The organism is Granulicella arctica (assembly GCF_025685605.1).
GTDB classification, from domain to species: domain Bacteria; phylum Acidobacteriota; class Terriglobia; order Terriglobales; family Acidobacteriaceae; genus Edaphobacter; species Edaphobacter arcticus.
In genome coordinates, this window is sequence record NZ_JAGTUT010000001.1 from 864,765 (window position 1) to 921,899 (window position 57,135).

Here is a 57,135-nt window from a genome sequence, read left to right on the forward strand (position 1 = left end):
GAAGCTCTGCGTGCCAAGCTTGCCTGCACCGGCAACCGCAGGTGCCGTACCGCCGCTCGGAAAGAGTGCGCTCGAGAGCGGGGGGCCGGTAGGCGAGAAGGGAACATTGGGGTAGAGCAGGCCGGCGGCCGCTGCTGTCGTAGCCGTGCAGATATTGGTGCAGCCCTGGTAGTTGTAGTTCACCTGCACAACGCCATTCTCAACCCGCATTGCATAGTACGTGCTGCCTTGGTTCAGGCCGGAGTAGAGACCGTAGCCACCACGAAAGACCGTCCCTGGGTGGGGCGAGTAGCTGAAGCCGATGCGGGGTTGTACGCGATTTGTAACGTTCTTGATCGTGCTGCTATAGGTCGTCGATAGCGGGGCGAAGTTCGTGTTGTTCTGGATCGGAGGCGGTGTCAATTGGATGTCGTAACGAACGCCGATGTTCACCGTCAAGTTTTGACGAACCTTCCAGCTGTCCTCTGCGAACCCGTCGAAGATCTTGAACCAGAAGTCATCAAGCCCGGCCTTGTTCCCCGTGTTGATCTGGTCAACCGTCTGGACGAAGGTGTTGTAGTGGGCGCCCGCAAACGGATCGGTATCGCCTGGCTGGCCACGGAACGAGTCGGCAATCCAACCTTGAAAGCTGGACGTGTTCGTACCGCTGCTGTATCCGTAAACGCCGCCACCCTGGAAGAGATTAATCATCACTTCATGGATGATGTTGGCGTCCCCACCGAACTTGAAGGAGTGATGGCCATGCACAGTTGAAAACACATCGGTGATCTGCGTCCGATGCTCGTCTGGCTCTGCAATACGAGGCAGCGCGTTCGGCATACCGTACGTAACGGCTCCCATGGCAACGCTCGGTCCGGAAGCATTCGCACCGGCAGTCTCGAGATCGCGACCATACTGGAAGTGAACCTGGTTGACCGAACGGCCAGAGACCTGCGTCGTCAGACCCGCAACAAGAAAACGCTCATGGTAGCTCGTAGGACCGTTGGTGCTTGGCGAACTGTTACTGAATGTTGGTGCCGGAGCATATCCGTAGGTGCTATCGAAGTTCGCAAAGTTGTAGTTCACAAAAACGTCGTTCTTGCTGTTGATGTGATAATCCAACCGCGGAAAGAAGATATTTTCCTTGCTGAAGCGAGATGGCGGAGCCGAAGTAAGTCCCGCAGTCGTCAACAGAAAATTGATGCCGCTCTGACACTGTGCCGCAGTGATCGTCGTCGGGCATTGGGTCGGCGTAATGATATTGGTGTTCGCCGTCGGACCTGAAGGCGTCAGCGAAATAGTATTCGTATCGGTGTAAAGCGCGCGACCCACACGACGGAAGCCGTCATAGGTAAAGAAATAGAAGAGACGATCCTTGATGATCGGACCACCGACGCTGCCACCGAACTGCTGCTGCTGATGGATCGGCTGGGTCAGCAGGAACGGGTTACCATTCGCGTGAAGCGCCTGGTACTTGCTCACTGGATCAAGCGCATTCAGTGTCGGGTAGCGCAGATAGTAGAAGAGGTCTCCGTGAATCGCGTTCGTACCAGACTTGGTGATCGCATTCACCTGCCCACCAACCGCTTGTCCGAACTCTACGGAGTAGTTCGAGGTCTCAGCCTGAAACTCCTTGATCGAATCGAGCGAATACACGTACGGTGCGCCTGACGAACGACCGCGAGCCTCGGAGAACAGCATCTGGTTGTTGTTCGCACCGTCCACATAGTTCTGGTTGTACAAACCGCTGATGCCATGGAAGCTGACCAGGCCCGTGCCGCCATCCTGAACAACGTTCGGCGTTAGCAGAACGAAGTCGCTCCAGTTGCGCCCATTCACCGGCAGATTCGAGATGAGTGTCTGGTCGACGGTCTGTGAAACCTCCGTCTTATCCGTGTCGATCAAAGGCGACTGGCTTGTCACCACAACCTCAGTCGTAACGGACGCAGCAGGGAGCACTGCATCGACGCTCAGAAACTGTCCGACGGTGAGAACTAGATTCTTGCGGTCCACCTTACCGAAGGTCCCGCCACCCAGCGTGACCTCATAGTGACCCGGCTGAAGAAAGCTCGCCGTGTAGGAACCGTCCGAGTTCGTCGTAATGGACCGTGACACACCGGTGTCGGTATCCAGCACGAGTACTGGCGCATTCGGAACGGCAGCGCCGCTCGCATCTGTCACGTTGCCCGTGATGTTGCCGACACCGGAGGTCTGCGCGTGCAGTGTTAGGCCCGTGGAGAGAACAAAGGCAGAAGCAACGGTCAAAGAGAGCAGGTGTTTCGAAATACTGGACAAGGTCATAAAAGGCGAAGCTCCTGGGATACAAACACCGAGACACAAAACTTGCGAAGTGAACGAGGCCTGACCGGGATTGAAGATGGAACTGCGTGCCAAAAGGGTCACGCGTTCAGGTCCGGCCAGAACATAAATTTTGTTATTCCTCTACGCTCTTTCACTTCAGGAGCGATGTCAAGCAGAGATTCGTCCGCCATTCCTATGTTTTTGTTGCATCTCGCTCAGAAGCTACAGCTTCCAATAGAAATGTACGTCTTCTCGTAAGACACAAAGAAAAATGCAGGAAATCCGCACATTTCCTCGTCTCCACAATGAAGATTAAGGAATGGAAAAAAACTCAGAATTCTAGTGCAGTTGGTCGGGAATAACAGCGTATTGGATCAGCAGTTCGAAGGGAACAATCTTCAAAGTAGCCTCATGCGTCGCTTCCAGCACGATCGGACACGCCGCTCCGGCCTGCTGTACCTGCAGCCACCGTGCCGCACACACGCACCACCGGTCACCCGGCTTCAACCCTGCAAAGTAAGAACGCGGCGTAGACAGATCATTGCCTAAAGCCTTCGAAGCGGCAAGAAATGGCTCATCCACAATGCAGCAAACGGTGTGAACACCCAGATCGTCGGGGCCCGTCTCGCAGCAACCCGTCCGATAATACCCAGTCATCGGCTCGCAACCGCAGGTTGCAAGTGGTTGACCAAGAACGTTCTTACCCTGTGCTTTTTGTGGTTCCGCTTTCGCCATAATTTTCTATCCTGCCGCTCACCATAATACAGACGCATGGTGTCATCTGGCAGCCGCCACCCTGCACCCATCAACGAAAAAGCGCCCCATGCCACTCGTTCAACGAGCGGCACAAGGCGCCTCAACAAATCATGACTACTTCGCGGACATAGCCATCTGCTGTTGATACTCCTCATACGGTCCCTTGTGGTCCGTAATGTGGAAGTCAGTCGGCCCACCCTCGAAGTGCCAGATGCGCGTCCCAGCCTCCTCGATCAAGTCCTGGTCATGCGTCACGAGAAACACCGTTCCCTCATACTTCTGGATCGCTTGGTTCAGCGCATTGATGCTCTCAAGATCCAGGTGGTTCGTAGGTTCATCGAGCACCAGCACGTTCGGCTTCTGCAGCATGATCTTGCAGAATAGCAACCGTGCAGCCTCTCCTCCAGAAAGTGAATCGGTCTTCTTCAAACCCTCTTCACCCTTGAAGAGCATCTGCCCAAGAATGCCGCGAATATCTTCCTTAGTCGCCGAAGGATCGAACTGGTGCAGCCAGTCGCTCGCCGTCATCCCAAGCTGGATCGAGCCCTTATGGTCCTGCGCGAAGTACCCAATCGACACCTCGTGGCCCCACTTGACCGTGCCCGAGTCGATCGAAACATCCTTCTCCTCGATCCCCGGTCCATTCGCCAGCAGAGCCTTCAGCAGCGTCGTCTTTCCCTGGCCGTTGCGCCCCATCAGGATGACCTTATCGCCCCGATTGACCGCAGCCGAGAAGCTCTTGATCACGTGCTCGAGCTTGCCGTCCTTCTGCTCATACGTCTTGTTCACCTGCTCAAACTCAACCACCGTCTTGCCCGAAGGACGCTCCATCTTGAAGCTGATAAACGGGCGCGCAATGTTCGACCGCGCAAGCTCCGAAGTCGCCAGCCGCTCGACCTCCTTCTTACGTGAGTTCACCTGGCTCGAACGTGTACCCGCCGAGAACCGCGCGATGAAGTCGTTCAACTGCGCAATCTTCTTCTCACGCTGCTCGTTCTGGCTCTCAATGCGCGTACGGACGCTAGTCTTCTGGAACACCATGTCGTCATACCCGCCGTTGTACGTGATGATCGTCTCGTAATCGATATCCGCGATATGCGTGCAGACGTTATTCAAAAAGTGGCGATCATGCGAGATCGTGATAACCGTCCCGTTATAGCGAACCAGGAAGTCCTGCAGCCAGTGGATTGACTCAAGGTCAAGCGAGTTCGTAGGCTCATCCAGCAGCAGTCCCTGCGGATTACCGAACAGCGCCTGCGCCAGCAGCACGCGAACCTTCTGGCCGCCCTGCAACTCCGCCATCTTGCGCTCGTGCAGTTCATCCGGAATATCAAGCCCCTGCAGCAGCACCGCCGCGTTTGACTCGGCCTCGTAGCCATCCTCGTCGCCGACGACGCCCTCAAGCTCGCCCAATCGGCTGCCGTCCTCGTCCGTCATCTCAGGCTTGTTGTAGATGATTTCGCGCTCTTCCATCGCAGCCCAGAGAGCCTTATTGCCCATAATGACCGTATCGATCACGCGATACGCGTCGAACGCATACTGGTCCTGCGACAGCACGCCGATCTTCTTCGGACGCACCACAGTTCCCTTCTGCGGATCGATCTCGCCAGTCAAACACTTCATAAACGTAGATTTACCGGCACCATTCGGCCCGGTCAGGCCATAGCGGCGACCCGTTGTAAACGTAACCGAAACATCCTCGAACAGGAGCTTCGAGCCATAGCGCATCGTGACATTAGAGACAGAGATCATGGGATTTTTCCTAGTTTATAGGGCTGGATGTTGCGGCGCGATGAATGGCGCGGCGTTCCTGGTGATGCGTCAACGGGTATTTCGAATGCGGAAACACTTATTGGATGCTGTACAGATAGATCAGGTCCATAAAACCATTCACTCCGCCCGGCGGCTGGTTGGCGCGCTGGGCGGAGCAAGTAAGTATCGAGTTACTGACCGCGACGGGCTGGGCCCGAGCGGCTGCTACCGGGACGATTGCTGCTGGCGCGCCCATTCGAACCCGGACGTCCGCCGGAGTTTCGTCCGCCGGCAAATCCGCCGCCACCACCATTGCCGCTACGATTGCGGAAGCCACCGGCTCCTGCACCCGCGGAACGGAACGGCGCATTCGGAGTCATCGGAGAGACCGGCTCATTGCCCTTCCAGGACCGCGTCTCAAGCGACGTAAGATCGTTGCTCTGGCTGAGATCGAGAGGCTTGTTGCGCTCTTCCTTCTCAAGGTTCTTATCGGCTTCGCGCCATTCAAACTTGATCTTCAATTCACGCTCGAGCTTCCGTGCATCGCCGCGCTCCTGCGGCATCACGAACGTCGTCGCTACACCCTTCTTGCCGGCGCGGCCCGTACGGCCAATCCGGTGGACAAAGTCGTCCGAAGCATTCGGCAGATCGTAGTTCACCACGTGAGCAATATCATTCACATCGATACCGCGAGCCGCCACATCCGTCGCCACGAGGACGCGGTGCTTGCCGTTGGCGAAGCCCTTCAGAGCCGCCGTCCGCTGCGACTGCGAGCGATCGCCATGGATCACATCCGCATCATGGCCAAGCTTCTCAAGCTTCTTCGCGACGCGGTCTGCGCCATGCTTGGTGCGCGAGAAGACGAGGAACGTACCCTCTTCAGTGCGAAGCATCTGGTCGAGCAAGCCAAGCTTCTGGTCCTGCATCACCGTGTAGACGCGAAGCTCAACACGATCCGAAGGCTTCGACGTCGTACCAATCTCCACCCGAACCGGGTTGCTGACGTAGTCGCGAACGATCTCGCGAATGTTCGCGTCGAGCGTAGCCGAGTAGCACATCGTCTGGCGTGTCTTCGGGATAGCGCCCACAATGCGGCGAATCGCCGGAAGGAAGCCCATATCGAGCATCCGATCCACCTCGTCCAGAACGAACATCTCCACGCTGGAAAGGTTCACCGAACGGCGGCGGAGGAAGTCTTCGAGACGGCCAGGCGTCGCCACAACAAGGCGAGGACCGCGCTCAAGCTGGTCAAGCTGCGTGTTCTCAGAGAGACCGCCGCACACCAGAACCGCATCGCCACGCGAGCCGGGGACAAGCTTGCCGTACGCTTCAAGAACCTGCATCGCAAGCTCACGCGTTGGCAGCAGGATTAGCGAACGGATCGGGCCGCGCTTGCCGCGCGTGCTCGGAACCGAAGTCGCATCCATGCGCTCGATCATCGGGATCAAAAAGCTGAGCGTCTTGCCGGTGCCGGTTGAGGCGGTAGCAAGAATGTCCGAACCCTCAAGCGCCGGCGGAATCGCCTTTGCCTGTACCGGGGTCGGCAGCACAAATCCTGCAGCCGCAAGGCGGCTTTTTAAGGAATCAGAGATCTTGAAGTCATTGAACTGAACATCTTTGACGAGGGTCATGCCCGTGGGTGTTTCCATTACATTGTCGAGCTGTGCTACAGGCTGCTGCGGTTCGAGAGTTGCAGTGGTCAAGGTTTTTCCTTAGATATCGTGAAAAGTGCTGCCGTCCATAAGAACGTAGGGGCGCAGGGATGCCGAGGCACCATGGATTTGTTGAGTCAGCATTGCTGGTGTAAAACCGAAGCGCTGCTGCTGCACGGCGAAATCTGTCCGATGACAGACCTCCAGCCAGAGCAACCAGCGCGACTTCTAAATATTGAAGGTATGCGACGGTTAAGGCGAATCGCAGTCTCTGGCCAGACTCAAAATCCATTCCAAGTCTTTGCCTGCGATGCCCGTGTCAGTGTTACCTGAGCACAACAAAATAATAGCATAGGTGACAAGTAAAAAGAAATAGTTTCACAACGTCTTCATCAAAACCGGGTTCACCTCGATAGGGACACCAGCCTCAGGACGAAGTGTGCACGCTGACATTTGATCATCCCCAGAGTCGAAGAAGCTACACCCGGACGGTGCTATGTATTTGATGTACGGACGACTCCCGCCTGGTTCTCTTCGACTCGCGGTCGTTCTCCTCTTCCTCTCGACGCCCTTCATCGCCCCAGGCCAGTCGCCCTCATCCGCCCTGCAGGCAGAACGATCCTCGCTTGAAACCAGGGCAGGCGTCGTCAGCGGAACCGTCACAGATCTTGATGGCGCCGTTATCGAAGGCGCTCACATCACACTTTCCATCACCTCCGCACCCGTCCTGAAAACCGTCTCCGCAGCCGACGGGAGCTTTAGCTTCGACGCCATCGCCTCGGGAGAGTTCAAGCTCACCATCGCCTCCGAAGGCTTCGCCACCAAACTCATCACAGGCACCCTCCAGCCCGACAAGCCCTACGAAGTTCCACTCATCGAACTGACCGCCGCCACCAACGTCGACGTGGAAGTCACCCTCTCCCAACACGACCTCGCCATCGTCGAGGTCAAAGCCGAGGAGCAACAACGCCTCGCCGGCTTCCTCCCCAACTTCTTCGTCACCTACGACTGGCATGCCGCCCCACTTAGCTCGAAGCAGAAGTTCGAACTGGCTTGGCGCACCACCCTCGATCCGGCAACCCTCATCGTCAACGGAGCAGTTGCTGGAGTCCAGCAGGCCCAAAACGACTTCAGCGGCTATGGTCAGGGGGCCCAGGGATACGGCAAACGCTACGGCGCAGCCTTCGCCGACACCGTCACCGGCAACTTTCTAGGCGGCGCAATCCTACCTTCCCTCCTCCACCAGGATCCCCGCTACTTCTACCTTGGCCGCGGCAGCATCCCAAAACGCGCCGGATACGCCCTCGCCGCCGCTGTCATCTGCCGCGGCGACAACGGCAAGTGGCAGCCAAACTACTCCAGCATCCTCGGCGATCTGGCCGCCGGAGGAATCTCCAATCTCTACTACCCAGCCGCCGACCGTAACGGAGCCAGCCTCACCATCGAAAATGGCGTCCTCGGCATAGTCGGCGACGCCGTAGGGAACGTGATCCAGGAATTCGTCTTCCGCAAGATCACCCCCCACCTCCCCAGAAGCAACTCAAACACCCCCTGAACCTCAAGCGCACAGTCACTGCAGGAACGCTTCATGAAGTCACCTCTGATGAGGTCTTGCCTCGTTAAGTGCATGGGCTTTAGCCGCTGAGGTACATCTCTGGTCCGCAACCTGATCAGAGGTTCCTCGAAGTAGACACCAGTCAAACCACCCTCGGGAACTTGACAAATCTCAGCCCGGGCCACCACCACCACTCGCAACCGCGTGCCTGCACCACTGATCCAAGTCCAGACCTAAGCCACTTATTATGAAGACTTTGGACCTCTGGAGAAAAAATAAAACTTCACCTCTGCCTTGTACGCACGGGCCAAAAGCAAAGTGGACCGCAAGGGAATAGACACCCTCGCGATCCACATTGACATTCTTACTGATTTTATATCCTAAGTCTATGCATCAAAACGACTTAGTGCACCCTAAGGCTGAAGAATCTAGATATGGCAGCTCACCATACCGCGCTTCTCCAGATACCGCTGGTGATATTCCTCAGCCTTCCAGAAGATCGTTGCCGGAACGACCTGCGTAGCAATCGGCTTCCGGAAGCTACCCGCTGCATTCAGCTCCATGATCTTTGCCTTAGCCTTAGCCACCTGCTCCTCGGAGTGGGCAAAGATCACGCTGCGATACTGCGTCCCAAAGTCAGGGCCCTGCCGGTTCAATTGCGTCGGATCATGCAGCGAGAAGAACGCATCCAGCAGCGTGTCATACGAGAGTCGCGATGGGTCAAACGTCACATCCACAACCTCCGCGTGACCGGTGCGGTCCGTACACACTTCCTTGTACGTAGGGTGCTCCATGTTGCCGCCTTCATAACCAGCGGCGGTATCGAGCACGCCCGTCAATTCGTTGAATCGGGCCTCAACGCCCCAGAAACAACCTGCTCCAAATGTTGCCTTTTCAATTGCCACGGTGAAAACTCCTTTACACCTCATTGGATGCTCGCCGATATGGTTTGTCATCGACGAGTCTATGAATTGCCAGAGGTATTCTGGGCGCACGTTCACACCATCGTCAAGCCTTCCCAGAACCTAAATTTGAGGGCAGTAAACGTTAGCAAAGCATCGCGAAAAAAGTTGATTCTTCACCTGCTCAAGCGCGTCGGGGGGCTTTCCCACCGGTCGGCTGACGACGCGGCTTTCCAGAGCGTGTCTTCTTCACAGGTGCCTTCAACTGGGCAAACTCGGGCAGCTTTGCCTTGGGAACGACCTTCTTACCCTTCGCGGCTCGGTCAAGAGCCATCACCTCGCCCAAGGTCAGTTCGCGGAACTCACCCGGCGGCACATCAAGTCGAAGCGCTCCGTAGCCAATGCGCCGGATCTTCTCAACGTGATGGCCGATCTCTTCAAACATCTTGCGAAGTTGGCGATTCCGGCCCTCCGTCAACGTCAGTTGGTACCAGGGATTGTCGCCACCACGCACCAGCTCCACCTGCGCTGGAGCCGTAATAACCCTGTCCCGTCGCCCCGACCGAATCTCATCCAGGCGGCCGCGATCAATCATGATCCCGCGCCGAATCTGGTCCACACTCTCAGGCGTAGGCTGCCCGCTCACCTTCACCAGGTAGGTCTTCTCGACACCAGCCGCAGCCTTCGAAAGCGCATTTGCCAGCGCGCCATCATTGGTCATCAGCAACAAGCCTTCACTCAGGTAATCGAGCCGGCCCACAGGGTAAAGCCGAACGTTGTCACCATGCGGCCCGGACTTCTGCTTCGCCATCAGCTGCATCACCGTCGGACGCTTCTCAGGATCGTCCAGAGTCGTCACATAGCCGCGCGGCTTGTTGAGCATGTAATACCGCTGCTGCTCCGGCCCCGCAAGCAGTTTGCCGTCTACGCGGATGTGGTCACGCGAAGCATCATGCCGCGTACCGAGTGTATTCACGACGGTGCCGTTCACCTTCACACGGCCTTCAAGGATGATCTCCTCAGCCTTGCGGCGGCTTGCAATGCCAGCCTGCGCAAGGATCTTCTGGAGGCGGTCGCCTTTTGGTTCAGCGTCTTGAGGGGTGGGAGAGGTATGCTTCGTGGTCATATTCCTGGCTTTCCGACTGCGGAGTTGCTCATCGCGGTCATACAACATGCGGCAGCCAAACGGCTACCGGAGATTTAACTCCATTGTAGCCGCCTGGCTGCGCTTTCCAGACTTAAACCTTGTTCGTGTCGATTGCCGGCGTGCGCTGCAGCCCTTCCGGCGCAGGCTTCAACGGTTGATCAGGAGCGTATTCGTTGTCACCCTCGGGCGTCGCTACCGTGTCTGGCTGCTCATCCTGCGGAGAGTCCGGGGTATCGCGTGGAGTGCTCTCAGGGTCGAGCGGCGTATGCTGATCGGTCATCGGCTCTCCTCTTCGGCTTCATCCGACTGCTGCTCAGCCTCACGTGCCGAAGGATCATCCGCCTCGTCGTAACTAGGCGGAAGTCCGGCCAGTCGTCCGTCGACCGGAACAGTATCGACATCCGTGCTGTCGCCATCCGCCTGAGGCTCGGTAGCCTCGCGCTCCTCCTCGAGGTTCCCGCCCGTAATGCTCTCTGTGCTGGATCGTGGCATATCCGCCATGGGTATCTCCTCCTGGACTGGCTCGACGTCAGCAAGCTCGCCAGCCATCTTTTCAAACTCTTCGATGCTTGGAAGCTCGTTGATGTCCTTCAATCCGAAGCGCAGCAGGAAGTCCCTTGTAGTCTTGTAAAGAATCGGACGCCCAATCACCTGTTTCCGACCCGCAGTCGTAATCAGCTTGCGCGCCATCAGCGACCCGAGCACACCGCCCGAGTCCACCCCGCGAATCTCTGAGATCTCCGGTGACGTCACTGGCTGCTTGTACGCGACCACCGCCAACGTCTCGAGCGCCTGCAGAGTCAGCTTCAACGGAGGCTTCAGCGACTTCACAAAGCCGCGCACCGCATCGTGATACTCCGGCTTGGTAGCCAGCCTGTACCCACCGGCCACCTCGCGAATTTCAAGCCCGCGATCCCCATGCGCGTAGTCACTGATCAACTGGTCGAGCAGACTCCGGAAGTAGTCGCGCAGTCGAATCGCCCGCGCCTTCTCTTCACGCACCGCCTTTTTCTCCTCAGCCTTTTCGTAAGAAAGTCCGGCGCCGGCTTCATGCTCTCCGGCAGTGGCGACAGCCAGCTCGGCTTCAGAAGAAGAAGGCTCCGCCGCCGCTTCGTCAACCTCCTCGGCTGCTGACAGCACCTCGCTATTCAGCTCATCTGCATCGGCAGGTGTGTCGATCTCTTCGGGATCGTCTAGCAACAACCTGCGCTGGGCCGAATCATGATGGTCCAGTTCAGCCTGGGCCTCATGTCCCAGCAGACCGGCTAGTTGAACGAGGGTTACTGGCTCTTCAGAGGCGTAAATAACGGCTTCGATCTTTGCTTTCAGGCTCAAGGCTTTACTTTCAGAATCGTAGTGTCGACGGCGTTCCCCTAAGCATAGCAACGTCCTCCATGACCCACACCCGCCGCACCCCGAAATCAGATACCGGGCAGCCGTGGCGGGTGCCCTACGCCTCTGCTAAGCTCGCCTCTGAAAGCTCCTTGCTCAACTGCACTCGATTGCGTCCGAGCGCCTTCGCCTGATAAAGTGCCTGGTCTGCCTCACGGATCAGGTCTTCACCACGTGCAGCCGTTTCAGGGTACATGCTCAAACCGATCGAGATGCTGATTTTGCGGAGCGGATCGCCGCGAAAGTGCATCTGGATACCGCTCACCTTTTTACGGAATAGTTCAGCGCGCTCCAACGCAACCTCTTTGGCGATCTCCGGCAGGATAATCACGAACTCCTCGCCTCCAAATCGACAAACAATATCCTCGGCTCGGGCCGAATTTCTGAGACACTCTGCAGCTTCACGCAGCACAGCGTCTCCCGCCTCGTGACCGAACGTATCATTGAACATTTTAAAATGGTCAACATCAACGATCATTAGCGCGAGACTCGTCTTCTGTCGTGCCGCGCGATGCAGCTCACGTTCGAGAGCGCTTTCCATAAAACGCCGATTGAAGAGATTCGTAAGCCCATCGCGAATTGATTGATTCTCGAGCTTCGCCTTCAAATTAAGGCTCGCAATCGACATGGATGCGAGTTCCACCATCTCGTTCAACAGGGACACCTTCTGTTCAGCCTGCGCGGCCATTTCGGGGGACGGGCATTCCGCATACACAAACCCAAGTGTCTCGCCATGCGCTGCAAGCGGCATACACAAGTAGCTCTCCGGCGCTTCGCCTTGGAAATGCGTGCAGTTCACCTCGGAAAGACCAGGATTTCTCCACCGTACTCGTCCCGCCCTCAAGCCACAACAGGCGTCCAGCTCAAAGCCATCGGACAGCTTCTCGGGACAATTCCAGGTCTCCGCAATCTCGACCATCCGCCGTGAATTATTGATGGTCAGCGTCGCTCCTCGCGTTCCCGGAAGCAGCGCTTCAAAGTGACGCACAATCGACTGATGAGCCTGCCGAAGCGAGACGCACAACTGTAGTTCGTCTCGCGCATTGACCAGCAATGCAGCCTCTCGCGAACTCTTCGCCTGCTCCTCAATCGTCGCGGCCAGCTCCATGTTTGCCAATGAAAGGATCGTCTCGTATCCCTTCGCTGAACTGCATCGCGCAGCAGAAACCCGAAGAGGACGCAGATAACAAGGATCGAAAACACAAGATATCCGATGCCTGAAAAGAGACTCTGCGACAGACTCACGTGCGACTCTGCGGTGCGTTGCCGCTCCAACTGCCTCTCCTCCTCCAACATCACACTCACGATACCCTGGCACGCACGCTGTGCCTGCTCAGGCATCTTTCGCATTGCCGCCGCAGTATCGATGGACCGAGAGAGCACCTCGATCGCCTGTTCCTGCTCTTCCACATGATGAGCCTGTGAGGGGTTGTCCTTAACGAGTTCTCTGAGCCGAAGTAGCCCAACCTCCAACGCTGCTACTGCGGTGTGAGCAGACCTCAGATAGCTCTCATCACCGGTTACTTTATAGAGTTGCAGGTTGTTGTCAATCCGCTCAAGGCGCGTATTCTGCGACTGTAGCGCCGCGAGAACGGTCTCCGTGTGATCAATCCAATCGCGCGCGTCGATCAGATGCTGCGTCTTGTAATAGACAACAGCCGCGCCGGCACATATTGAGCTGATCGCTCCTAAAGCTGAGAGAAGCAGAACCACGATGACTTTGCTGACGCTCAGCAAAGCACTACCTCGGGGCACAGCTTGCGTTCTCATGGAGGGTGGCCAAAGTGCTGAAGCGTCTTGCATGGATCACCCCGGCTACAAATGTTCAAATGAAACTATTATGTTACTAAGGTAATATAATTTCATTCTTAAGTGCTACAAAAGTTAAAGCCGGTGTAGATACGGTCTGCAAAACGGAGAAATGGCGCAGCTATACCCCAAATAAGCTATGCAGTCAGCCTTAAAAGCCGAAAAGCCGCCCGAGAGGGCAGCCTTGGGTCATACAGTTGAGATGCCTACTTAGCGATCATGTTGAATAGCCAGAATAGGCAGCCAGAGAGCAGCGCCGCTACTGGTAGCGTGAACACCCACGCCAGAGCGATGTCCCTTAGCGTCGACATCTGCAACCCGCTTCGATTTGCCGCCATCGTTCCGGCGACACCTGAGGAGAGCACGTGCGTCGTACTCACCGGCAATCCATAGCCATCGGCAGCGAGGATCGTTACCATCGCGACCAGCTCCGCCGAGGCGCCCTGCGCATACGTAAGGTGCGTCTTGCCGATCTTCTCGCCGACCGTCACTACGATGCGCTTCCAACCAACCATCGTTCCAAGGCCGAGCGCCAGCGCAACCGCCACCTTCACCCAGGTTGGAATGAACTTGGTCGATTTATCCAGGAAGCCCTTGTAGTTCGAAATGATCTTGATGTCGCCATCGTTCATCTTCGGCCCAAGCTTTGGCATCAGGCGAAGCGTCTCGCTCGTCAGATACATCTGGTTTCGCACGTTCGACTGCATGTTTGCTGGCACGTTGCTCAGCGCACCGTATGAGGTCGCCTCGTTGCGGATGTCCGTGACCTCCTGCTGGAGGGCAAGCATCACGCCAGGCTCGTACTTTTTCGTGCTGATGAAGTGCTCAAGCTCGGGCGTCACATCCTGCAGCGTCGCACCCGGCTCCACATAGTTTCCTAGCGCTCCGGCAACCTGTGTCGAGACAGCAGCAAATGTCTGCACCTGCGAAGCGTTTACCGTGTGATTCAGTGCATAGGCCGTCGGTACCGTACCGACGAGGATCAGCATGATCAGGCCCATACCCTTCTGCCCATCATTCGAACCGTGCGCAAAACTTACACCTGTGCAGGTCAGCACTAGCAGCGCGCGAATGTAGAACGGTGGCGGTGCGGTTCCCTCGGGAGCCTTATACAGACGAGGATCCTTAGCTACAAGCTTGAACAGCAGGAACACCAATGCCGCTAGTACAAAGCCCACAACCGGCGAGATCAGTAGCGCCTTGAACACCTTTGTGACCTGCTCCCAGTCCACCCCAGCCGTGCCGGAGTTACCCTGCATCAGTTGGTTTGCGATACCCACGCCGAGGATTGAACCGATCATCGTGTGTGAACTGGAGGCCGGAAGACCGCGCCACCACGTAGCGAGATTCCAGAGAATCGCCGCAACAAGCAGCGCAAACACCATCGAGAAGCCCGACCCCTTGCTGACCTTCAGGATCAACTCCACCGGAAGCAACGAAATAATCGAGAATGCCACCGCTCCCGAACTCGTCAGTACACCGATAAAGTTCCACAGACCGGACCAGACCACGGCAATATGCGGCTCAAGCGAATGCGTGTAGATCACCGTCGCAACTGCATTGGCAGTATCGTGGAAGCCGTTCACAAACTCGAAGCCAAGGGCAATGAACAGCGCCAAACCTAATAAAACAAACGGGAAGATCGAGGCGTTGTGAACAACCGCGAGATCCTTCGAAAGCTTCATGCCGATATACACCAGTCCGCCAAGGAGCATGATGCCGAAAACAATGCCGCCAATCTTTCCGGGAGAAGATTTTTTGAGTTTCTCGTCCAATAACGAGCCGGTAGGAGTCAAAACAGGAGTAGCCATAAATGAAATCGCCTAAGTATCGAGATGAGTGCGTGCCCCCAACTCTAGGGGAGAATTGCAAACGCAGTGTTACAGGACTGTGAAGTGTCGCCGCACTTTGCTCGAATCGCATCTGACGGTGACGGGGTCGAAAAATGGTTCAGCTTGAGCTTATTGAAGGAGATATTACGAAACTGGCGGTGGATGCCATCGTCAACGCCGCCAATCCTGAGTTGCAGGGTGGAGGCGGCGTGGATGGCGCCATTCATCGTGCGGCAGGTCCAGAGTTGCTCAAAGCCAGTCTGGCCCTGGGCGGATGCCCGACCGGTAGCGCAAAAGCTACACCAGGTTTTGCACTTCCAGCCACATGGGTCTTCCATGCTGTTGGGCCGGTATGGTTTGGTGGCAATCGCGGAGAGGACGCGGCTCTTGCCTCCTGCTACCGTCGCTGCCTTGAGCTAGCCACCGTCCACGATGTCAAGACGATCGCCTTCCCCGCCATCTCGACGGGTATCTACGGCTTTCCCCACGAGCGGGCAGCAGAGATCGCGGTCAGTTCGATTAGAGAATGGGCCGAAGAGTGCGGCGTTGAACGGGTCATCTTCTGCTGCTTCAACCGCCGGACCGCAACGATCTATCAAGACTTGCTTGCAACGCCTACTGCCAGTCGTCCCGAGCCTGCGACTGGTCGGTAAACACCTGCTCAAACGCATCCGTCTTCTTGATCAGAATGTCGCCCTGCATCACCGGCTGATGCAGCAGCACCGCCTGTAGCCGAACCAGTTCAAGCATCGCCAGGAACATGCAGATCAGTGCTCGCTCCGAGTGGGTGTTGTGCAGCAGACGGCGCAGCGAAACAGGCTTGTCTTCCATCACCAGCCGCCGCTTCACATAGTCGATCATCTGCGCCACCGTCACAGACTCCTCATCGACATTGAGGACCGGTCTCGCCCGCAGCCGAGCCAGGATGTCTTGAAACACGCGAACCAGATCAACCGTATCAGCAGCTATCTCGCGAGAGTCATCAAGCGCTGGGCCACCCTCCGCCGCCTCCTGCCGCCGGAAATTCTTCATCCCCGGATTCGTCCAGGTAGCTTCCTCGATCTGCTGCTTCTGCATCAGCATCTGCGCCGCGGATTTGAACCGCTCATGTTCCAGCAGTCGCTCCACCAACTCCCGACGCGGATCTTCCGGGTCAGAGTCCATTCCCGCCAGCAGCGGGTCGCGCGGCAGCAGCGTCTTGCTCTTGATGTGGATCAGCAGCGAAGCCATATAGATAAACTCGCCCGCCGCATCCACATCCGTCTCTTTCAGGTGATGCGTATACTCCAGAAACTGCGCCGTGATGCGCCCAATTGGGATGTCGTAGATGTCGATATTCTGCTTCCGAATCAAGTCGAGCAGAAGATCAAACGGCCCGTCGTAGACCTGCCCAACCGTCACCGAAAAAGGAGATTGCGAAGCCTCTTCCTTAGCCGCAGTAGGCCGCTTCGCCTCAGGCAAAGGCGGCTGGATCGGCCGTGGCTCCAAAGCAAATGGAACCTCTTGCGTCTCCACCGGCGCTGACTGCTCCTCCAAATTGTTGGAGGGGGCCTGCTGCGACAATTCGTCCGATTTGATATCTTCGTCAGCCATTAGTCGAGACCCACTGCACTGCGAACCTGTTCCATCGTTAACGCCGCACGCGCATTCGCTCGCTGGGCGCCGTCATGCAAGATCGCTGCGACCTCATCAGGATTCGCCTCATAGTGCCGACGACGCTCTCGAATCGGTGCAAGCAGGCGAACTACGTTATTCGCAAGCCATCCTTTGCATTCAATACAGCCGATCCCCGCAGTCGTACATCCCAGACGAGCATCGTCCTGCGTTTGCTGTGGTGAGAACACCTTGTGCAGATCAAAGACCGGGCACACATCTGGATTGCCCGGATCAGTGCGATGGATGCGCGCCGGATCAGTCACCATCGTCTTCAACTTCGAGCGCACTTCAGCCTCAGTATCAGAAAGCAGAACCGTGTTCTTGTAACTCTTCGACATCTTGCGCCCGTCCGTTCCCGGCAGCTTTGGCGAAGGCGTCAGCAGCACCTGCGGCTCTGGTAAAACCTCACTTCTCGTGAAGCCTGAGAGCTTCTTCGTCTGCTCAGCAGCTTGGTAGAGCTCATGCGGAGAGAAACTCGCCTGATTGGGATCACCGCTGATCTTCCGCGCCTTCTCATGAATCGCGCGAAGCTCCCACGGCGCAGCATTCGGCGAAAGGATGAATTCGCCGGGATAGAACTGGTTGAAACGCCGAGCCACCTCGCGCGTCAACTCAACATGGGCAGCCTGATCCTGCCCGACCGGGACATACTCCGGTTGATACAGCAGGATGTCCGCCGATTGCAGTAGCGGATACCCCAGAAATCCGAACGTCGCAAGATCCTTCTCACGAAGCTGTTCCTGCTGATCCTTATAGCTGGGAACGCGTTCCAGCCAACTCAACGGAGTCAGCATGCCGAGCAGATCATTCAGTTCAAAATGGGCAGGCACCTTACTCTGAACGAAGATCGTACAGAGGCTGGGATCAAGACCGCCCGCAAGAAAATCTAACGCAACCTCACGCACATTTGCCCGCAGATTCGAAGTATCCGCATAGTCGGTCGTCAGCGCGTGATAGTCCGCAATAAAGAAGTAGCACTCGTATTTATGCTGCAACTGCACCCAGTTGTAGAGCGCACCCATATAGTTGCCAAGGTGCAGCTTACCCGTGGGACGCATCCCGCTCAGCACGCGGGCGCGCGGTGTACTCGTCAGCTTGTCAGAGGTTTCATCGATCATTTCATTCAAGCAACCATGATACCGGAGCACACCCTACAGCACGGCTAGCAGGCCATTGAAGAACGCAAGCAGGGGGCTGAAAAAATACAGCACAATCTGGAAGCCCAAAAACATGAACCCAATCATCAGGTACAGGCCATAGCTGTCGAACGCCTTGGCCGCGTTGTAAGGCAGAAAGTGCCGCAGGATCTTACCCCCATCAAGCGCCGGCAGCGGCAGCAGGTTGAACACAAACAGCAGCAGATTCGTCAAAATCCCGAAGTAGAGAAACAGCACCACCGGAAAGAAGCTCGGCAGGTTATCCGTAGGAATCTCCGCCCGAAATCGTGCAAGATACTCCGCAACACGAAGCGACTCAGCCGCCGCCGGGACCGTGTGTTTGATCACCAGAAGCACCACAAGGCACACCGCAGCCGCACCGAAATGCGCCACAGGACCTGCCGCATACACCAGCATCTCATCCCGCCCAGGCCTGCGAAAGTTATTCGGCGTAACCGGAATCGGCTTACCCCACCCAAGCACCAGTGGGCTGCGAAAGATGTACAGCAGCGGCCAGATCAGCGTTCCGAGCACGTCGATGTGACGAAGCGGATTCAGCGTCATTCGCCCCAGCATCCGGGCCGTTGGATCACCCATACGCGAAGCGGCCCACGCCTGGGCGCAGTCATGCACTGAAATAGCAAGCACCATGACGACAAATTCGAAGATAGCAAGGACAACATTCAGCGACATAGGGCTCTCTCGATGGTAGCAGTCTCTATTCTTTCGCTGCGACGATGGCCTTCGTCAGTGCCGGCACAATCTCGAACAGATCACCCACCACGCCATAGTCCGCGACCTCGAAGATCGGCGCATTCTCATCCTTGTTGATCGCGATAATCGACTTCGAACCCTTCATTCCGACAAGGTGCTGAATCGCCCCCGAGATCCCGACCGCCAGATAGAGCTTTGGGGACACCGTCTGCCCGGAGCTTCCAACCTGCCGCTCCATCGGCAGCCAGCCCGCGTCGCAGATCGGCCGCGAAGCCGCCAGTTCCGCTCCCAACGCATCCGCAAGCTCCTGCACGATGCCAATATTGTCCTGTTCGCCGATCCCACGGCCCACCGAAACAATCACCGGAGCCGCACTCAAATCCACAGTCTGTGCCGACTCGCGGAAGCGCTCACCGGGTTTGTTGCGAATCTGCGCAGCCTCAAGCTGAACTGTCACCGCCTCGACCGGTGCCGTACCCGCCTCCACCGCATCTGCCCGAAACGTTCCAGCCTGGATCGACAGAAAGCAGGGTCCTGCACCCGTCTGTGTGTAATCCGCGTTGAGTTTGCCCTGCAGCAGTTGGCGCACAAACGTCTTGCCGTCATGCATGGCAATCACATCCGAGATCAGCACCTGCTTGAACCGCGTCGCCAGCGCCGGAGCGAAATCCCGCACTTGGTACGTGTGCGGAAACACAACGTAGTCAGGCGTAGTCTGCTTCACCAACTGCTCCAGCCCGACGACATACCCATCCGCCGTATACGCCGCGAGCAGTGCATGCTCCACGCTGTAAGCCTTCGCCAGTTTCTTGCCCGCAAGCTCCTCAGCAAGACCAGCAACTCCCTGCCCCAACACAGCAGCCGAACAATCCATCCCTAATGAAGCCGCAAGCTGCTGCCCCGCTGCCAAAGCCTCGAAGCTCATCCGATTCCACTGCCCGCCCGTCTGCTCAAAGACAACCAGAACTCCGCTCATAGCACCCTCACATCGAACTTCAGCTTCTCAACCAGCTTTGCCGCAATCTCAGCCGGAGACCCAGTCAGCATCTCGGTCTTCTTCTGCTTCTCCGGCAAATACACTCGCGTCAGCTCAACCGCCTGAGCCTCGCTCGCCGCCGCAGCCTCAACGGTCTTGGTCTCCTTCGTCTTGGCCTTCTTGATGCCCATCAACGTCGCATACCGCAGCTTGTTCCCACCCGACTGGATTGTTAGCAGTGCAGGCAGTGGCATCTCCACATGCTGGAACCAGCCATCCTCCAGCTCCCGCTTCACTGTCATCCCAGCGCCTGTAACCTCCACGTGCATGATGATCGTCGCGTGTGGAATACCCAACAGCTCTGCCAGCACCACGCCCGTCTGCCCAAGCCCAAGATCATCCGACTGCAGCCCCGTCAGAATCAGGTCCGGCGACTCCACCTTCACGGCATCCGCCAGCAACTGCGCCACGCCCAACGTATCCCGCGAACCAAGATCATCCGCCTCGATATGGATCGCCCGATCAGCACCCTTTGCCAGCGCCTCCCGCAGCGTGGTCAGCACCCGCTCCGGCCCGGCGCACAGCACCACCACCTCGCCACCGTTCTTCTCCTTCAACTGCAGAGCCTCTTCCAATGCATACGCATCCGGCTCATTGATCGTGTACGTCAGATCGTCTTCCTCGATCCATTTGCCATCCGCCGCAATATGGATCTGCGCATCGCGCTCCGGCACCTGCTTGATCGCCACGAGAATCTTCATTGCCAAGCCAACTCCATCCGCCTCAAAACTGAACACCCATTCAGTCCGCTAGCTTAGCGCATCGGCGAGACTTTGGCGAGGCAAGTTCAAGCTTGAACGAATGTCTGTCCATTGAAGAGCCCTGTCGACTCATCTTGGTGAATCTGCCACGACCGAGGCAGCCTTAGTCGGGAATTCTTGGCGGAGATGGATCTACGGCACGGAGGCTGAAGCTCTCAATCACGGCCGGGGTGGAGTTCGGACGCACCTGGAGGGTGCCAAGGGCTTCGACCGCCGAAGGGGTCTGGTCGCGGAGCCGAAAGACGAGGACACCAGGCTGCACCTCCTTGGCAGAGAGCAGGTTGAAGCCGCCGGTTTGCCGCCTGAGCGCAATCTGTGCAGCGGTCGCGGACGCAGGTGCGCGATCAGACAGGGCGTCGTCAAGCCCACGATAGCTTGCCTGGTTGAACCCGGCAAGCCACATGTAGAGCAGGTGGCCGGCGGGGGTGTCGGGGATCAGACCAACCTGGTCACCATAGCGGGGAAGGCGCACTACGATGGTGGGATGTACCGGGCTGACATGGTTTCCGCGGCGAGCGGGGACAGGTGCATCTGCGGGATCCCCGAGGACGATGGTATCTATTTGGGACGGATCGTCATCGTCATCGTTGTTGGCAGCCGAAGCGGCTGCGGAGGCAGCGCCTGCCGGCTGCGCGGACCCGGGACCGCCCGCTGCAAGGTGAGTTCGTCTGGTGTGGCTCATGGCGTAGGCAATTAAGCAGAGCACACCAACCGTGGCCACAATCGCAAGCAGAATCACTCCAGGCCGAATCGGCTGACGGTCTGTCAGATAGAAGCGGGGAGCGGCAAAGGTGCGAGTTACGGTAGGCATAGGCTGCTGCATAGCTAAGCGGTCCTTGGGTGTTTCGGGAACAGCCTGTTTGATGGCGTTCTGCGGGTTCCGCCACTATCGCTAGTGTAGACGGGCTAACAAGCGATGGCGTGAGTCGGTGGCTGATCAGGATCACGGCAAATAGCGCCCCGGACGGAGCACCCTTGCCGACCTACCAGCCCATCGTGCCCGGCGCGCCCTTGAATGGCCCCTTCAGATGAGCCGTAATCCACCCACCATAAAAGTCACCCGACTGTGCCACAACACGTTCCTCATCTACCCAGCACTCGTCTACCTTGCTCGCATAGAACGCGAGATAGTCCCGCAGCCCTACATACGCCTTCGAAGGAGCCGCGTAGCTCCACGCCACTCCTCGGACAGTCGCCGTACCCGCGATCACAAGATCCCAGTAGCTCGCCACGCCCTTGAACTCACAGAAGCTTCCGCGCTGCGCACTCGGTCGCACCATCTCCATCGCCACGTCCTCCGGCGGAAAGTAGTACACCGGTGGATGACTCGTCTCCAGTATCCGCATCCCGCGCTGCGTCTCCGCAACCACGACACCCGCATGGACCACGCGCAACCGCCGCCCCGTAGCCTCCAGTCGAGGCGGTCGCGGATAGTCCCATACCGATTCCTGTCCTGCCAAAATCGCTTCGTCTGCCATCCCGCAAACCTCCGGCTTCAACTGTAGACTTCACCTACGCAGGGTCAAGTCCCGGCTTCGACCGGGCACACAAAGACCCGGCCGACGGAGCCTCCTGTGCACATCAGCAGTTCAGACAAGCCCATCGATCGCATGGATCGCCTCGCCGACATGGCCCACTTCCCTGCCATCGTCAACGCCGGAGCTACGGTCAACATCCTGGCCACGCTCCTCGTCACCTGGGCTCTCGTCCCCCGCTACCCACAGGTCTATGCGCCTATCGTCTGGACAGCGATCGTTCTCATCCTCAACCTGTCACCGGTGATCCTGCTGCGTGCCATCGCCTTCAACAAAGCTCCCATCCCACCACTCAGCCACATGGACTTCTACCGCGACCAGCACCGCTTCTCCGACTGGGTTTACCTCGCAGCCTCAGCAAACATGGCCTTCTGGATTCTCGTCTCCTGGTCCATCTTCTCCGTCTCGCACGCGCCAGCAATCCTAGCCGCGGTGCTCGCAGTAGCGTTCCTCGCAACCTTCTCGCCCGTACTCCTGCGCCCGCTTATTCGCTGAGAACCGGAGCAGCCAAGGGCAACGCCCGCGCCGTCAACTGAGCAATATCCAGCAACTGTGGCGGCGTCGCACTTACCGCCGAAAGCGCGTCGCGGAACATCGTGTTGCAGAACGGACACGCCGTACCCACCGTCTGTGCCCCCGTGTCCGCAAGCTCCTTTGCACGCACATGGCTCACACGGCTCCCATTCTCTTCCCCGAGAAACGCCAATCCACCACCAGCCCCGCAGCAGAAACTACGCTCATGCGACCGAGGCGCCTCCACCAACTCCCCCGCCAGCGCCACAATCGCCCGCGGCTCCTCGTACACATCCTGATAGCGCCCAAGGTAGCAAGGGTCATGGTACACAATCGACTCACCGCCACCTTGCTTCGGCAACCTCTCCTTATACCGCTCCATGAACTCCGAATGGTGCTCGATCTCCGGCGCAATCCCGTATTCGCGCCAGTCCGTAGCAATCGTTCGAACGCAGTGCGGACAGATCGCCACGATCTTCTGCACCTTCGCCGTAGCGAACGCCATCAACCCGGCCTCAGCCAGCGTCTGAAACACAAGATCGTTCCCAAGCCGCCGAGCCGGATCACCCGTACACTTCTCCTTCTTCATCACCCCAAAGCTCGTCCCGAGATACGTCATCACCTTCGCGAAGTCCGCAATAATCTCCCGCCCCTTAGGGTCATACCCACCCATACAGCCCAGCCACAGGCAATACTCCTGCGTCCCGTCGAAGATCGGAAAGCCCTGTTTCTGCACAAATTTGTCCCGTTCCATTGCACTCAGGCCAAGCGCATTGCCGTTCTTCTCCAACGCCAGAAATAGCTTCGTCCCGTACGTGTCCTCCCACGCTCCTGTATTCGTAGCTCCCCGTCGCAGCCCAACAATAATCGGCAGATGCTGTATCCCCACAGGGCACTGAAACTCACACGCCCCGCACGTCGTGCACTCGAACGCAGCCTCCATCGAGAAAAAGTTCGCCACCGGATTATCGGGGCTCCCATTCAACTCCACGCCCCGCGCCTCATTCAGCAAAGGGGTCTCAGACGCCGCCCCAAACTCGTTCAAATAGCTCCGCATCCCAAGGACGATCTCCTTCGGATTGAGCACCTTTCCAGTGTTCGAAGCCGGACAGTGTTCCGTGCACCGCCCACACTCCACGCAGCTATACGCCTGCAGCGCAATCAGCTGCGTCACATCCTTGCCCGCAACCAACCCAAAATCCTCATCCCCCTGCAACGGCGGGATCTTTGAAAATCCATCCCGCTTCAGAAACACAGTCAACGGGCTCAGCACAAGATGAAGGTGCTTCGTATGCGGGATCAGCGGCAGAAAAATCAGCAGCGCCAGCGTATGCGTCCACCAGAGCGCCTTCACCGTCACGCTCCCGTCCGCCACGAAGAACGTCCCAAGATACGTCACCATCAGCAGGAAGATCAGGAACGAAATAAATCCAGACTCGTACGAGACCTTCTTCCCCAGCCACACCGGCCTGACGAAAAATCGCCGCACAAACAGTCCCGCAATCGACACCGCCACCAGAGCAGCCCACGCCGCCGCAAACAAAAAGTAGAAAGCGCCAGCAAAGCTCGCAGGCGGCAGAAACCCAAGCCGCACCCCAACCGCAAAATGATTCAGACTCACCAGCGCAAACGCCAGAAATCCCCAGAAGACGAACGCATGCGCAATCCCCGGCGCAGGCCGCTGCTCGATCACCTTGGCCTGGCAAAGAACCTCCCAGAAGAAGTCCCACACCCGCCGCCCTACAGGGTTCAGAGAAAAGTCAGCATCTTTTTTGGAGTAGTAAACCGTCCGAAGGATCGGTCCGAACCGCCAGAAGAACAGCCCTGCGGAAGCCGCCACCGCGACCAGCAGTACTGCAATCTCTACAGAAGAAAATTGAAGCGGCTCGGCGATCGTCCCAAGCCCGAAGATCAGCAGAGAATGTACCGGCACCTGCGCAGCGAGAACCATCTGACCCCATCCGCAAAGGACGCCTGACCGCACGCCATCTGCTCAGCAAGAATCACTCGCAGAATCCCGATACCCCTCGCCAGCCTAGTAGCTGATGAATTCGGTGCTTCCACGGCGCAGACGGACGCCCGCAACGCCAAAGTACAGCGCCAGCGTGGCAGTAACGACGTTCCAGTAAAACACTGGATGGACCCAGCCTGGCGAATACGTAAGATCCTGCCCCGACCACAACGTCAGCAGCGTCGAAACGATAATGCACTGGAAGCAGATCACCAGGAAGAGCTGTCCACGACGGCGTCGCTTGTCCAGCAGTTCCACCTGCTCCGGTGTAAGGCTTCGTTCCTCGATGGGCAGCAATGTATTGGCCATGATCTCTACTCGTCTCCTGCGTGTTCTGGTTCGATGCCGCTGCCTGCCCGAATCGACATACAACGTTAACTCATTAAATCACAGCATCGGATGTGGACATCCAGGAAGACCAACCGCAGGCGACGAAAACGTCCGTCTACAACGCGAGAAGCATAGCTGAATGACCATTCATCCGTAAAGCTTTCCCGCTACAGGAATGCCACCGATTGGATACCCGTCACATCGAAGCGCTTCCGGCACCGGATATTCTTGCACCCCATCGGATCATCACGTCGCACCATGTAGCTCTGCGCCTTGGCGAACCGTGCTTTATCGCGGTCATCTGCTCCACGCGGCAGTTGTGCCTTCTTCCGCCGCACAATCCACTGCACCTCGTACTCGCCCGGCTGCCCGCAGTGCGGACAGGTCATCGTGTGGGTACGCGCTTCTGGTCTCTCGTCAAAAAAATCGCGCTCTTCCATCAGGGTCCCTCGTTCATCGGCGGTCCATAGCGACCTGCACTCTTCTGTAAAGAATACGCTCGCTCCCCCATCTATTGCATAATCACCGGGGGACAACCTGAAGTCGAACCACCAGATTGCCAACGTTATGAGCAAAATCAAGAAGTCCACCTTTTCCGTCGTCAAAGCCGTCAAGGCAAACGCGCGCGAGCGCCTCGGCTCACCCCCTCCAGAACGCGTCCTGCCCGACCCTAAGCAGAAGCTTGCTGCCCATCCAAAGCACAAGGAAAACCTGGCCGACCTTCTCAGCAATCCCGGAGACGAACGATGAAGCTTCACCTCTCCCTCACCCTCCTCGCCTTCCCAATGGCTCTGTCCGTCGCCTCCGCCCAGACCATCCAGGTCAACAAAGACAACCGCACCATCGCCATCACCGCCACAGACAAAGCCACCGCCCAGGCCGACATTGCCACCCTCCACATCGGCTTCATCGCTTACGGGCCGGACAACGACACCGCCTACGCCACCGGCTCCCGCCTCTCGAACGCCATCCACAACACCCTTACCGCTGCCGGCATCCACGAGGATGCCATCGAGAGTGAAAATCAGGCCGTCAGCCCGGTCGAGGACTACGCAACCAACAAACTCACCCCCGCCGAGAAGCAGCAGCGCAAATTTCAGGTCACCCAAAGCTGGATCGTACGCAGCAACGCCGACGAGTCCGCGAAGCTCCTCGACCTTGCCGTAAAGGCAGGCGCAAATCAAAGTGGACAGATCGACTGGAGCCTCAAGGATCAGAACGCGCCAGCAGCCGAAGCCGCCGCGAAAGCTCTCCAGCGAGCCCGCACCGTGGCCGAGCAGATGGCACGCAGCCTCAACGTCAAGCTCGGCGCACTCATCTATGCGACAAATCAGACTGAAGCCGAGCCGATTCGACCCATAAACAGCAGGATGACCGTACCAGCGCCCATGATGGCTATGCAGAAGGTCGCTCCCCTGGCGATCAATCCGCGTCGCGTTGAAACTTCAGCCACCGTCTTTGCCATCGAGTAGCACCCGAAAAGAGCCACTATGCCCCCATTGCCCTATCGCGATCTACGACCCTCCCCCGAGGCGGAAGCCACCTACAAACGCTGGCTCAACCACCTCCACGAGGAGTTCAGCCGCCACCCCGCGCTCGATCGCCGCGCCGAGATCGTTCGCGACGAGCTCTTCCAGATCTATCTCGGCCGTCCCCACGGCGGCAAGGTCAGCACTGCCCTCGTCAGCGAACTCGCCAGCACCTCGCTCTACGAGTCCTTCGACCCACGTAACGTCACCCTGGAGCCCGAGTACTACGGCGACGTCGACCCCGAGAAATATGCCTCCCGCAAAGCCCTCATCTACTTCTGGCAGATGTTCGACCGCTCCCCGCTCGGTCTCAACCACTGGCTCGGCTACCGCTTCCGCTGCATGCTCGGCAAACACATCTTCCGCCACCTCGGCAAAAACGTGAAGATCTTCCACAACGTCGAGTTCACCTTCGGCTACAACCTCACCATCGAGGACAACTGCACCATCCACAAGAACGTTCTTCTTGATGATCGCGGCGAGATCATCCTCCACGAGGGCACCAGCATCTCCGACTACGCCAACATCTACAGCCACACCCACGACATCAACCACCAGGCCGACGTCACCAACAAGGTCACCGAACTCGGCCCTCGCGCCCGTGTAACCTATCACGCCACCGTCCTCGCCGGAGCCAGCATCGGCGAAGACGCCATGCTCGGAGCCATGGGCCTCGCCACCCGCCCAGTCCCACCGTCATCGGTCTCGGTCGGCATACCCGCCAAGGTGAAACGCGAGAAAAACCCGACCCCGTAGCCCAGAAACCTGCGTCCAGCTACGAACGCATCGCAATCGATGCTGTAGGCCATTTTGCTCAGCGCGAAGCTCCGGACGCGGTCGCTGCTGCCGTGCTTCAACACCCGAAGCGATCTGACCTCGGTTCTATACTGTCCTGAGAAAGGCAAGGCGCCGCGTCATTCGCGGCCGCCCTGCATCCAATCGATGTAGGACATGCACACAGAAGGCATACTTTCTCATAGCATCAGGACCGAATGTCAGTGATCTCTCTCTCCATCCCGAATCTCGGCTTTGCTTCCCTGAGCGGGGGAGGCGTCCAACTCGCCGAGTCGCCGACCCGGCTGCGAGACAGCTACGGTCGCGCCATTACCGATCTGCGCGTCTCCGTCACCGATCGCTGCAACTACAAGTGTGTTTACTGCCGTACCGGCAACGAGGGAGCCCAATTCTACGAACTCCCCATCGCTGACTACCTCCGTATGATCCGCTCCTTCGTCGCACTCGGCATCGAAAAGATCCGTCTCACCGGCGGCGAACCCCTACTCCGCTCGGGCCTCGTCGAGATGGTCCGCGAGATTGCCTCGATGCGCACCGCCTATCTTCCTGACGGCACTCCGACAGACGATGGCGCTCCACTCGACATCGCCCTCACGACCAACGGCCACCTGCTCGAAGGTCTCGCTGCTCCCCTCAAAGCCGCCGGCCTCACCCGTGTCACCGTGAGTATGGACGCCGTCGATGCTGCCACCTTCGCCGCGATCACCCGTGTCCCACGCAGCTTTGACAAGGTGCTCGCCGGCGTTCGCGCCGCACAGGCCGCCGGTTTAGGCCCGGTCAAGGTCAACTGTGTCCTCCTGCGCGGCTTCAACGACGATCAGATCGAGCAATTCGCCGAGCTCTCCCGCCGCGAAGGCGTCATCGTTCGCTTCATCGAGTGGATGCCCCTCGAAGAGCCCTCCTCTGCCCCCGATGCCCGCAGCTGGAAACCCGAAACCGTTATTACCCTCGACGAAATTGTCACTCGTCTCAACGTCTGGCAGCCAGCCCCTGGCGTCACTGCCGGCCTGGTCGAACTTCCTCCCAACGCCGCCAGTGAGACTGCCAAACGCTATACCTTCGCCGACGGCCTCGGCGAAATCGGCATTATCGCGCCAGTCTCCCGCCCGTTTTGTGGTCACTGCAGCCGGATCCGGCTCACCTCTGATGGCAGAATCCGCACCTGCCTTTTCTCGCAGAGTGATCACGATTTAGCTGGAGTGATGATGCGCGGCGCATCGAGTGACGATATGGAGCAATATATCCGGGGCGTGGTCATGCGTAAGGAAGCACGGCACCACATCGGCGAGGCTGGATTTCAAAAGCCATCGCGAAGTATGGTTCACATCGGAGGATGAGCAATCACCTCTTACTCCTGAACCACCAACTTTCGTAACAGGAGGGCTCATTTATTTCATGAGATCATCACTGACGCCATCAATAATTTGCATAGTCTACAAACGGCTGAGATTCTATTTAGACAAAACTGCAACTGAACCGGGGCAGATGCTTTGAGAGAGAAGCGACAGTTTGAAGTCATCGAAAGCCGGCAGATGGATCATCTCCGCGTCTTCCACGATGTGGCCCGTGCGCTCACCTCGGCGCTCGAACTCGAACAGATCCTCGGCACCATCATGCACAAGATGGCCCAGTTCTTCGGACCGGAACGCTGGTCGCTCCTCATGGTTGACGAAGCCACGCAGGAGCTTTACTACGCTATAGCGGTCGGTGAAAATGCCGAATCGCTCAAAGGCCTTCGCGTTCCCCTCGGCGAAGGTGTCGCTGGCTGGGTCGCCTCAACCGGCAACCCGCTCGTCGTCCCCGATGTCTCGCTGGACCCTCAATGGGCAGCTTTCGCGCAGAGCCAACCCGATCTCAACATACAGTCCATCGCCTGCCTCCCCGTCCGCTCCGAAAACCGGACCCTCGGCGTCATCCAGCTCCTCAACAGCAAGCTCGACCTTCTCTCCGAATACTCGATCTCTTTCCTGCGCATCCTCTGCGACTATGCAGCCATCGCCATCCGCAACGCGCGATCCATGAGGCTTATCCAGGAACTTAGCATCACCGACGATTGCACCGGCCTCTTCAACGCTCGGCATCTCTATCAGCTTCTCGACGATCAGGTCGCCGCGGCAGCGCCCGGCCGCAAGACTCAGTTCAGCCTCCTCTTCCTCGATCTTGACCACTTCAAGTCGGTCAACGACACGCATGGCCACCAGCGCGGAACCCGTCTCCTCGCCGAAGTTGGCAACCTGCTCAAGCGATCCCTCGGACCTGCCAACTTCGCCTTTCGCTACGGTGGCGACGAGTTCGTAGCCCTCATGCCAAACCTCGACAAGCATGCCGCCATGACGATGGCCATTGGCCTCTGCGAGCAGTTTCGCAAGGCGCGCTTCCTCGAAAGTGACGGGCTCGCCCTCAGCATCCTCGCCAGCTTCGGCCTCGCAACCTTCCCCGAAGATGGCGAAACCGTCCATGACATCCTGCGTTCAGCCGACATGATGATGTACGAGGCCAAGAACTCCACCCGCAACAACGTGGCCGTAGCCGGTCACGGCCTCGTCATGGACAAGCCTGCTCTCAGCCAGTTTGCCGAGATTCGCGGTGAACTCCGTCTCACCGAGCGACGCCGCGTCAACTTGTGATCCCTACTCCGGACCGCGCCGTTCCAGGGCAGCCGGCCTCTTGGGCTCCGGCTTCAAAGCATCCCGATTATCAGGCGACGTCGGATGCACCCCAAAGTCCCACACCCCGAGGTTGATCTCCTTCGGTGAGATGATCTCCATCAGCGCATACTCCCCAAAGCTCAGCGGCGCACGCGGCGTGACCCTCATCCAGTGGCCGCCCGGCAGAATCTCTGTCATCGTCTCAACAACATCCTCCTGCTGCCTGACCTGCCCAAGCTGGTTGATGTTGAAGCTCGCAACCACCCGCGCACCCTGCCGAACGTCCACCCGCACCACAACATACTGGCTCTCCGGTGATCCACCTGAGCTATTCCCCCGCCCAACCTGCGCCGCAGAAGCGCCATGCGTATCCACCGTCAGCGGAGTCCCGCCCGTCCGAATACCCGAGTCATCTCCCAGCCGCAGGTACAGCGACGGCTGATTCACATGCAGCTGCGCCACCGCCTTCTCCCCGCGAAGTTGAACAATCTGGTGCGAGGTCGCCATCGGATTCAGCACCGACCGCACCACGCTGTGGCCCGTCGTCTGGTTCAGGTCGCCGGACGACTGCACCAGCGGGACCAGCTCCGGCACATCCCGGAAGATATCGAGTGCCAGCGCGCTATCCTGCTCCGGCAAACGCAGGTCGGGAGCCACCTCCGGCGTCAGCGATCGCCGCTCCTCCTCTTCCTTGGCCAACTCCGGATCGATCGTCGGCGGAGGAGCCTGCGAGGCGTCTCCCACCGGAGCATGCCGCTGCTCCCAGCGATGCGTCGCCTCAAAGTCCACCAGCGCTACCGGAATCTCCTCCGTAGCTCCAGCCCGCTCCGCACTCACAATCAGCACGCGGTCGCCCTGCACCCGGTAGCTCATCACGATCTGGTAGCTGCCGTCCTTCAGGATCAGCCGCGTCCGATGCGGTGCCGTATCCGTCGCCGCCTGCTGTGCGCGGGCCGAATTAATTACAAGCACACCTGCAAATAGCAGGCCCACCCCGATAGTCTTTTTCCAGATCTGCCACGTCTTAAGCATTGCGTCTCAATCTTACGATGCGCCCAGGCCCGGCTCGAAACGCCCGGTCCGCTTGGTCCTTCGACATGAGTGTGCTACACAGTTAATAGCTCCTTTTTAGAAATTAGTGCGAAACCTCCTCCAATTCGGCGATAGCTCCCAGCACCAGTCTCCCCGACTTCGCTGGTTCGCCCTGTTGTCCATCCTCCTCATCGCCATCATGAGCACGGTTCAGGTGAGCCACACGCACGACCTTCTGCCGCGGCTGTCGACCTCGCATTCAAGCGCTCCGGTGCCCGATACAGGTCCTGATCACTGCCCACTCTGCGTGGCCATGCACTCCGCTCTGCCCGCCACGCTGCAGAACACCCCCGAGCCAGTCCTCCTCATCCATGTCCTCGATTCCACTGCAGCCGATGCCGAGCGCATCTTCCGCTGGCGCTTCCAGCTCGCCAGCCGGCCACCACCCGCGGACCTCCCCCGCGCGTAGTCCCTGCAGGTTTTCAGGAAGCAGCAAGACCCAGACCCACACCAGCAGCCTTCCTCGACACACAGTTTCAGCCTGTACATGCCGTGTAAAGCACGCACCCCTGCCTTTCAGCACAAAGCTCCCCACGGAGCCGACAGGAGTCAGCAGATGTACCGACCGTCCAGATTTAGCCTCGTAGCCCTCTTCGCCGCACTCATTCTCATATTCGCCCCGGGCCTCGTCGCGCAGGGAACCTCCGGCAGCGTCACCGGAACCATCACCGACGTCACCACCGCCCTCGTCCCCGGGGCCACCGTCCAGATCGCCAACTCCGTCACCGGCTACACCCGCACCACCACCGCCGACGCCAACGGCCAGTATCACTTCTTCAACGTCCCCTTCAATACCTACCGCATTACCGTCACGAGTGCCGGGTTCCAGTCCACCAGCATCAGCATCACCGTTAACTCCGTCGTTCCCCTCAACTCGCTCATCAAGCTGGACGTGCAGGGCAGCAACACCAGCGTCACCGTCATCGACACCGGCTCCGACCTTGTCGAGAACGACTCCACCTTTCACACCGACATCGATCGTTCCATCATCGACAAGCTCCCGCTTGAGAGCGCCTCCTCCTCGCTCAGCTCCCTCGTCACCCTCGCTTCACCCGGCGTCTCAGCCGATTCAAACGGTCTCTTCCACGGCCTCGGCGACCATGCCGAAAACTCCTTCTCCGTCGACGGCCAGCCCATCACCGACCAGCAAAGCAAGGTCTTCTCGAACCAGCTTCCCTCCGAGGCCGTCCAGTCCCTCGAAGTCATCGACGGCGCACCACCGGCCGAGTACGGCGACAAGACCAGCCTCATCATCAAGGTCACCACCCGTTCCGGCCAGGGCGTCCTCAAGCCAACCGGCAGCCTCAACTTCGCCTACGGAACCTTCGGCTCCACCAACGCCGGTGGCCAGCTAGCCTACGGCGGACAAAACTGGGGCAACTTCACCTCGGTCAGCGGCCTCAACACGGGTCGCTTCCTCGACCCCAATGAGTTCGTCGTCCTCCACGACAAGGGCAATCAGCTCAACCTCTTCGATCGCGTCGATTTCCAGTTCAACGACAAGGATTCCATCCACACTAACCTCCAGTACACCCGCTCCTGGTTCCAGACCCCCAACGCCTTCGATAACCTGAACGTCGGCGTAGTCGATCCCCTGCAAGGAAACCTCGTCGGCCAGACCGATCAGCGCTCCAAGATCCAGACCTTCGACATCGCCCCCACCTACACCCGCGTCCTCTCCGACGCGGCCGTCTTCAACTTCGCTCCCTTCATCCGCCGCGACGGCTTCAACTACTACCCCAGCAAAAACGCCTTCGCCGACCTCGGCCCCATCCAGCAGGAGACCGTCGGCCAGCAGCGCTCCCTCACCAACGCCGGCGTCCACTCCGATGTCTCCTACGTCAAGGGCATCCACAACATCAAGGTCGGCGGCGTCTACGAGCAGACCTTCCTGCGCGAGAACGACCAGATTGGCCTCGTCGATCCCGCCATTAACGCGCCCTGCCTCAACGCCGACGGCTCCCCCAACCCCACCAGCACCACCGCCACCTGCGCGCCCACACACATCAACCCGGCCTACAACCCCGTCCTCGCGCCCTACGATCTCACCCGTGGCGGCGGCACCTACAGCTACCACGGTCAGACCGACGTCAAGCAGCTGGCCCTCTACGCGCAAGACCAGATCACCGTCGGGAACTGGCTCTTCAACGTCGGCATCCGCGGAGACTTCTACAACGGTCTCGCCATCCAGCGTCAGGCTGAGCCCCGCGTCGGAGGCTCTTACAACGTCAAGAAGACCGGCACCGTCCTCCGCGTCTCCTACGCCCGCAGCATGGAAACCCCCTTCAACGAGAACCTTGTCCTCTCCACCAACGGCTGCCTCGACCCCGTCATTCAGGGTGTCTTCCAGACCCTCGGCTCCTGCGTTGCCGCACCCTTCAACCCCGGCTTCCGCAACGAGTTCCACGCTGGCCTCCAGCAGGCCTTCGGCAAGCACCTTGTCTTCAGTGGCGACTACATCTGGAAATACACCCACAACGCCTACGACTTCTCTGTCCTCGGCAGCACCCCCATCACCTTCCCCATCGAGTGGCATAACTCCAAAATTCCCGGCTTTGCCGCCCGCGTCAGCGTTCCCGAAACCCACGGCCTCAGCGCCTTCATTGTCTTCTCCTCCGTCGCCGCGCGCTTCTTCAACCCGCAGGTCGGCGGCGTAGGCGCAACCCCCGGCGTAGTCGGCTCCACCCTGCCCTTCCGCATCGACCACGACGAGAAGTTCAATCAGACCACCCACCTCCAGTACAACCTGCCCTTCCGCAAGACCATGTGGATCGGCTACAACTGGCGCTTCGACTCCGGTCAGGTCGCCGGATCGGTTCCCTGCTACAACATCACCGGCAGCAATACCGGCTGCGGTGGAACCTCGATCACCCTCCCCAACGGTCAGCCAGGCATCCAGCTCAGCCAGCTCACGCCCGACCAGCAGTTCCAGGCTGGTCTCACCTGCGACGGCGTCAAGGCGACTCCAACCTCAGGCTTCGCCTCCTGCGACGCGACGGGCCTGACCTCCAATCTCGTCAAAATCCCCACCATCAACAGTGAGAACGACGACACCAACCCGCCCCGCATCGCACCCCGCAACCTCTTTGACCTCGCCATGGGTGAAGACAACCTCTTCCACACGGATAAACGTCGCGTCGGACTTCGCGTGACAGCGGTCAACCTCGCCAATAACTACGCTCTCTACAACTTCCTATCAACCTTTTCGGGAACCCACTACGTCTCCCCAAGAACCGTGACCGGCGAACTCACCTACAACTTCTAATGCTCCGGCTGGAACTCACGTCTCGCTTCTGGGACGTGGGTTCTGCCGACTACTGACCTCTCCCGCTGGCAAACGATGCAGGCACCACCGCATCTATTCCTACAGCAGGAGAGACCCATGAAGAAGCTGTTGCAACTCGTCGCCCTCACCCTCCCTTTGACCTTCGCAGCCACGACCTTCGCAGCCACGACCTTCGCTCAAACCAACACCCAGACCACCACCGAGACGAAGAGCGAACTGAAGCAGGATCAGAAGACCGACAAAGCCCAGGCCAAGGCCGATAAAGCCCAGCGCAAAGCGCTCAACACCAAGCAGCAGAAGAAAGCCGACAAGGCGCAGGACAAGGCCAACCGGGAAGCCGATAAACCCGTCACTCCGCAGTAGCACTGTCAACTCTTTGCGGAGCCAGGGCAAAGACAGTCAGGAAGAAAGTATCAAGCTTTTCTGACCTCCCGCCGACCCGGACCTGTGCTCATCGCAGAGGAGTTCCAATCTCAATCCCAAATCATTCCCCCATCCACGTAGCGCGATTCCGCAGCCACGCCGACGTCGCAGGCGCAACAGCCTCCACAATCTGCCTGATCCATTGCCTGTTGACGCCCGTCGTCATCAGCCTCTTTCCGGACATAATCCCCTACCTGCCCGGCGATACCTCGTTCCATCGCCTGCTCGCCGTGGCTATAGTTCTGATCGGACTGGCCGGTTTCATCCCCGGCTATCTCACCCACCGTCGCAAGCCACTCCTCGCGCTGGTAGCCACTGGCATCGCCCTCATTCTCGCCGTAGCTTGGACCGGCGAAGGCCTCAACCGCACACTCGAGCTAGCCCTAAGCGTAAGCGGCTCCTTGCTCCTCGTCGTCGCCCACCTGGTCAACCGGAGCTTCTGCCGTCAGTGCCGCTCCTGCAGCAACCCCACCCAACCCTGCACCACCACCTCAATCAGGTAGCTCAGCCACAAAACACAGGGTGACCCATCCTTTGCAGCCGGACCCCAAAGGGTGGGATCGAAAGCTGCCTGTTTGACAAACCCGCCCTTCCACGACCCCACCGATGCCGACGCAGAGCGCGTACCGTCACACAGCCCTCCAGCCTAAGTACCCAGCTAACTCACCTGTTATGAATATTTTGGTACTTAGGTAGGGGGGAGGGGGGTACTAGCTTTATCGCGGCCCCGTACCGGCGTAACCAATCTGCACCGGATACATCGGAAACGGCTTCGCCTTGCCAAACTGCACAGTACTCTTCGTGATCCGATTCAAAATCGGTGTGCTGTTCGAAGCAAAATACCAGACCAGAAAATGATTGTTCCAGTTCGTCCCGATGCCCATCGTAAAGATGCGCAAAGCTCGCGCAGACTGCGCATCAAGTCCCTGCAATGGCTGACCTTGCGATGCAGCAACATGCACCATCTGCGATCCAATCGTGTAGCGCGCAGGAGTCATCATCGGATGCATTCCAGGCAATCGATATACGATCCCGGCCATTCCCTCCTGCAAATCCTTCGGCATCGTCTTTTCCGGCAGCATGCATTCAACGTTCAACTCCGCCAGCATGATCGTCGCCGCAGGCGGAACGCGAATCGTCACCTGAGTGCTGCGATCAAAGTCACCCTTAGCCTGCGCATCCGGTGTAACCTCCGAGCCAGGAAGCTCGAGCAACAGCTTCGGTCGCAGGCATTTCGTAACCGCTGCAAGCTGCGGATCTTCGTCCGCCTGAACGCCGAAAAGGTAGAGATGATCATCCTGCACCGCAATCTTCGGCTCTCGTTCCACCAGATCGCTTGGATAGCTGAAGTGCAGGTTAAGCTGATCGTTACTCCACTCCTTCAAAGCAGGCGTCTGCGCAAATCCAGAGAGCGTTAAACCAGCCGCAGCAAGGACCAATCCAACAACGCGCAGCCCTTCAGTAGACCACCTTACTTTCGCTTCCATCGAACACCGTCCTTGCCGTCCTCGAGCATAATACCCTTAGCCAGCAGTTCGTTCCGTATGGAATCTGCACGGGCGAAGTTCCGTGTCTTCTTGGCCTGCGTCCGCTCCGCAACCAGCGCGTCAATATCCGCATCGCCGAACGCCAGCGTCTCGACCAGCGAAGCATCCGCCTCTTCGATCCGACCTTCCGCCTCAGCCCACGTCAGCGCCGCGCGTGTAATCTCTGCATCTCGATCCTCCAGCACCGCAAACACGCCGTCAAACAGCGCCAGCGCCTTCAGAATCTCCACCACATTCCCAGCTCGCAGCGTCCCTGAATCCGCAGCCGAATTGGCTGCGCGCACCAAATCGAAGATCGCCGCTCGCGCCTCAGCCGTATTCAGATCGTTCGCCAGCGAAGCCGTATAGTCCGTCGAAGCCTTCGCCGTAGCCGCAGCAATCTCCGGATCAAGTCCCTCCGGAAAGCCGCCCTTCTTCATCCGCTGGTCAAACGTCCGCAACCGATCCACAGCGTTCGTCGACTCAGTCAATCCATCGAACGTGAAGTTCATCTGGTGTCGATATGGAACCGAAATCAGCAGGAACCGAATCGCCGAAGCGCGATAACCCTTCAGCAGCAGGTCGCGCAGCGTATAGAAGTTGCCCTCCGACTTCGACATCTTCTTCCCCTCAACCAGCAGGAAGCGCACATGCATCCAGTGCCGCGCGAAGGTCTTGCCCGAAGCCGACTCCGACTGTGCAATCTCGTTCTCATGGTGCGGAAACATCAGGTCTTCGCCGCCCGCATGCAGGTCGAACGAGTCCCCAAGGAACTTCATCGCCATCGCCGAACACTCGATGTGCCATCCAGGACGACCCTTGCCAATCGACGTATCCCAACTCGGCTCCGCGCCTTTCACGGCCTTCCACAACGCAAAGTCTCGCGCCGCATCCTTCTCGTACTCGTCCACATCGACACGAGCGCCGTCCTCAATATTCTCAAGGTCCTTCTTCGACAGCTTCCCGTACTCCGGAAAACGGCTCAGCCGGAAATACCAGCTTCCATCCTCCGTCTGATACGCAATATCCTTTGCCGCCAGCTTCTCGATCAGCGTCACCATCTCTGGAATCGCCTCAGTCGCATGAGCAATCTGCTCCGGTCGTTCGACTCCAAGCGCGTCCATATCCTCGAAGAACGCCCTCTCGAACTTCGCCGTATACTCCGCGATCGGCTGTCCCGCGTTCCCTGCATTGCGGATGATCTTGTCATCCACATCGGTCACGTTCATCACATGCTCGATCGCCATTCCCTGCTGCCGCAGAAAGCGACGCAGCACATCCACATGCAGAAACGTCCGGAAGTTCCCGATATGCCCATAGTCATAGACCGTCGGTCCACACGCATACATGCGTAGCGCAGGAGCACCAACAGGCGTAAGCGCCTCAATCGTTCCACTGAGAGTATTGAAGAGTTCCATCACCGCCACTGCGCTTTAGTCCCGACGCAGCCAGCGCAGAAGCGCGGTGCCGTCTATTTCGTATGAATTCTCCTTCGATTCTAGCCTGTGCCCGTCCCGTAGAAGCACGCCTCTCACATTCACGTGCCAGATCGAAACCATTTTGCTACGATGTGCGCAATCGAGGTGCGTGATGAGCCATCCACCCGGGCCCCCACAACCAGGCAAGGACGAGAAAGTCCCACCGCCGCCATCATGGTTCGACCGTCACTCTATCCTGAGCATCCTGATTCAATTGGTCGCACTTGCGGTCTTTGCCGCAGTTACCATCTTTCTCTGGATCATCGGCGCGGGGAAGTACGCCGCGTGGCCCGGTGGCTTGTTCATTGGACTTCTCGTCACCATGATCACGACCCCGGGCCACAATGCCTTCAGCCAAGCCGCATCTGCGGAACCGCACCCATCGCCTCATCCGCAAACTCCCCTGCCAAAAATCGCGGCCAGGCAGCGGCGGCGATCATCGCAGCATTATCAGTCGACATTCCAACCGAAGGAAACGCCACCGGCAACCCACGCTTCAGACCCTCACCCAGAAACCGCTCCCGCAGCTCCCGATTAGCCGCGACCCCGCCCGAAACCACAATCCCTCGAGCTCCAAACGCCTCCGCCGCAGCAAACGCCTGCCGCAACAGGTTTCCCACAACGGCTCCCTGGAACGAAGCAATCAGATCTAAAGTCTGCTCATCACAAAGTCCCGCAGCATCCGCAATAGCCGGTGCTACCATCGCAGCCAAAGCACGCCGCCGGACCTCGACCCCTTCGCGCATTCCCTGCGACTCGACATACCGCAAGACCGCGGTCTTGATCCCACTGAATGAGAAGTCGAACCGCAATCCCTCGCCTACCGGCGGAGCCTTCCGATTCACCACCGCAGGGTTCACCCGCGGCTTGATCTGCGCAAACGTAAACGGCACCGCCTTCGCATTCCCCAGCTTTGCCAGCCCATCAATCCAGGGTCCGCCCGGATACCCAAGCCCAAGCAGCTTCGCCACTTTGTCGAACGCCTCGCCCGCCGCGTCATCCACAGTCTTCCCAACGTTCTGGTAGCGCCAACTCTCCCCTGCCTGCTTCGCCAGATAGAGATGCGTATGCCCACCAGAAACCACCAGCGCCAGCAGTGGCAACTCCATCGCCACCTCCCCGCGCTGCCGAGCCTCCATCAACACAGCATGGATGTGCCCCTCCAGGTGATTCACCCCGATTAGCGGCTTTCCCAGTCCAAATGCCAACGCCTTCGCATAAGTAATCCCAACCAGCAGCGCCCCCGCCAGTCCCGGCCCTTCCGTCACCGCCACAGCATCCAGATCGGCAAACGAAACGCCCGCGCGAGCCATAGCCTCCCGCACAATCGGAACGATGTTGCGCAGGTGCTCTCGCGAAGCCAGCTCCGGCACCACCCCGCCATAGTTCGCATGCAGCGCCATCTGCGAAGCCACCACGTTCGATAGCGCCTCACCCCCGCGCCGCACCACGGCCGCAGCCGTCTCGTCGCACGAGCTCTCAATCCCAAGAATCAGCCCGCTCCCACTTCCCATCTCTTCATCATAGGAGATCGCTGACAAGCCGCTGCCTGGGCACGCAGGAACGTGCAGAAGCGGTGCTACACTCGCCGCATCCCCGATTTGGCTGCAATAAGGAGCACCAGTGGATTCGCTGCAGAAGCTCATTCAGGCCATCGCCTCCCTGCTCTGGCCACTCATCGTCGTCGCCGTGCTGTTTATCTTTCGCCCAGCGATCATTGCCCTCATCGAATCTGCCAAATCAAGAAAGTTCACGCTGAAGATTGGCGGCCAGGAGCTCTCGATGGAAGAGGCCAACCAGCAGCAGCAGAACCTGATCGCCGATCTGCAAACCCAGGTCTCCAACATCCAAAGACGCCTGGACCGTCCGACAGCCACGTCGACACCGTTCAGCGAGTTGCTCGGGGCCTTGCCGATCCCTCCTCTGGCCGCACCCCAGTTAAACGCCCCAACTGCTTCATCACCGCAAGCCCGTCCTGCAACTGTGCCGAAGGCACAAGAAGCCGCGCCCTCAGAGCCTACAAAGATCTCGGCCATCCTCTGGGTCGACGATAACCCTAAGAACAATAGCTATTTCGTCGAACAGCTCGCGAAAGCTGAGGTCAAAGTAGATCTTGCCAAGTCAACCGCCGAGGCCATGACTCTCTTTAACTCACACAAATACGACTACGTCATCTCAGATATGGGCCGCACCGAGGGCCTGCTCTTCCGAAAGACCGCTGGGCTCGATCTACTGAAAGACATTCGAGCAATTAGCACGAAAATTCCCTTCGTCTTCTTCACCAGCCCCGAAGCGATTGATAGCTACGGTCAACAAGCCACCGAATCTGGCGCAACGGCAATGACCTCCTCAGCCACAAAGCTGATGGGCATGCTCAATCTCGCCACAGCAGGAAATCTCGGCTAAGGGCGCACGCATCCTCTTTGAAGAGATCGCCCGATGACCCAAGAGACAGACGTGACGCAGATCGCCCGGTTCAAAGAGCTCACCGAGCAAACCTTACCCGCGCTAGCCCGCCAACGTCACTGGCCCATCCGCCTTGACCATTGCTTCAAGCGCATCTGCCTCGACCACGCCTTCGAGGACATCTGGTACAAGCACCTCGCGCGACCCGCCGAGAAGCATCTCACTGGCGAGCCACTTACTCGAACCCTCCGCTGCGCCGAAGACCTCGCCGAAGGAGATCTCTCCCTACTCAATATCCGCAATCAAGCCAGCCTCCGCTATCGAGGCAAACTCCGCAATTAGACCTGGTCCGGCCGCAGCAACTCCGTCCGATACCTGGGAGCCAGTGCCTCTGCCTTCGCCCGGAACGCCGCCATTGCAGCTTCGTCCAGCTTCGGTGGTGCGGTGGTCCGCGTAGCCACCGGAACGCCAATCTCCCGAAACAAGTCCTCCTGCCCCGCTGGCGAGCAGATACACAGCAGCCGCACCGCACTCTGCGACGCATTGTGAAACATGTGCGGTGCATTCGCCGGAATATGGATCGTCTGACCTGCCCTCACCGTCGATACCTTACCGCGAAAGGTCGCCTGCAACTCGCCCTCAAGCAGCGTGAACGTCTCCTCAAAATCATGGCGATGCGGAGGAGGCCCGCCACCAGGAGGAATATGCATATCGATCAGGCAGAAGCGTCCCGCAGTCTGCTCCCCACCCAGCAGAACCGTGTACGTATCGCCGACCAGGCCGATATGCGGCAACTGATCGACTTCAGCCACAACGAGCTTGCGCGTAAGGTCATCCGGCGGAACATTGGATACAGCGGACGTCTGATCGTTCTCGGGCATCATCATTCTCCTTTAGCTACAACAATAGGAAGGTATCGCTTCCTACGGCAGTTGCTTTCAACTGCGCTACCATCCAACCAGATCAGCATGACATCTTTCGTGAATAGCCCACCGTACACCGCCGCCCTGAACATTGCTCGCACCCTTCGCAACGCGGGCCACCAGGCTTTTTTCGCCGGTGGCTGTGTCCGTGACCTCCTCCTCGGCCTCACCCCAAAAGACTTCGACGTAGCCACCAGCGCTCTCCCCAGACAGGTCCAAGCCCTCTTCCCTAGAACCTTCTCCGTCGGAGCCCACTTCGGCGTCGTCATCGTCTGCACCGACGAAGACCAGAGCACCGAAGTAGCCACCTTCCGCCACGATGGCGCCTACACCGACGGTCGCCGCCCCGACGCCGTGCGCTTCTCCACCGACCCTCGCGAAGATGTCCTGCGACGCGACTTCACGATCAACGGCATGCTCCTCGACCCCGTCGCCTACGACGAACACCACGATGCCGCCGCAGCCACCCTCGACTTCGTCCACGGCCGTGAAGACCTCGCTGCAAAGATGGTGCGCGCCATCGGCAAGCCGATCCTGCGCTTCACCGAAGACAAGCTGCGCATGCTCCGCGCCATCCGCTTCGCCGCTCGCTTGGGCTTCGACATCGACCCAGCAACGATGGCCGCGATTCAGCAGCAAGCCAGCGCCATCACCCAGGTCAGCAACGAGCGCATCCGCGACGAACTCACCAAAATGCTCACCGAAGGCCACGCCCGCCGCGCCATGGAGCTCCTTGATCAATCCGGGCTACTCGCCGAAGTCCTGCCCGAGGCCGTCAAAATGCACGGCGTCCAACAGCCGCCCGAGTACCACCCCGAGGGCGACGTCTGGGTCCACACCATGCTCCTGCTTGAGCAGCTTCCCCCAAACCCCACTGCCACGCTCGCCTGGGGAGCGCTCCTCCACGACATCGGCAAGCCCGCCACCTATCGCGCCCCCGATCCCGGCAAGTCAAACGACCGCATCCGTTTCAACGGCCACGTCGAAGTAGGTGTCCGCATCGCCGAAGCGGTACTCGCCCGCCTCCGCTTCTCCAATGAGGAGACAGCCCAGATCGTCGCCCTCGTACAGAACCACATGCGCTTCGGCGACATTCTCCAGATGAAGCAGTCGACCCTCAAGCGCTTCCTCCGCCTGCCAAAGTTCGACGAACACCTCGCCCTCCACTGGCTCGACTGCAGCTCCTGCCACGGCAACCTCAAGCTCTATGACTTCGCCAAGCAGCAGTACGAAGCCGAGCCCGAAGAGCACACGCGCCCCGCATGGTTCATCACCGGACGCAACCTCATCGCCGCCGGCTACCGCCCAGGCCCACAGTTCAAGCCGATGCTCGAAGCCGCCGAAGACGCACAGCTCGAAGGCTCCATCCACACCTCCGAAGAAGCACTCGAACTCATCCGCACACAGTTCGGTTCACCGCCGCAGTCATCAAATTGAAGCTATCAACATCATCTCGGGCAGCCGGTATGCGCGATCCGGGTCAGCGACTACTGTGGAGCCATGGCCACGTTCCAGCAACTCATCAAGCCAGCCCAACCCACCGCAAAAGATATCAAGTCCCGCCGCTGGATCTATATCCCCTACGATCGCTACACCGATCGCACCGGCCCCCTCACCGAGCAGGCACCCGAAGCCACTGGCATTGTCATCGTAGAATCCACCGCCAAAGGCCTGCGCCGCCCGTATCACAAGAAAAAGCTGGTCGTCCTCATCTCGAACATGCGCCACTTCGCCCTCGAGCAGGCCGCCAAAGGCGTGAAAGTCCTCTACCATTTCTCCCTTACCTCCCACGGCCAAGCCCTGCTCGAGCTCCAGCAAGCCCGCAAGCTTCCGCCCCTCACCGTGATGACGCCCGCCGAGCGAGAACTCCGCCTCGATCTCGCGCAAGCCGAGTCGCAGGGCCTCCAACTCACCTACGCCGAAGACACCACCTGGGCCAGTACGCCCAAAGATTTCCTCGACACCTACGGCCCCTACAAGTCCGGCAAGCAGTACGTCATGGATCGCTTCTACCGCCGCATGCGCCAGAAGACTGAAGTCCTCATGGCGAATGCCAAGCCAATCGGCGGCCAATTCTCCTTCGACGCCGCCAACCGCAATCCCTACAAGAACCAGGTCCCCATTCCCACCCCGCCCACCTACCCGCCCGACGCCATCACGCAGGAGGTCATCGACATGGTCGAGGCCACCTACGGCCATCACTTCGGCTCCATTGAGAACTTCGACCTCCCCTGCACCCAGGCTGACTGCGACGCCATGTGGCGCTTCGCCCTGGAGCAGCTCCTCCCCACCTTTGGCCCCTACGAAGACGCCATGCGCGACGACCACCTCCAGCTTTTCCACTCAAAGACGTCCGTCCTCCTCAACCTCGGCCGCATCCTCGCCATGGACCTCATCCGCGATGTAGAAAAAGCCTCGAACGAGGGAAGAATCCCATTAGGCAGCGCCGAGGGTTTCATCCGCCAACTCCTCGGCTGGCGCGAGTTCATGCGCCACCTCCACGAGCAGACCGACGGCTACCGTCTCCTCCGCGGCCACATTCCCGACGAAGCCCGCCAAGTCAATCAGGAGGTCTCCCCAGACCAGACCGCCGAGGCCAAACAAGCCTACGCTCCCCCCAAAAAACAGGCCGACCCGTACGCCGGAGCCACACCCTCTGCCCTCGGCGCCGCACTCCCCCTCCCAGCCGTCTATTGGGGCGTCAAATCCGGCCTCCACTGCATGGACACCGTCGTCGAACAGGTCGTCCAGGAGGGCTGGTCCCACCACATCACCCGCCTCATGGTTCTCTCAAACCTTGCCAACCTCTGCGGCTTCTCCCCCCGCGAGCTTACCGACTGGTTCTGGTTCGCCTACGTCGACGCCTACGACTGGGTCGTCGAGACCAACGTCCTGGGAATGGCCACGTATGCCGATGGTGGGTTGACAGCCACCAAGCCCTACGTCTCCGGAGCCGCCTACATCAATCGCATGTCGAACTACTGCGGCCACTGCCAGTACGATCCGAAGAAGTCCCTCGGCGAAGGCTCCTGCCCCTTCACCTCCCTCTACTGGACCTTTCTCGAGCGCAACGAGGCCGTCCTCGGCAACAACTTCCGCATGCAGATGCCGTACAACACCCTCCACAAGAAATCCCCACAGGAGCTCGTCCAACTCCGCACCCGCGCTGCAGAAGCCGTAGCCCACCTGCAATCCTTCAAGCGCCCTAAATATTAGGGCCTGCCACCCGAAGGGGTACACCCATCACGAAGTGATCGCCCCACGCGCAGTGGGCCCCAGCGGCAGCGCCTGCACTTAGCCACTCGCATCCAACACACATGACCGAAGCACCCTACGACACCCTCATCATCGGCGCAGGCATGGCCGGCCTCACCGCCGCCCGCACCCTCGCCGAAGCCGGTCAGCGCGTCCTCGTCGTCGAAGCACAGGACCGCATCGGCGGGCGCATCCTCACCCGTCACATCCACGGCGAGACCGTAGAAGTCGGAGCTGAGTTCGTCCACGGTCGTCCACCCGAGCTCTGGGCGCTCATCGAAGAAGCCGGCCTCGAAACCACCGAGCGCGATGGCACCCAACTCTGCTTCGAAGCGGGAGCCCTGTCCGATTGCTCGGACGATCGCGACGACATCTTCAAGGTCCTTGAAGGTCTCGAACTCCTCACCGGACCCGACCTCAGCTTCGCCGACTACCTCGCCCAGCACCCCGTCTCCGCCGATCAGCGCCAGCAGCTCATCGGCTTCGTGGAAGGATTCAACGCCGCCGACCACCGCCTCGCCAGCGCCGCAGCCCTCGGCCGCCAGCAGCAGGCCGAAGATGAAACAGAAGGCGACCGCAGCTTCCACATCAACGGAGGCTACAGTCAGCTTCCCGACTTCCTCGCCGCAAAGATCACCTCCGCGGGAAGCACCATTCGCCGCAGCACACCCGTCCGCGCCATCAACTGGCAGCCCGGCCAGGTAGAAGCCGTCACCGACTCCGGCATCCTCCGCGCAAAACGCGCCATCATCACCCTCCCGCTCGGCATTCTCCAAAGCAATGCCGTTCCCATCACGCCGACTCCCGGCAATCTTCCCACCCTAATCAGTAAGATCCAGATGGGCCAGGTCTGTCGCTTCACCCTCATCTTTCGCGAACGCTTCTGGGCTGACCTGCAGCCGCAACCCGCCGCATCCGCACTCAGCTTCCTCTTCGCCACCACCGAGATGCCGCCCGTCTGGTGGACCCCGCATCCTGCCACCAGCGCCATCATTACCGGCTGGGTAGGCGGCCCGCGCTCCACCCCTCTCCTCGCCCATACCCCGGAAGCTCTCGCCAACCAGGCTTGCGAGACGCTCGCCCGCATCTTCTCCCTACCCGACGCTCACCTGCACGACCTCCTGCTGGCCTGCGAGACCCACAACTGGCAGACCGACCCGTACACCCTCGGGGCCTACAGCTACATCGGCACCGGCGGCCTTAACGCTCCCAACGAGATGACCGAGCCGATCGCCAACACCCTCTACTTCGCCGGCGAGCACACCGACACAACCGGCCACTGGGGAACGGTCCACGCCGCCATCCGCTCCGGCCACCGAGCCGCTTCACAGGTCCTCTGCTAGGCCACTTCTGCGCTCGACTCGCGTCCGAACACCGCACCAGATGCAGCCATAAGTGGTCCCTACTATGCTCCAATGCATCTATGGGAAGTATGGTTGTCACAAAGTCGTTGCTGAATACCCCGCTGGATACCACGCCGAATACCCGCATCACAGTGAACGGTCAGGCCATTCCAGCCCACAATGGCGAACTGCTCGTCGAGGCCCTGAACCGCACCTCCCGCGCCGCCGGACACAACGACCTCCCGCAGGTCTGCTATCTGCCCCAGATGGGTCCCATCCAGAGCTGTGACACCTGCATGGTCGAGGTCAATGGCCAACTCGTCCGCGCCTGTGCGACTCCTGTAACCGCCGACATGAAGGTCGTCACCGAAGGTGAGCGCGTCGACGTCGCCCAGCGCGAGGCCTTCGATCGCATCCTCCAGAACCACATGCTCTACTGCACCGTCTGCGACAACAACAACCAGAACTGCACCGTGCACAACACCACCGCCGTCCTCGACGTGAAGCACCAGGCCCGCCCTTACACGCCCAAGCCGTACGAGAAGGACATGTCCAACCCCTTCTACCGCTACGATCCCGATCAGTGCATCCTCTGCGGTCGCTGCGTCGAGGCATGCCAGAACGTTCAGGTCAACGAGACCCTCACCATCGACTGGGAGAGCAAGCATCCCAGGGTCCTCTGGGATGGCGGCGAGACCATCGAAGGCTCCTCGTGCGTCTCCTGCGGCCACTGCGTCACCGTCTGCCCCTGCAACGCGCTCATGGAAAAGTCCATGCTCGGCCACGCAGGCTACCTCACCAACATTCCCGGCAAGGTCCTCGACGACATGATCGACGTCGTCAAAGGCGTCGAGCCGCCCATTGGCTACGGTCCCATTCTCGCCCTCTCCGAGATCGAAGCCGAGATGCGCCACGCCCGGGTCAAAGTAACCAAGACAGTCTGCACCTACTGCGCCGTAGGCTGCTCCTTCGAGGTCTGGACCAGGGACCGCCACATCCTCAAGATGGAACCGACCCACGGTCCTGCCAACGGCATCTCCACCTGCATCAAGGGCAAGTTCGCCTGGGGTCACATCAACTCGGAGGACCGCCTCACCATGCCGCTCCTCCGCGATGGCGACACCTACAAACAAATCTCCTGGGACGAAGCTCTCGACGTCATCGAAAAGAAGTTCACGCAAGTAAAGAAAGACCACGGCCCCGACGCCCTCGCCTTCATCGCCTCCTCGAAGACCACCAACGAGGAGAGCTTCCTCATGCAGAAGCTCGCCCGCGCCGTCATCGGTACCAACAACATCGACAACTGCGCCCGCTACTGCCAGAACCCCGCCACCACCGGTCTCCAACGCACCGTAGGTTACGGTGGCGATTCCGGCTCCATCGCCGACATCGAGATCGCCGGGCTGGTCCTCATCGTCGGTGCCAATCCCGCCGAGAACCATCCTGTACTCGCTACCCGCGTCAAGCGCTCGCACAAGTTTCGCGGCCAGCGCCTCATCGTCGCCGACCTGCGCCGTCACGAGATGGCCGAACGAGCCGACCTATTCATCCGGCCCAACCCTTCCACTGACGCCGTATGGCTCTCCGCAGTCACCAAGTACATCCTCGACAACAACCTCCATCACAAAGACTTCATCACCAAGTGGGTCAACCACTTCGAGGAGTACAAGACCTCGCTCGAGCCCTACACCCTCGCCTACGCCGAGCAGGTTACCGGCATCCCCGCCGCCCAGCTCATCACCGTAGCCAACGAGATCGCCGCAGCCGACGGCACCTGCATCCTCTTCGCCATGGGCGTCACCCAGCACTGCGGAGGCTCCGAGACCGCAACCGCCATCTCGAACCTCCTCCTCATGACCGGCAACTACATGCGCCCCGGTGCCGGAGCCTATCCCCTTCGCGGCCACAACAACGTCCAGGGCGCCAGTGACTTCGGCTCCATGCCCAACGTCTACTCCGGCTATCAGAAGGTCGACGACGAAGAGGTCCGCGCCAAGTTCGAAGCCGACTGGGGTGTAGCTCTTCCCACCTCTACCGGCAAAGATAATCACCAGATGATCGACGCCATCCTAGAGGGCTCCCTCAAAGTCCTTTACATCAAGGGCGAAGACACCATCACCTCCGACTCCAACGCGAATTACGTTGGGGAAGCGCTCTCCAAACTTGAATTCCTCATCGTGCAGGACATCAACTTCTCCGAGACCTGCCGCTACGCCGATCTCGTCCTGCCCGCCGCCACCTCACTCGAAAAAGACGGCACCTACACCTCGACCGAACGCCGCATCCAGCGCCTCTACAAGGCCATCGAGCCGCTTGGCGAATCCAAGCCCGACTGGGAGATCATCCAGCTCATCGCCAATCGCCTCGGCGCGAATTGGAAGTACAAACACCCCTCCGAGATCATGGACGAGGTCGCCCGCCTCACCCCTCTCTTCGCCGGCGTCAAATACTCCCGCCTCGAAGGCTTCGCCAGCCAGCAATGGCCCGTCCACGCAGACGGCACCGACTCACCGCTCCTTTTCACCGAGAAGTTCCCCTTCCCCGACGGTAAGGCCCGCTTCCATCCCATCGAGTACCTCCCGCCATCGGAAGAGACCAACAGCCAGTTCGACCTGCACCTCAACAACGGTCGCCTCCTCGAGCACTTCGAGCAGGGCAGCATGACTCTCCGTACTGCAGGCATCAAGGAGATCACGCCCAACCAGTTCCTCGAGGTCTCTCCCGAACTCGCAGCCGAGCGCGGCGTCACCACCGGTCGTCACGTCCAGCTCAATTCGCCCTATGGCCGCGTCCGCGTACAGGTCCTCGTCTCCGATCGCGTCCAGGGCAAGCAACTTTACATGACACTCAACTCCGTCGAAGAGCCCGTCAACAAGCTCTCAAGCTCTCACACCGACCGCACTACCCACACCCCTGCGTTCAAGGAGACAGCCGTCAGCATGACCCTCCTCCCCGAACAGGGCGAAAATCCGCTACCCCGTCGCAACTTCCGCTACGGCACCCGCACCCCGCAGACCGGCGTCGAGATCGAACGCAAGTGGGCCCAGCCCGGATACCACATCCCCGGCACCGAGGCCGCCGACAAGCTCGTCCAGATCAAGTCGATCACCGTCTAAACTCGGCAAGGTCTCGAATACACATGGCCATTCCCCTGGGGGTGGCCATTTGTACGAGAAGACGTAAGCATCAGTGCACAACCTGTGACAGATACAAACCGAGTTGATGAACGATCGGCTGCCAATGCTCCAGCAGCGCCTTCTCGGATGCACTCTCCACGACCTTTACCGCAATCTCTTTCACCACACCCAGACCGGCCGCAAGCACCGACGACTTCGGCTTATTCTCCCCAAGCTCCTGCTCGACAGAACTGACCGCATCCTCCAACTTCGGACGATCCACGGGCGCAACCTCACCAATCCTGCCCATCATCGTCTGCAGCAAGCCGAGAATCGCCTCACTCTCACCTGTCACCTGCTTTGCCCGCACCGAAGCCTGGCCACTTGCAATCACCAGGTTCGTTGCCGTCCCGCTAATCTCCACATGCTGGCCTGCCGCCGCCAGCATCCGCGGCAACACATCCCCGAGCAGTAGCTGCTTCTCAATCTGCAGCCGCGCAATCTGATCGTCCCGCAGCGCAATCTGCGCCGATTGTGCCCGCTGCGCCTCCTCGCGAATCGCATCTACCGCCACAGCGCTTGACTCCTCAACATGCAGCGACACCTTCACCCCGCCGCCCGTCTCCTCAATCGACTTCAACCGTACCCCGCAATCGGGATACTTCACCGCCAGATGATGCAGGAGCGCTGGCAGCGTATTCACCTCAAACGCCGTAATCCCGCCCTGGTAGATCAACTCAATCCGGGCTCGCGAACTGTACAGTCGCTCAAATTCACCTGCTTCGTAGCGCATGATCTCCTTACCCGCCTCATCCCAGAAGGCCCAAGCGCACGCCACATCGTGAATCGACCAGCCACTCCGTTGGGTCTCCCAGAGTCGCGCTGCACTTAGCGTCACGTTGTTCAGCGTGGCCATCTGAAGCCTTGCAGACCGAAGATCCGCCCCCGTCAGGTTAGCTCCGCTCAAATCCGCTGCGGAAAGGTCTGCCTCGTTCAAATCTGCTTCGGCGCACAGCACATCATTCATCTCCGCCCCGCGCAGATTCGCCCGTTTCAGACGTGCGCCACGCAGGTTAGCCTGCCGTAGATTCGTCCCGGACAGATCAGCGTCGTACAGCCTCGCATCGCGGAGGTCGGCCCCACTCAGGTTCAAGTCGCTCAGGTCCATTTCGGAGAGGTTGGCTCCCACAAGTACCGCATCACTCAGATTCGCTCCCCTCACGTCCGCCTGACGCAAGTCAGCATGGCTCAAATCCGCCTTCCGCAGATCGGCCTCTCGCAGGTCTGCCCAGTTCAGATTGCTCCCGCTTAAATCCGCTTCTCGCAGGTTGGCTTCGCTCAGATTTAAACGACTCAAGTACGCCTTGGACAACTTGGCTCCCCGCAGATTGGCACCGCTCAAATCGGCCATCTCCAGGTTGGCCTCGCTCAAATCCGCCCGTACAAGGATCGCGCGGTTAAGGTCCACCTCACCCAGATTCATCCCTCGCAGATCCGCATCACTCAGATCGAACACAACGTCCCGCATGTCCGCCCAGCGATTCCAGATCGAAACACCCTCACGCAGCTTCGCAATCAGCTCCTGATCAGCCATACGGACACCATAGCAAGCAATCTACCGCCCACGCATCATTTATCGGCATGTTCCTTCAGCCACTTCGCACGAGGGCCCATTCACCTGCATCACAGAAAGAGACCATCTAGTTCTCCGATGGGCTAATCAGCCCGCCGCTCGATTCCACGAGATAATCAAGACGCACCGTAAGGAGCACCTCCACCATGGCTGTACCGATTGCATTTCGTCCCTCCCCTGTCGACCCGCACCTCGAACTCATGCGCCGTCTGAACGCCGCACCGCGCGAGCACGCCGAAGCGCTCCTCGTCGCCTACGATCTCCTGCAGACCGCCCACGACAAAGGCATCCTCGACACCGTCAATGGGCTGGTAAGCGCGAAAGACACCATCTTCGGCAAGCTAGCCGAATACGCCAAGCTACCCGAGGGCATCGCCGGCATTCGCAATCTACTCTCCGGCCTCAAGATCCTCACCTCGATCGACCCGGAACTCCTCGACCATCTCTCCCGGGCCATGGTCCAGGCCGCTGCCGAACACAGGAAGGAAGAGAAGCCCCCAAGCCTCTTCCAGATTACGAAGCGTGTCTTCAGTGAAGACAGCCGCCGCGCGCTGTCCTTCCTCACGCTCGCACTCACAGGCATAGGCAAATCTCTCAAGTCCTGAAAGCCCGTAGCCGAATACCCATGGCCGCTTTCGAGCGGCCATCAACACGCCATCACATCATCCATTCCTCTGCAGCTTAAAAAAATAGGCCCCTCGGGTGAGGGGCCAATCTGCCTTAGTTCTCTCTGGTTAGGAGAGCTCGTTGACGGGCGTGCTCTAGGGGCACTGCACCCGCAAACATCGTGATGGTGCTAATTCGTTGAAGGATTCGCCGTTCCAGTGGCAAGTCCGCTTGTGTTCTTGGCTGATGACGATGAACTATCCATTGTGGCAAGGCTGTTGTGCAGGAGGGTCACGCGAACCCCGTTCACAACTGGCTTGTCACCTTCGGACGCAACGACATCCTTCTGCTTACCGAGACCGGTACGGTAAATCCGGTAGATCGGTACCTGGTGCTGTGTAACGAGGTAGCGTACGACAGAGTCCGCCATAGCTTGCGAGGTCTGAACACCGGAGCGGCTATAACCCTGTACTTCAAGGATGTAGCCCTTCTCCGTACCTAGTTTGGATGCAAGATCGTCCAGATCCGTCTTCGCCTTCGGGCCTAAAGTTGTGTGTCCGGAGATAAATGGCACAGCAGACGTTGTAACTGTCTGATATTGATCGAGATTGCTTACGGTCCCATGCAGGGCATCAGTCTTTGTGGTGGCGTTTCCTGCCAGCGTATTGGCAGAGTTTGCGCGGTTGGCGGCATCCTGTGCGTGCTGATCGGCGGTGCTCGCCGCCCCCATTGCCTTGGTAATTCCGGACTGTGCGCGGCTATCGACGTCGCGAATATCGTTGGCGTTCTTGGCCTGAAGCTGATCGAGTTCGTTCGTGCGGTCCTTGATCGGATCGATCTGACGCTTTACCCACTTCTTGCGGGCAAGAGGATTCATGTGGCCCCAGAAGCCTTCCTTCGACTGCGGGCCGAGCGGCTTGCCGGTTGCGTAGCTGGTCGTATCATCGACACCCATCTGCTTCGCGGGTGGAGGTGTATTGCTCGGATCGGCAGAAACACTGGACTGAGCCAGCGAGGTTGCGCTCAACGCGCCGCCAAGGATTAGTACAGAAAGACCAAAGCCATTACGGTGATTCATCATGTCTGGTTGCTCCTTTTGGTCCACGCGAATAAGGCCGAAGCCGGCATTCTCGTGCATTGGCTATATGCAAACGCTTTGCCAAAGTTGATTCTCAAGCTAAAGCCCTTGTTTACAATACTTACAGGGAAACAGGTAAAACCGTTCCTTTCAGATCGGCACTTCAAGTGCGGAAAATATTTCTTAGGACCCGGCAGGAAGTCCTGAAAATTACTTCGCTGTAACGTGGATCACGTGAATCTCGGGGACTTGGGTGTTCCAGTTTGTCGGCAGCTTCTCGAAGATCAACCGAAACTCCTGGTCGGCTCCAGGTTTCAACGGCGCCGTGCTCACAGGCACGGTATCTACATAAGGCTCATGCGTTCGAATCAGAGCCACCGGTAGAGTCTCAACCTGCGGTGCCAGACCTTCGTCGTTTTTAAAGAGAACCTGAACCGTCACACCCGTCACGGTCTGCTGCCCCGTATTCCCGATGTGGCCATCCACGAAGGTCGACTTCCCGCCTGAGAGGCTGACCGACTCGCTCATCGCGATCTGCGACAACGGCAACTGTGACGCATAGGCATCGAGCGGAAGAATCGTGTTCAGCGGCAGGGCTCGCTTATGGCGTCCCATCAGCAGCGCCCCTGTAATGATCACCAGGACCACCAACCCGGCGATCGCCCAGGCGTTGACCGGCAACTCGTCCCGCTCAGATGCCTTCGGCTTAAACAAGTCAGAGTCCGTTCGCCCGCCCGTACTTCCCTCAAAACGCTCATCCATAGCTGCAAATTCTACAACGCAGCACGAAGAACAGGCCGATCTTCTACGAGAAGACGCAGCGCCCGGCTTGCCGTTTTCCGTGACGCCAATGAAGATCATTAAGACAGAACGAATTCCAACCCCGGGGTTATCCGCAATGCAGCAGCAATTGAAGGAGTCTGAAATAGCCGTCTGGCTCCCTCGCCTCTTCGCCCTGGGCCTTGCAGCAGCAGCAGCCTTCCTGCTCGTTCACTTCCTCGACCTCGTCTTGTTTGCCGTCCCGGACCACGATCAAAGCTGGCTCCTCTACGCCGCAGAGCGCGTCGCCGCCGGGGTGCAACTGGACGGACCCCGCCTCGTCGAGACCAACCCGCCCCTCGCCGTCTGGTTCTCCCTCATTCCTGTCGCCCTCGCGCATCTCTTCAGGACCACCTCAGCCTTCATGCTCAACCTCTACACCGGGGTGTTGATGCTGGGCAGTGCGCTCTGGAGCGGCCGCCTCCTGCACCGCGCAGGATTCCTCAAAGGCCCGCTACAACTCTTCCTCGGCGTCTCCGCGACCCTCCTTGCCGAATCCCTCATCACCGGAGCCGAGATCGGTCAGCGCGAGCAGTTCCTCGTCATCCTCCTCGTCCCCTACCTGCTTTCCGCAGCCAGTGGAGCGACCACACGCCTCCCCGTGATCGAGCGATGTGCCCTCGGCATCGTCGCCGGCATAGGCGTCTGCCTCAAGCCGCAGGAGATCCTCGCCCTCTTCTGCTTCGAGATCGTTCTCGCCTTCGGCATCCGCAGCCTTCGCCGCCTCTACAGTCCCGACTTCCTCTCCCTCTTTCTCACCGCCTGCGGCTACCTCCTCCTCGTCCGCCTCACCACAGCCGTCTACATCACCCACACCGTCCCACTCCTCAAAGCCACCTACTGGGCCTTTGGCGAAGACAGCATCAGCACGCTGGTCCGAAACAGTCCCGGCTTCAATATCGCCTTCCTCGCTGCCATAGCCGCATGGTTCTTTCTCCGCAACCGCCTTCGCAACTCCAAGCTTCCGCTCGCCCTGCTCGGCTGCACCATCGGGGCGCTGCTGGCCTACTTCCAGCAGCACACAGGCTGGGGCAACCACCAGTTCCCCCAGATCGCCTTCCTTGTCCTCGCCATCTGCACCATGGCCATCGATCTGTTCTCGCCCTCCCTGCACAACCTCGCGCAGCATCGCATCTTTGGGATTCGCTTCTTTGCCACGGCTACACTCTGCACACTCATCCTGCTGCCAATCGTCATCATCCATCACCGCCGCGTAGCCTTCCGCATGATGTTCAACAAAGGCATCGTCGAGGACACACTCGCCAGCTATCCCGCAGGCACACCCGTCTACGTTCTCTCCACCGGCCTCGATGGCTTCCCTCCCGTCCTCCAGCACCACCTCATCTGGGCCAGCCGCTACGTCCATCTCTGGATGCTCCCCGCCCTGGCCAAGAACGACGCACTCAGCCACGGCGGACCCGTTCCCAAAAAGGTCCTCACCCCAGAGGTCATCGCGCAAATCTCCACCCTCCAGCGCCGCGAGATGGTCGAAGACCTCCAGTCCTGGAAGCCCGCGGTCGTCATCGTCAAGCTCTGCCGCCCCGAGGGCATCTGCCAGGCCATGACCGGCGTCCCCTTCGACATGCTCGGCTGGTTTCTCAAAGATTCGGCCTTCACCGTCGAATGGGCCAACTATCGCAAGCAGACCGGCAACGGCTACTACGACGTCTACACCCGCATTCAATAACTCCGGTCAGGATTCCACTATGATGAAGGGGTAATGACCTTCACGATCGCAGCCCTGTACCGCTTCGTCCCCCTGGCCGACCCCGCAGCCCTCCGCAAGGAACTGCGCACAGCTTTTAATGAAGCTGACCTCTGCGGCACCCTCCTCATCGCTTCCGAAGGCATCAACGGCACCCTCGCCGGCTCCACCGAAACCATCGACCGCCTCTTAGGCCTCCTCGCCCAGCGAACCGGCCTCGACCGTGCCGACGTAAAGTTCTCCACCTCTGCAGAACGTCCCTTCGGACGACTCAAATTCCAGATCAAGCGCGAGATCATCGCCTTCCGCAAAGCCACCGTTGACACCACCCGGCCCGGCAGCTACGTCCAGCCGCAGGAGTGGAACGCCCTCATCGCCGATCCCGAAGTCCTGCTCCTCGACACCCGCAACCACTACGAGGTCGAATGCGGCACCTTCGCCGGAGCCGTCAATCCCCACATCGAGACCTTCTCCGACTTCGCCACCTACGTCCGCGAAAACCTCGACCCCGCGAAGCACCGCAAGGTAGCCATGTTCTGCACCGGCGGCATCCGCTGCGAAAAAGCTTCGGCCTTTATGCTCCAGGAAGGCTTCAGCGAGGTCTATCACCTCAAGGGCGGCATCCTCAAATATCTCGAAGACGTCCCCGAACAAGCCACCCGCTGGAACGGCAAGTGCTTCGTCTTCGACCGGCGAACCTCCGTCGATCATGCCGATCTAAAGGGCTAGCCAGCAGCAATCCTCAGCAATTAATTCCCACCAAGGCACCATCCAGGCACCCCTCCGGGTACGTTCTTGAAATATTCACTATAAGAACGCAACAAACCTGTGCGATAAGACGTTAAGAACAACATCCGACAAACCGGACGTGACATCAAACCACCAGCTTCCACCCCAACTAAGGAGAACACCGCCATGACAGCATCCTCCCCAACTGCCGCCATTGATGCCGGTGCCCAGCACTCCCGGGCCCCGTACGAACAACTGCAGCAGACCTCCCTCGCCGAACGCCGTTCCGCCCGCATCACCGAAGTCGTCTACGCCATCTTCGTTCTCGCAGCAGGCGTGCTCCTCGTAGCCAGCGCAGTCTAGCCGCGCGCTAGACGAAGCTCGCCCGCTTTACCTTCTGCCGAAAATCCTCACCCTGCATCTCCACCACCACACACATCTCCTGCAACCGCGACCGCATCCGCTCCCCGATCCGGTCCCCCAGCGTCTCCTCACGCGCAGCCCTCGCCGCGGTCAACTCCGTGCCAAGCGGCCCAAGGTTCGCATAGTTCGTCGTAATGATCGTGGTTCGCCGGTCGTTGTAGCGCGTATTCAGGATGTGCGCCACTGTATCCCACACCCAGTCCGTCGGCTTCGACGCGCCAAGCTCGTCAATCACCAATATCTCCGCATCGAACACCGGCGCTAAAATCTCCAACTCCGTAGCTGCCACCGCGCGGTTGTAGCTATGCTGCACCTGCTTCAACAGGTCCCGATAGTCCACAAACAGCCCCGTAGCCCCGCGCTCCGCCACTAGCGCCTGCAAGATTCCCACCGCAAGATGCGTCTTCCCCACCCCAATCGACCCCGTCAGCAGCAGCCCGGTCCCGTTCGTGTCCACGGGATAGCTCTCCACAAACCGCCGCGCCCGCAGATGCGCCGCACTCAAGGTCCGGTGCGCTCCACCAAAGCTGCTCTCGAAGTTCTCCAGCGTGCAATTCGCATAGCGATGCGGAATCTGCGTCCTGCCCAGCATCCGGCTCGCCCGCCGCTCAATCCGGCACACGCAATCCTGCGCAAACTGCGTCCCGTCCGGCCGCTGCACGATCTTCAATCCGAGCCCGCCGCAAATAGTACAGATGTCTGCCATAGGAACCTTCAGTATCGCAGTTTCCCGGCCCCAATGAATCCGATTGCCCCCTGTGCGAATCACATATAAACTGAGGAAACTGTCTGAGTGCTCTACAAAGTGGAGTGCAGACGGCGGCGCGACAGGCCCTTCGATGTGACGTGACTCTATCCGTTGCAAGCGATCCGCGAGCCGGCAGGCAAGACCAGTTAGAAAAGGATCACCGCATCATGGCAAAGCAAGGAATTCACCCGTCGTATAACGAGATCAACGTCAAGTGCGCCTGCGGCAACATCTTCCAGACCCGCTCCACGCATAAGGGCGACATCGTTCTCGAAATCTGTGCCGCCTGCCACCCGTTCTTCACCGGCAAGCAGAAGCTCATCGACACCGCAGGCCGTGTCGAGCGCTTCCGCCGCAAATTCGCCAAGTCGGACGCCGGCAAGGCCGAGACCGCAGCCAAGTAAGCGGAGACGCAATCCACCCAGAGGCCTCCGCCAACGCGGGGGCCTTTGTTTTCTAACCTCGTATCTCTTATGAAGAAGCGCTACACCCTCGAGCAGAAACGCTGGGACGATCCCGCCGAGCACGCCATGCCAGAGCACACCCGCGTCCCCGCCAGCTTCACCATCGGCAACGTCAAGATTGCTCCGGCAACGGTCCTCGCCCCCATGGCCGGCGTCACCGACACCGTCTTCCGCCGCTTCATCAAAAACGCCAGCCAGTTCACCACCGAGTCCTCCAGCAGCGACATCGAGAGCACCACCACCAACCAGCAATCCGGCTGCGGCCTCATCATGACGGAGTTCACCTCCGCCGACGGCCTCTCCCGCATGCGCGAGGTCAA

Annotated in this window: 53 protein-coding genes and 1 pseudogene (2 of these 54 running past the window's edge); 24 read left to right on the forward strand and 30 right to left on the reverse strand. The window is 59.2% G+C overall.

Going from position 1 to position 57,135, the window contains the following annotated elements; all coding sequences use genetic code 11:
- From OHL20_RS03515 to OHL20_RS03530, 4 genes are all read right to left on the reverse strand, one after another.
- Positions 1–2,280: the 5' portion of a TonB-dependent receptor gene (locus tag OHL20_RS03515; protein WP_263381832.1), read on the reverse strand. It extends 1,092 nt beyond the left edge of the window; the window shows 2,280 of its 3,372 coding nt (coding positions 1–2,280); the start codon lies at positions 2,278–2,280; its stop codon lies off the left edge, out of view.
- Positions 2,281–2,619: 339 nt separating this feature from the next.
- Complete coding sequence (locus OHL20_RS03520; protein ID WP_263381833.1) at positions 2,620–3,015, reverse strand: DUF2237 family protein; 396 nt, start codon at positions 3,013–3,015, stop codon at positions 2,620–2,622.
- 135 nt (positions 3,016–3,150) lie between these two features.
- Complete coding sequence (locus tag OHL20_RS03525) at positions 3,151–4,788, reverse strand: ABC-F family ATP-binding cassette domain-containing protein (RefSeq protein WP_263381834.1); 1,638 nt, start codon at positions 4,786–4,788, stop codon at positions 3,151–3,153.
- 191 nt (positions 4,789–4,979) lie between these two features.
- Positions 4,980–6,491, reverse strand: a complete 1,512-nt coding sequence (locus OHL20_RS03530; RefSeq protein ID WP_263381835.1) for a DEAD/DEAH box helicase — start codon at positions 6,489–6,491, stop codon at positions 4,980–4,982.
- 445 nt (positions 6,492–6,936) lie between these two features.
- On the opposite strand from OHL20_RS03530, the gene OHL20_RS03535 reads away from it, so the two are divergent.
- On the forward strand, positions 6,937–7,995 hold the full coding sequence (locus OHL20_RS03535; RefSeq protein WP_263381836.1) for a carboxypeptidase-like regulatory domain-containing protein: 1,059 nt from the start codon (positions 6,937–6,939) through the stop codon (positions 7,993–7,995).
- Positions 7,996–8,423: 428 nt separating this feature from the next.
- On the opposite strand, the gene msrA is transcribed toward OHL20_RS03535, so the two are convergent.
- From msrA to OHL20_RS03565, 7 genes and pseudogenes are all read right to left on the reverse strand, one after another.
- Positions 8,424–8,900, reverse strand: a complete 477-nt coding sequence (gene msrA / locus OHL20_RS03540; protein ID WP_263381837.1) for a peptide-methionine (S)-S-oxide reductase MsrA — start codon at positions 8,898–8,900, stop codon at positions 8,424–8,426.
- A 181-nt stretch (positions 8,901–9,081) separates the two neighbouring features.
- Positions 9,082–10,023 carry a pseudouridine synthase gene (locus tag OHL20_RS03545; protein WP_263381838.1) on the reverse strand — a complete coding sequence of 314 codons (942 nt, stop codon included), beginning with the start codon at positions 10,021–10,023 and terminating at the stop codon, positions 9,082–9,084.
- A 112-nt stretch (positions 10,024–10,135) separates the two neighbouring features.
- Positions 10,136–10,324 carry a hypothetical protein gene (locus tag OHL20_RS03550; RefSeq protein WP_263381839.1) on the reverse strand — a complete coding sequence of 63 codons (189 nt, stop codon included), beginning with the start codon at positions 10,322–10,324 and terminating at the stop codon, positions 10,136–10,138.
- Complete coding sequence (gene scpB, locus OHL20_RS03555; RefSeq protein ID WP_263381840.1) at positions 10,321–11,379, reverse strand: SMC-Scp complex subunit ScpB; 1,059 nt, start codon at positions 11,377–11,379, stop codon at positions 10,321–10,323. Before scpB ends, OHL20_RS03550 begins: the two co-directional genes overlap by 4 nt.
- Before the next feature lie 115 nt (positions 11,380–11,494).
- Positions 11,495–12,544: a sensor domain-containing diguanylate cyclase gene (locus OHL20_RS03560; RefSeq protein WP_263384941.1), complete on the reverse strand. Its 1,050-nt coding sequence runs from the start codon at positions 12,542–12,544 to the stop codon at positions 11,495–11,497.
- 236 nt (positions 12,545–12,780) lie between these two features.
- Positions 12,781–13,239: pseudogene (locus OHL20_RS25135) on the reverse strand (CHASE3 domain-containing protein); the annotation flags it as partial.
- Between the two features lie 212 nt (positions 13,240–13,451).
- Complete coding sequence (locus OHL20_RS03565; protein ID WP_263381841.1) at positions 13,452–15,056, reverse strand: inorganic phosphate transporter; 1,605 nt, start codon at positions 15,054–15,056, stop codon at positions 13,452–13,454.
- A gap of 134 nt (positions 15,057–15,190) precedes the next feature.
- Here OHL20_RS03565 and OHL20_RS03570 point away from each other — a divergent pair, with 134 nt between their 5' ends.
- Positions 15,191–15,730 carry an O-acetyl-ADP-ribose deacetylase gene (locus tag OHL20_RS03570; RefSeq protein WP_263381842.1) on the forward strand — a complete coding sequence of 180 codons (540 nt, stop codon included), beginning with the start codon at positions 15,191–15,193 and terminating at the stop codon, positions 15,728–15,730.
- On the opposite strand, the gene OHL20_RS03575 is transcribed toward OHL20_RS03570, so the two are convergent.
- From OHL20_RS03575 to OHL20_RS03605, 7 genes are all read right to left on the reverse strand, one after another.
- Complete coding sequence (locus OHL20_RS03575; protein WP_263381843.1) at positions 15,693–16,670, reverse strand: segregation and condensation protein A; 978 nt, start codon at positions 16,668–16,670, stop codon at positions 15,693–15,695. The two genes, OHL20_RS03570 and OHL20_RS03575, sit on opposite strands and share 38 nt — an antisense overlap.
- Complete coding sequence (trpS, locus tag OHL20_RS03580; protein ID WP_263381844.1) at positions 16,670–17,851, reverse strand: tryptophan--tRNA ligase; 1,182 nt, start codon at positions 17,849–17,851, stop codon at positions 16,670–16,672. Before trpS ends, OHL20_RS03575 begins: the two co-directional genes overlap by 1 nt.
- A 33-nt stretch (positions 17,852–17,884) precedes the next feature.
- The gene (locus OHL20_RS03585) at positions 17,885–18,583 is read right to left on the reverse strand and encodes a site-2 protease family protein (protein ID WP_263381845.1); all 699 of its coding nucleotides are present in this window, start codon (positions 18,581–18,583) and stop codon (positions 17,885–17,887) included.
- A gap of 25 nt (positions 18,584–18,608) precedes the next feature.
- Complete coding sequence (locus tag OHL20_RS03590) at positions 18,609–19,580, reverse strand: electron transfer flavoprotein subunit alpha/FixB family protein (RefSeq protein WP_263381846.1); 972 nt, start codon at positions 19,578–19,580, stop codon at positions 18,609–18,611.
- Positions 19,577–20,341, reverse strand: coding sequence for an electron transfer flavoprotein subunit beta/FixA family protein (locus OHL20_RS03595; RefSeq protein ID WP_263384942.1), 765 nt, complete (start codon positions 20,339–20,341; stop codon positions 19,577–19,579). The genes OHL20_RS03590 and OHL20_RS03595 overlap by 4 nt, the downstream gene beginning before the upstream one ends.
- Positions 20,342–20,504: 163 nt before the next feature.
- Positions 20,505–21,212: a hypothetical protein gene (locus tag OHL20_RS03600; RefSeq protein ID WP_263381847.1), complete on the reverse strand. Its 708-nt coding sequence runs from the start codon at positions 21,210–21,212 to the stop codon at positions 20,505–20,507.
- 172 nt (positions 21,213–21,384) lie between these two features.
- Positions 21,385–21,879 (reverse strand): DUF427 domain-containing protein, encoded by a 495-nt coding sequence (locus OHL20_RS03605; RefSeq protein WP_263381848.1) that lies wholly within the window; start codon positions 21,877–21,879, stop codon positions 21,385–21,387.
- A gap of 96 nt (positions 21,880–21,975) precedes the next feature.
- Here OHL20_RS03605 and OHL20_RS03610 point away from each other — a divergent pair, with 96 nt between their 5' ends.
- Entirely contained in the window at positions 21,976–22,431 is a 456-nt protein-coding gene (locus tag OHL20_RS03610; protein ID WP_263381849.1) for a hypothetical protein, read from the forward strand.
- Here the strand turns inward: OHL20_RS03610 and OHL20_RS03615 are convergent.
- The 3 genes from OHL20_RS03615 to OHL20_RS03625 form a co-directional block, all read right to left on the reverse strand.
- The gene (locus tag OHL20_RS03615) at positions 22,421–24,400 is read right to left on the reverse strand and encodes a (Fe-S)-binding protein (protein ID WP_263381850.1); all 1,980 of its coding nucleotides are present in this window, start codon (positions 24,398–24,400) and stop codon (positions 22,421–22,423) included. The genes OHL20_RS03610 and OHL20_RS03615 overlap by 11 nt on opposite strands.
- An 84-nt stretch (positions 24,401–24,484) precedes the next feature.
- Positions 24,485–24,769, reverse strand: coding sequence for a hypothetical protein (locus OHL20_RS03620; protein WP_263381851.1), 285 nt, complete (start codon positions 24,767–24,769; stop codon positions 24,485–24,487).
- A 188-nt stretch (positions 24,770–24,957) separates the two neighbouring features.
- Entirely contained in the window at positions 24,958–25,230 is a 273-nt protein-coding gene (locus OHL20_RS03625) for a hypothetical protein (RefSeq protein WP_263381852.1), read from the reverse strand.
- 127 nt (positions 25,231–25,357) lie between these two features.
- On the opposite strand from OHL20_RS03625, the gene OHL20_RS03630 reads away from it, so the two are divergent.
- From OHL20_RS03630 to OHL20_RS03650, 5 genes are all read left to right on the forward strand, one after another.
- Entirely contained in the window at positions 25,358–25,540 is a 183-nt protein-coding gene (locus OHL20_RS03630; protein ID WP_263381853.1) for a hypothetical protein, read from the forward strand.
- Positions 25,537–26,262, forward strand: coding sequence for an SIMPL domain-containing protein (locus OHL20_RS03635; protein WP_263381854.1), 726 nt, complete (start codon positions 25,537–25,539; stop codon positions 26,260–26,262). Before OHL20_RS03630 ends, OHL20_RS03635 begins: the two co-directional genes overlap by 4 nt.
- Positions 26,263–26,280: 18 nt before the next feature.
- Positions 26,281–27,075: an acyltransferase gene (locus tag OHL20_RS03640; RefSeq protein WP_263381855.1), complete on the forward strand. Its 795-nt coding sequence runs from the start codon at positions 26,281–26,283 to the stop codon at positions 27,073–27,075.
- Between the two features lie 236 nt (positions 27,076–27,311).
- Positions 27,312–28,451, forward strand: a complete 1,140-nt coding sequence (gene moaA / locus OHL20_RS03645; protein WP_263381856.1) for a GTP 3',8-cyclase MoaA — start codon at positions 27,312–27,314, stop codon at positions 28,449–28,451.
- 153 nt (positions 28,452–28,604) lie between these two features.
- On the forward strand, positions 28,605–29,741 hold the full coding sequence (locus OHL20_RS03650; RefSeq protein WP_263381857.1) for a GGDEF domain-containing protein: 1,137 nt from the start codon (positions 28,605–28,607) through the stop codon (positions 29,739–29,741).
- A 3-nt stretch (positions 29,742–29,744) separates the two neighbouring features.
- On the opposite strand, the gene OHL20_RS03655 is transcribed toward OHL20_RS03650, so the two are convergent.
- The gene (locus OHL20_RS03655; protein WP_263381858.1) at positions 29,745–30,794 is read right to left on the reverse strand and encodes a hypothetical protein; all 1,050 of its coding nucleotides are present in this window, start codon (positions 30,792–30,794) and stop codon (positions 29,745–29,747) included.
- A gap of 106 nt (positions 30,795–30,900) precedes the next feature.
- Here OHL20_RS03655 and OHL20_RS03660 point away from each other — a divergent pair, with 106 nt between their 5' ends.
- From OHL20_RS03660 to OHL20_RS03675, 4 genes are all read left to right on the forward strand, one after another.
- Positions 30,901–31,263 (forward strand): hypothetical protein, encoded by a 363-nt coding sequence (locus OHL20_RS03660; protein WP_263381859.1) that lies wholly within the window; start codon positions 30,901–30,903, stop codon positions 31,261–31,263.
- Positions 31,264–31,410: 147 nt separating this feature from the next.
- Positions 31,411–34,119, forward strand: a complete 2,709-nt coding sequence (locus OHL20_RS03665) for a TonB-dependent receptor (protein ID WP_263381860.1) — start codon at positions 31,411–31,413, stop codon at positions 34,117–34,119.
- A 117-nt stretch (positions 34,120–34,236) separates the two neighbouring features.
- A complete protein-coding gene (locus OHL20_RS03670; RefSeq protein WP_263381861.1) occupies positions 34,237–34,503 on the forward strand; it encodes a hypothetical protein in 267 nt (88 codons plus the stop codon).
- 131 nt (positions 34,504–34,634) lie between these two features.
- Positions 34,635–35,066 carry a MerC domain-containing protein gene (locus OHL20_RS03675; RefSeq protein WP_263384943.1) on the forward strand — a complete coding sequence of 144 codons (432 nt, stop codon included), beginning with the start codon at positions 34,635–34,637 and terminating at the stop codon, positions 35,064–35,066.
- A 213-nt stretch (positions 35,067–35,279) separates the two neighbouring features.
- Here OHL20_RS03675 and OHL20_RS03680 read toward each other — a convergent pair whose 3' ends face one another.
- The 3 genes from OHL20_RS03680 to tsaD form a co-directional block, all read right to left on the reverse strand.
- A complete protein-coding gene (locus tag OHL20_RS03680; RefSeq protein ID WP_263381862.1) occupies positions 35,280–36,050 on the reverse strand; it encodes a hypothetical protein in 771 nt (256 codons plus the stop codon).
- Complete coding sequence (gene cysS / locus OHL20_RS03685; protein WP_263381863.1) at positions 36,035–37,507, reverse strand: cysteine--tRNA ligase; 1,473 nt, start codon at positions 37,505–37,507, stop codon at positions 36,035–36,037. Before cysS ends, OHL20_RS03680 begins: the two co-directional genes overlap by 16 nt.
- Before the next feature lie 410 nt (positions 37,508–37,917).
- A complete protein-coding gene (gene tsaD / locus OHL20_RS03690; protein WP_263384944.1) occupies positions 37,918–39,081 on the reverse strand; it encodes a tRNA (adenosine(37)-N6)-threonylcarbamoyltransferase complex transferase subunit TsaD in 1,164 nt (387 codons plus the stop codon).
- Between the two features lie 109 nt (positions 39,082–39,190).
- Between tsaD and OHL20_RS03695 the strand changes: the two genes are divergently transcribed.
- Entirely contained in the window at positions 39,191–39,973 is a 783-nt protein-coding gene (locus tag OHL20_RS03695; protein ID WP_263381864.1) for a response regulator, read from the forward strand.
- Between the two features lie 33 nt (positions 39,974–40,006).
- The gene (locus OHL20_RS03700) at positions 40,007–40,315 is read left to right on the forward strand and encodes a hypothetical protein (RefSeq protein WP_263381865.1); all 309 of its coding nucleotides are present in this window, start codon (positions 40,007–40,009) and stop codon (positions 40,313–40,315) included.
- Here the strand turns inward: OHL20_RS03700 and OHL20_RS03705 are convergent.
- Positions 40,312–40,854, reverse strand: a complete 543-nt coding sequence (locus OHL20_RS03705) for a cupin domain-containing protein (protein WP_263381866.1) — start codon at positions 40,852–40,854, stop codon at positions 40,312–40,314. The genes OHL20_RS03700 and OHL20_RS03705 overlap by 4 nt on opposite strands.
- 87 nt (positions 40,855–40,941) lie before the next feature.
- Here OHL20_RS03705 and OHL20_RS03710 point away from each other — a divergent pair, with 87 nt between their 5' ends.
- The 4 genes from OHL20_RS03710 (at position 40,942) to fdhF (ending at position 48,610) form a co-directional block, all read left to right on the forward strand.
- Positions 40,942–42,333 (forward strand): CCA tRNA nucleotidyltransferase, encoded by a 1,392-nt coding sequence (locus OHL20_RS03710; protein WP_263381867.1) that lies wholly within the window; start codon positions 40,942–40,944, stop codon positions 42,331–42,333.
- 63 nt (positions 42,334–42,396) lie between these two features.
- The gene (locus OHL20_RS03715; protein ID WP_263381868.1) at positions 42,397–44,112 is read left to right on the forward strand and encodes a cryptochrome/photolyase family protein; all 1,716 of its coding nucleotides are present in this window, start codon (positions 42,397–42,399) and stop codon (positions 44,110–44,112) included.
- A 101-nt stretch (positions 44,113–44,213) separates the two neighbouring features.
- Positions 44,214–45,494, forward strand: coding sequence for a flavin monoamine oxidase family protein (locus OHL20_RS03720; protein WP_263381869.1), 1,281 nt, complete (start codon positions 44,214–44,216; stop codon positions 45,492–45,494).
- An 89-nt stretch (positions 45,495–45,583) separates the two neighbouring features.
- Complete coding sequence (gene fdhF / locus OHL20_RS03725) at positions 45,584–48,610, forward strand: formate dehydrogenase subunit alpha (RefSeq protein ID WP_263381870.1); 3,027 nt, start codon at positions 45,584–45,586, stop codon at positions 48,608–48,610.
- A 70-nt stretch (positions 48,611–48,680) separates the two neighbouring features.
- Here fdhF and OHL20_RS03730 read toward each other — a convergent pair whose 3' ends face one another.
- A complete protein-coding gene (locus OHL20_RS03730) occupies positions 48,681–50,204 on the reverse strand; it encodes a pentapeptide repeat-containing protein (protein ID WP_263381871.1) in 1,524 nt (507 codons plus the stop codon).
- A 185-nt stretch (positions 50,205–50,389) separates the two neighbouring features.
- On the opposite strand from OHL20_RS03730, the gene OHL20_RS03735 reads away from it, so the two are divergent.
- Positions 50,390–50,848, forward strand: a complete 459-nt coding sequence (locus OHL20_RS03735) for a DUF1641 domain-containing protein (protein ID WP_263381872.1) — start codon at positions 50,390–50,392, stop codon at positions 50,846–50,848.
- Positions 50,849–51,039: 191 nt separating this feature from the next.
- Here OHL20_RS03735 and OHL20_RS03740 read toward each other — a convergent pair whose 3' ends face one another.
- Together OHL20_RS03740 and OHL20_RS03745 are read right to left on the reverse strand one after the other, a co-directional pair.
- Complete coding sequence (locus OHL20_RS03740; protein WP_263381873.1) at positions 51,040–51,930, reverse strand: OmpA family protein; 891 nt, start codon at positions 51,928–51,930, stop codon at positions 51,040–51,042.
- A gap of 207 nt (positions 51,931–52,137) precedes the next feature.
- Positions 52,138–52,689 (reverse strand): DUF2393 domain-containing protein, encoded by a 552-nt coding sequence (locus OHL20_RS03745; protein ID WP_263381874.1) that lies wholly within the window; start codon positions 52,687–52,689, stop codon positions 52,138–52,140.
- An 88-nt stretch (positions 52,690–52,777) separates the two neighbouring features.
- On the opposite strand from OHL20_RS03745, the gene OHL20_RS03750 reads away from it, so the two are divergent.
- The 3 genes from OHL20_RS03750 (at position 52,778) to OHL20_RS03760 (ending at position 55,543) form a co-directional block, all read left to right on the forward strand.
- A complete protein-coding gene (locus tag OHL20_RS03750; RefSeq protein WP_263381875.1) occupies positions 52,778–54,433 on the forward strand; it encodes a hypothetical protein in 1,656 nt (551 codons plus the stop codon).
- A gap of 33 nt (positions 54,434–54,466) precedes the next feature.
- The gene (gene trhO / locus OHL20_RS03755) at positions 54,467–55,180 is read left to right on the forward strand and encodes an oxygen-dependent tRNA uridine(34) hydroxylase TrhO (protein WP_263381876.1); all 714 of its coding nucleotides are present in this window, start codon (positions 54,467–54,469) and stop codon (positions 55,178–55,180) included.
- Positions 55,181–55,366: 186 nt separating this feature from the next.
- Positions 55,367–55,543 carry a hypothetical protein gene (locus OHL20_RS03760; RefSeq protein WP_263381877.1) on the forward strand — a complete coding sequence of 59 codons (177 nt, stop codon included), beginning with the start codon at positions 55,367–55,369 and terminating at the stop codon, positions 55,541–55,543.
- Positions 55,544–55,550: 7 nt separating this feature from the next.
- Here OHL20_RS03760 and OHL20_RS03765 read toward each other — a convergent pair whose 3' ends face one another.
- Complete coding sequence (locus OHL20_RS03765) at positions 55,551–56,309, reverse strand: ATP-binding protein (RefSeq protein ID WP_263381878.1); 759 nt, start codon at positions 56,307–56,309, stop codon at positions 55,551–55,553.
- Positions 56,310–56,518: 209 nt separating this feature from the next.
- On the opposite strand from OHL20_RS03765, the gene rpmE reads away from it, so the two are divergent.
- Both rpmE and OHL20_RS03775 read left to right on the forward strand, forming a co-directional pair.
- Positions 56,519–56,755 carry a 50S ribosomal protein L31 gene (gene rpmE, locus OHL20_RS03770; RefSeq protein ID WP_263381879.1) on the forward strand — a complete coding sequence of 79 codons (237 nt, stop codon included), beginning with the start codon at positions 56,519–56,521 and terminating at the stop codon, positions 56,753–56,755.
- 69 nt (positions 56,756–56,824) lie between these two features.
- A protein-coding gene (locus OHL20_RS03775; protein WP_263381880.1) for a tRNA dihydrouridine synthase crosses the window boundary here: on the forward strand, positions 56,825–57,135 show its 5' end (the start). It continues 949 nt past the right edge of the window; 311 of the gene's 1,260 nt are visible here — the first part of the coding sequence; it begins with the start codon at positions 56,825–56,827; its stop codon lies beyond the right edge, outside the window.

What these genes read in the sequence shown, in the direction of transcription:
- OHL20_RS03730 (WP_263381871.1), bottom strand. Translation starts at nt 50,204, where the DNA reads ATGGCTGATCAGGAGCTGATTGCGAAGCTGCGTGAGGGTGTTTCGATC.
- OHL20_RS03640 (WP_263381855.1), top strand. Translation starts at nt 26,281, where the DNA reads ATGCCCCCATTGCCCTATCGCGATCTACGACCCTCCCCCGAGGCGGAA.
- OHL20_RS03605 (WP_263381848.1), bottom strand. Translation starts at nt 21,879, where the DNA reads ATGGCAGACGAAGCGATTTTGGCAGGACAGGAATCGGTATGGGACTAT.
- OHL20_RS03535 (WP_263381836.1), top strand. Translation starts at nt 6,937, where the DNA reads ATGTATTTGATGTACGGACGACTCCCGCCTGGTTCTCTTCGACTCGCG.
- OHL20_RS03735 (WP_263381872.1), top strand. Translation starts at nt 50,390, where the DNA reads ATGGCTGTACCGATTGCATTTCGTCCCTCCCCTGTCGACCCGCACCTC.
- OHL20_RS03525 (WP_263381834.1), bottom strand. Translation starts at nt 4,788, where the DNA reads ATGATCTCTGTCTCTAATGTCACGATGCGCTATGGCTCGAAGCTCCTG.
- OHL20_RS03655 (WP_263381858.1), bottom strand. Translation starts at nt 30,794, where the DNA reads ATGCTTAAGACGTGGCAGATCTGGAAAAAGACTATCGGGGTGGGCCTG.
- tsaD (WP_263384944.1), bottom strand. Translation starts at nt 39,081, where the DNA reads ATGGGAAGTGGGAGCGGGCTGATTCTTGGGATTGAGAGCTCGTGCGAC.
- OHL20_RS03705 (WP_263381866.1), bottom strand. Translation starts at nt 40,854, where the DNA reads ATGCCCGAGAACGATCAGACGTCCGCTGTATCCAATGTTCCGCCGGAT.
- OHL20_RS03620 (WP_263381851.1), bottom strand. Translation starts at nt 24,769, where the DNA reads ATGGCCAATACATTGCTGCCCATCGAGGAACGAAGCCTTACACCGGAG.
- trhO (WP_263381876.1), top strand. Translation starts at nt 54,467, where the DNA reads ATGACCTTCACGATCGCAGCCCTGTACCGCTTCGTCCCCCTGGCCGAC.
- OHL20_RS03575 (WP_263381843.1), bottom strand. Translation starts at nt 16,670, where the DNA reads ATGGCTGACGAAGATATCAAATCGGACGAATTGTCGCAGCAGGCCCCC.
- OHL20_RS03715 (WP_263381868.1), top strand. Translation starts at nt 42,397, where the DNA reads ATGGCCACGTTCCAGCAACTCATCAAGCCAGCCCAACCCACCGCAAAA.
- OHL20_RS03615 (WP_263381850.1), bottom strand. Translation starts at nt 24,400, where the DNA reads ATGGTTCTCGCTGCGCAGGTGCCGGTACATTCTCTGCTGATCTTCGGG.
- OHL20_RS03545 (WP_263381838.1), bottom strand. Translation starts at nt 10,023, where the DNA reads ATGACCACGAAGCATACCTCTCCCACCCCTCAAGACGCTGAACCAAAA.
- OHL20_RS03560 (WP_263384941.1), bottom strand. Translation starts at nt 12,544, where the DNA reads ATGGAGCTGGCCGCGACGATTGAGGAGCAGGCGAAGAGTTCGCGAGAG.
- OHL20_RS03550 (WP_263381839.1), bottom strand. Translation starts at nt 10,324, where the DNA reads ATGACCGATCAGCATACGCCGCTCGACCCTGAGAGCACTCCACGCGAT.
- OHL20_RS03700 (WP_263381865.1), top strand. Translation starts at nt 40,007, where the DNA reads ATGACCCAAGAGACAGACGTGACGCAGATCGCCCGGTTCAAAGAGCTC.
- OHL20_RS03520 (WP_263381833.1), bottom strand. Translation starts at nt 3,015, where the DNA reads ATGGCGAAAGCGGAACCACAAAAAGCACAGGGTAAGAACGTTCTTGGT.
- cysS (WP_263381863.1), bottom strand. Translation starts at nt 37,507, where the DNA reads ATGGAACTCTTCAATACTCTCAGTGGAACGATTGAGGCGCTTACGCCT.
- OHL20_RS03565 (WP_263381841.1), bottom strand. Translation starts at nt 15,056, where the DNA reads ATGGCTACTCCTGTTTTGACTCCTACCGGCTCGTTATTGGACGAGAAA.
- OHL20_RS03635 (WP_263381854.1), top strand. Translation starts at nt 25,537, where the DNA reads ATGAAGCTTCACCTCTCCCTCACCCTCCTCGCCTTCCCAATGGCTCTG.
- OHL20_RS03595 (WP_263384942.1), bottom strand. Translation starts at nt 20,341, where the DNA reads ATGAAGATTCTCGTGGCGATCAAGCAGGTGCCGGAGCGCGATGCGCAG.
- OHL20_RS03720 (WP_263381869.1), top strand. Translation starts at nt 44,214, where the DNA reads ATGACCGAAGCACCCTACGACACCCTCATCATCGGCGCAGGCATGGCC.
- OHL20_RS03765 (WP_263381878.1), bottom strand. Translation starts at nt 56,309, where the DNA reads ATGGCAGACATCTGTACTATTTGCGGCGGGCTCGGATTGAAGATCGTG.
- OHL20_RS03570 (WP_263381842.1), top strand. Translation starts at nt 15,191, where the DNA reads ATGGTTCAGCTTGAGCTTATTGAAGGAGATATTACGAAACTGGCGGTG.
- OHL20_RS03585 (WP_263381845.1), bottom strand. Translation starts at nt 18,583, where the DNA reads ATGTCGCTGAATGTTGTCCTTGCTATCTTCGAATTTGTCGTCATGGTG.
- OHL20_RS03760 (WP_263381877.1), top strand. Translation starts at nt 55,367, where the DNA reads ATGACAGCATCCTCCCCAACTGCCGCCATTGATGCCGGTGCCCAGCAC.
- OHL20_RS03625 (WP_263381852.1), bottom strand. Translation starts at nt 25,230, where the DNA reads ATGGAAGAGCGCGATTTTTTTGACGAGAGACCAGAAGCGCGTACCCAC.
- OHL20_RS03745 (WP_263381874.1), bottom strand. Translation starts at nt 52,689, where the DNA reads ATGGATGAGCGTTTTGAGGGAAGTACGGGCGGGCGAACGGACTCTGAC.
- OHL20_RS03750 (WP_263381875.1), top strand. Translation starts at nt 52,778, where the DNA reads ATGAAGATCATTAAGACAGAACGAATTCCAACCCCGGGGTTATCCGCA.
- OHL20_RS03630 (WP_263381853.1), top strand. Translation starts at nt 25,358, where the DNA reads ATGAGCAAAATCAAGAAGTCCACCTTTTCCGTCGTCAAAGCCGTCAAG.
- OHL20_RS03710 (WP_263381867.1), top strand. Translation starts at nt 40,942, where the DNA reads ATGACATCTTTCGTGAATAGCCCACCGTACACCGCCGCCCTGAACATT.
- OHL20_RS03665 (WP_263381860.1), top strand. Translation starts at nt 31,411, where the DNA reads ATGTACCGACCGTCCAGATTTAGCCTCGTAGCCCTCTTCGCCGCACTC.
- trpS (WP_263381844.1), bottom strand. Translation starts at nt 17,851, where the DNA reads ATGATCGATGAAACCTCTGACAAGCTGACGAGTACACCGCGCGCCCGC.
- OHL20_RS03680 (WP_263381862.1), bottom strand. Translation starts at nt 36,050, where the DNA reads ATGGAAGCGAAAGTAAGGTGGTCTACTGAAGGGCTGCGCGTTGTTGGA.
- OHL20_RS03590 (WP_263381846.1), bottom strand. Translation starts at nt 19,580, where the DNA reads ATGAGCGGAGTTCTGGTTGTCTTTGAGCAGACGGGCGGGCAGTGGAAT.
- OHL20_RS03600 (WP_263381847.1), bottom strand. Translation starts at nt 21,212, where the DNA reads ATGCCTACCGTAACTCGCACCTTTGCCGCTCCCCGCTTCTATCTGACA.
- moaA (WP_263381856.1), top strand. Translation starts at nt 27,312, where the DNA reads ATGTCAGTGATCTCTCTCTCCATCCCGAATCTCGGCTTTGCTTCCCTG.
- rpmE (WP_263381879.1), top strand. Translation starts at nt 56,519, where the DNA reads ATGGCAAAGCAAGGAATTCACCCGTCGTATAACGAGATCAACGTCAAG.
- OHL20_RS03670 (WP_263381861.1), top strand. Translation starts at nt 34,237, where the DNA reads ATGAAGAAGCTGTTGCAACTCGTCGCCCTCACCCTCCCTTTGACCTTC.
- fdhF (WP_263381870.1), top strand. Translation starts at nt 45,584, where the DNA reads ATGGTTGTCACAAAGTCGTTGCTGAATACCCCGCTGGATACCACGCCG.
- OHL20_RS03740 (WP_263381873.1), bottom strand. Translation starts at nt 51,930, where the DNA reads ATGATGAATCACCGTAATGGCTTTGGTCTTTCTGTACTAATCCTTGGC.